Here is a 52568-nt window from a genome sequence, read left to right as displayed (position 1 = left end):
AGACCAGCAGATCATTTTGGAGGTATTGGGTGAGCGCTATCGGCAAATTTATTCCTAAATCAGGTGCGGAATGTCGGTTAGATGAGTGTTTGAAAAATAGTCCTTATTGGATTGCCAGTGATTGCCCGCGATCGGTTTGGCAACAAATGAACCCGGCATGCAGCCTCGTGGCCAACCGTTCAAAAATCCGCCACATCCGGCAGCGCTTTCTGATACAATGCGCGCCCTTGCGCACGGCGCATCCCCGTTTTCTCCGAAATAGAGTCCTTTTGTGAACAACAGCGAATTTAGCAGCCTCAATCTCTCCCCCGCCCTGCAAGAAAACCTCACCAGCCTGGGTTACCTGCAGATGACCCCGATCCAGGCCCAGAGCCTGCCCCTGGTACTCGAAGGCAAAGACCTGATCGCCAAGGCAAAAACCGGTAGCGGCAAGACCGCTGCTTTCGCCCTCGGCCTGCTCTCCCGCCTCAACGTCAACCGTGTCGACGTACAGGCGCTGGTGCTCTGCCCGACCCGCGAACTGGCGGATCAGGTGGCTCAGGAGATCCGTCGTCTGGCGCGCGCCCTGCCCAACGTCAAGCTGGTCACCCTGTGCGGCGGCACCCCGACCGCACCGCAATCCGCCACCCTGAGCTTTGGCGCCCATATCGCCGTCGGCACCCCGGGTCGCATCCTCAAGCATCTGGAGCAGGGTACGCTGGAGCTCTCGAGCTTGGAAACGCTGGTGCTGGACGAAGCGGATCGCATGCTGGACATGGGCTTTGGCGAAGACATCAATCGCGTCATCAGCTATGCCCCCGAGCGCCGCCAGACCCTGCTGTTCTCCGCCACCTATCCGGAAGGGATCGCCCAGATGAGCCGCGGCGTGCAGCGCAATCCGGTCGAGGTGAGCGTCGAGTCCCTGCACGAAGGCAGCGCCATCGAACAGAAGCTCTACGAAGTCCCCTTTGGTCAGCGCCTTGATGCCCTCACCTGGCTGCTGAGCCACTACCAACCGAGCTCCTGCGTGGTGTTCTGCAACACCAAGCGTGCCTGTAACGACGTGGCCGACCATCTGGCTGCCAAGGGCTTCTCGGCGCTGGCGCTGAACGGCGATCTGGAACAGCGCGAGCGGGATCAGGTGCTGGTGCGCTTTGCCAACGGCAGCGCCACCATTCTGGTGGCCACCGACGTGGCGGCCCGTGGTCTCGACATCAAGGAGCTGGGCGCCGTCATCAACTACGAGCTGACCTATGATCCGGAAGTGCACGTGCACCGCATCGGCCGTACCGGTCGTGCCGGCCAGCAGGGTCTGGCTCTGAGCCTCTATCAGCCGAACGAAGCCCAGCGCGTCAACTTCATCGAAGAGTACCAGCAGGCTCCGATGCCGCTGGGTGATCTCGACAGCATCGGTCGCGATATCAAACCGATCGCGCCGCAGATGGTGACCCTCTCCATCGATGCAGGCCGCAAGACCAAGGTGCGGGCCGGTGACATTCTGGGCGCGCTGACTGGCGAAGGCGGCATTGCCGGCGCCGATGTGGGCAAGATCCAGATCTCAGAGCAGTACTCCTACGTCGCCGTGAAGCGCAGCGTGGCGAGCGCCGCCCTCAAGCGGTTGCAGGAAGGCAAGATCAAGGGGCGCAGCTACCGCGCCCGCAAACTGGGCTAAGGGCGATGGCGGGCAGCATCTCTGCCCGACTTGTCATGAACCACAGCACGGGCGCCTTTGCAGGCGCCTGTTTTTTATCGAAAATGTGCCATTCCAATGGCATGGACAACACAGATGAACAGAGAACCCCAAGCCGACGTCAGCTGCCAGAACTGCGAAGCCTGCTGCTGCCGCCTCGAAGTGATGCTGTTTACCGATACCGGTGTACCGGATCGCTACGTGGACGAGATAGAGGGACAGGTGCCCGTGATGCACCGACTGGAAGATGGCTGGTGTGCGGCGCTCGACCGCAACACCATGATGTGCCGTATCTACGAGGTGCGACCGCTGATCTGCCGTGAGTTCGAAATGGGTGAGCCCGACTGCGTTGACGAGCGGGACAAGTGGTTTATCAAGCTGGAGTGAACCCGGGCCAGGCAGGATGCGGGGTGGTCAAGCGCCCGCGTGTTCGCAGGGAGTAGCTGTGAGCTGCTCCCCCAGCCACTGGATGGCGGCCGCCTCCTGCTCGAAGTAACGCACCGCCCGAAACGGCAGGTCCTTGAAGATGTTATCCGCCAGATAGCGCTTGAAGCCCCCCGCCAGCACCACCGCCAGAAACTGACAGCCACTCTCGGCACACCAGCCAAACTGGCGACGAAAACGGGCCAGCACCTCGGGCCCGGCCGCTTCGAACTCGGTCGCGACCTCGACAATCCCCCAGGGGCGATCCACCAGTCCGGCCAGCTCGTGGCGAAAGCCCGCTTCATAGGCCATGGCCCCCGCCAGATTGAAGGGGCCACTCGGGCGACAGATCAGCATCTGGCCCCTGCGCTCCATGTCGAAATGCCCATGTGGCTGCATGACTGCTCCCATTCCGTTACCACCACCGCCTGCAGATTGTTATCACAAGGTAATAATTTATAAAGAAAAGTCCAGCAGCAAACAGGCTTCCCACAAAGTGTGCTCATCCCATCCGGCAAACCGTCAGCGCCCTGTCAGCACACCATATCACCGCCATCCCGCACTGCATCGACCTCGAGATGTGTGATTGCAGTTAACGAAACGTTATTGCTATTATCCGCGCCGCCACAAACATTCCACCTGCCGAAAGGTTTGCCCCCCAACAAGGATGCGCAATGAAAAACAGGGACTCGAGTCATTACCAACGGATCTGGCGCTGGCACTTCTACGCCGGTCTCTTTGTCGCTCCTTTCCTGATCCTGCTGTCACTGACCGGGATCGTCTATCTGTTCAAACCCCAGCTCGACAACCTGATGTACCCCGATCTGATGAAGGTCGCCCCCGCCAGCCAGACGCTGAGTGCCGACCAGCTGCTGGCCAAGGCGATGATGACCATGCCCGATGCCAGCCTGCGTAAATACCTGCCGCCTGCCGCTCCCGACCAGAGCGCCCAGTTCATCGTCAATCGGGGCGAACAGGAGCTGACCCTGTTTATGGATCCCGCCAACGGCGCCCTGCTCGGCACCATGGATAACAAGTGGAATCTGCAAGCGGTGGCCCGCGCCCTGCACGCCGACCTGCTGCTCGGCACCACAGGGGATCGGCTGATCGAGCTGGCCGCAGGCTGGGGGCTGGTGCTGCTGCTGAGCGGTCTCTACCTCTGGTGGCCACGCAAGGGGCCCGGGGTAGGCGGCATCCTCTGGCCCAGAGTGAGCCAGCGCGGACGCCTCTGGTGGCGGGATCTGCACGCTGTGGTCGGCTTCTGGGGCGCCGGTTTCCTGCTGCTACTGCTGCTGAGCGGCATGACCTGGACCGGCTTCTGGGGCGATCAGTTTGCCGCAGTCTGGAACCGCTTCCCCGCCGCCATGTGGAACGAGGTGCCCAAATCGGCACCGCTGGCTCGCAGCCTGAATCAGGCCCACGAGCAGACCGTCCCCTGGGCGGTGGAGAACACCCCGATGCCCAGCTCGCAGCCGGTCGATGAAGCGCACGATCATGGCGCCATGAACCACGGCGAACATGAGGGAATGGTGATGGCGAGCCAGCGCATTGCGCTGCAACAGGTGGTCGAGACAGCCAGTGAACGGGGCGTCCAACCGGGTTACAGCATCACCCCGCCGGTCGGCGACACCGGCGTCTACACCATCGCCCTGTTTGCCGACGATCCACGCAACGATGCCACCCTGCATATCGACCAATACAGCGGCAAGGTGCTGGCCGATGTGCGCTGGCAGGATTACGGCCCGGTCGCCAAGACGGTAGAGAGCGGCGTCATGCTGCACATGGGCAAGCTCTACGGCTGGCCCCATCAGCTCGCCATGCTGATCATCTGTCTGATGGTGCTGGCCAGCGCCGTGAGTGGCTTGTGGATCTGGTGGTGCCGCCGTCCGCAGGGCCGTCTTGCCGCGCCGCCATTGCCCGCCAAATTGCCGCCGATGCGTGGAGCCATCGCCCTGCTTATCCTGCTGGGGATCGCCTTCCCGCTGGTGGGTGCCTCCATGGTCGCCATCTGGCTGCTGGATACCCTGATTTTCTCCCGCCGCCCTCTCAGGGTGGCGCGCGCCAGCTAAACCCGCCAAAACCAAAAAGGGCTCCCATCTCGGGAGCCCTTTTTATTGTTCGCCTTGGCGAGCTGCGACCAGCTGTCAGGAGAGCGCCAACCCGATGGAGAGCAGCAGGCTGAACAGAAAGGCGCTGATGGCGGTCTTCTTGAGGGCGCCGGTCAGCACCTCGCCATCGTAGCTCTCGCGCAGGGTTCGGGCCGCATCGCTGAGGGGCTTCATGGCAGGCAGGAAGATCCACGGCCAGAAACTGGCGGGCAGGGTCAGGATAAAGGCGATGGTCGCCAGCAGCGCCGCCCCCAGCAGTACCCAGTGATAGGCGATAGCGCGATTGCGGCCAAGGCGAACCGCCAGGGTAATCTTGCCGCTGGCGGCGTCGGTCTCGATGTCGCGCACATTGTTGATATTGAGCACGGCGGTTGCCAGCAAGCCACATGCAGTGGCAGGCAGCAGCAGATCCCACTCCAGACTCTTGGTGAAGAGGTAGTAGGAGCCGAGCACCCCCAGCAGACCGAAGAACAGGAACACCGAGATATCGCCAAACCCGCGATAGCCGTAAGGGGTCTTGCCGACTGTGTAGGTCACCGCCGCAACGATGGCCGCGCCACCCAGCACCACAAATGCCAGGATCTGCAGCCACTGACCGCCAAAGGCGCAGCCCAGCAACAGCAGGCCACTGGCCACCGCCGCCAGCGCGGTGAGCGCCATCGCCACGCACATCTGCTTTTTGGTGATAAGGCCGGAGACAACTGCCCGCTGCGGGCCGATCCGCTCGCCGTTGTCGGCGCCGGAGACCGCATCGCCGTAATCGTTGGCCAGATTGGAGAGGATCTGCAGCAGGATGGCGGTCAGCAGCGAGAGCGCCATGATGGTGCCATCGAAGGCACCACGACTGGCAGCCAGCCCCGAGCCCAGCAGGATGGAAGAGCAGGCGAGCGGCAGTGTTCGCAAACGCGCCGCCAGCAACCAAACAGAGAAGGTATTTGTCATATTGTGATGGCCAAACAATCGGATATTGATCGTGTTAAGGGTTATCGAACCGGATTTGGGTATACTTGGCCCCGGAGAGTGAAGCTCCCTCGGGCGATTTACATGGACGAATGGGCAGATAATATATAGGAAATCATCGCCCTTTGGCATAAACCTACGGCATCCTGCTACCGGATCGCTCGTTACTACCCGGCTCAGAAAAGAATCCATGTTGGCTCAGACCCATATCAAGCAACAACTGGACGCCCTGCGTCACAGCAACGTCAGCGGCTTCGTGCGGTTGCGAGTGACGATCGAGATCCGCTCCTTTCTGGGCTGGCTCGCGGCGCAAACCCTCTATCCCCGCATCTACTGGCAGGCCCGTGGAGAGGATCGTCCCGAGTATGTCGCGCTGGGCGCCATCCATGAACTGACCGAGTCGCACGCCATCAAGCAGGTGTGTGCCAACGCCAGCCAGCATCACGACGACAGCCCCCGCTACTATGGCGGACTGGCGTTCGATCCGGCCCAGTCCGGCTGGCAAGGGTTTGGCCCCTGCCGTTTCGTGCTGCCCCGTATCGAGCTGGTGCGCCGTGGCGAGTGCGTCAGTCTCTGCCTCAACCTCTGGCTGGATGACCACAATCTCGAGGCCGAACTGCAGGCCGCCGAAACCGCCCTCGATGCCCTGCACCCGGAAGCCCCGCTGCCCGCCCTGCAAAAGCAACCCTGGCAGCGACAGGATTGCCCCGGCCCCGCCCAGTGGCAGACGCTGGTAGAGCGCGTCACCGCCCCCGATTTTCAGGCCCACACCCCCAAGGTGGTGCTGTCGCGGGAGAGCGTGCTGACCAGTCCGAACCATGATGCGGATATCAATCCCTGGGCCATGCTCGACCAGTGGGCTCGCCACGCCCAGGACTGTTTCCACTTCGGTTTTCAATTCTCCCCCGAGCAGGCCTTTATCGCCTGCTCCCCCGAGCGGCTCTACCGCCGGGAAGGGAGCCACCTCTTTACCGAGGCGCTGGCGGGCACCATCCGCCGCTCCGGCGATGAAGAGGTGGATGCCCAACTGGCCGCCGAGCTGCTGGCCGACAGCAAGAACCGGCTGGAGAACCGGCTGGTACACGCCGACATCCTCAGCCGGCTGGCACCGCTGGCCCACGACGCTACCCTGACCGAGCCGCGCATTCTCAAACTGCGGCTGCTGCAACACCTCAAGTGCGATATCGAGGCCGAACTCAAGCCCGGGGTCTGCGACTGGCAGTTGCTCGACGCCCTCCACCCGACTCCTGCCGTGGGCGGTGCCCCGCGCGAAGCGGCGCTGGCCTTCATCCGCGAGTTCGAGCCCTATGACCGGGGCTGGTACGCCGGTGCCTGCGGCATGCTGAGCCGGGAAACCTCGGAGTTTTCGGTTGCCATTCGCAGCGCCCGCATTCAGCCGGGCAGCGTCACCCTGTTTGCCGGTGCCGGCATTGTCGCCGGTTCCGAGCCGGTCGCCGAGTGGGCCGAACTCGACAACAAGATCGCCAATGTGCTCTCCCTGCTGGGATAGCCATGACCCCTTTTCAACCCGCGAGAGCCCCTATGCCCACCCGTAAAGAGCCTGCCAGCGAAGAGTTTGCCTGCCCCCCGTTTTCGAGCCAGCACGCCACCTTCAATCACGTCTGGTCCTCCCTCTTGCTGGAGGAGCTCTTTCGCCTCGGGGTACGCGATATCGCGCTGGCCCCCGGCTCCCGCTCCGCGCCGCTGACCATGGCGGCCGCGGCCCATCAGGGCTTTCGCCGCCACCTGCACTTTGACGAGCGCGGCCTCGGCTTTATGGCGCTGGGGCTGGCCAAGGGGAGCAACCGGCCGGTGGCGGTGATCATGACCTCCGGCACAGCAGTGGCCAACCTCTGGCCCGCCGTGGCAGAGGCCCAGCTCACCGGCGTGCCGCTGATTATTCTCTCCGCCGATCGCCCTCACGAGCTTATCGACAACGGCGCCAATCAGGCGATCGACCAGCAGGGGATCTTCGGCCGCTACCCCATCTATCAGCAGAACCTGCCGAGCCCCACCCCGACCATTCCGGCGGCGTTTGTGCTGAGCTCGGTAGATCAGGCGCTGGCCAAACAGGCGCTCACTCCCGGGGTGGTGCACTTCAACTGCATGTACCCCGAGCCCCTCTACCCGGGCGAGCACTATCAGGATTTCTCCGACTATCTGGCCCCCCTCGGCAACTGGCTCAGCTCGCAGAAGCCTTGGAACCCGTGGCAGCAAAGCGAGGCAACCTGCCCGCCGCAACTCGAGTGGAACGAATGGCAGCACAAGCGTGGGGTGATTGTGGCCGGACGGATCACGGATCCCGTACAGGCACAGGCGGTCGCCGCGCTGGCGGAGCAACTTGGCTGGCCACTGCTGGCGGATCTGCAGAGCCAGATCCGCTTCGATAGCCGCAACCTCATCCACATGGATCTGGCGCTCAACGACCAGCTCTTCGTCGCCGAGCTCGGCCGCGCCGAGGTGCTGCTGCAATTTGGCGCGCGGCTTATCTCCAAGCGGCTCGGCCAGTTCATCAAGCACCACTCATGGCAGGATTACTGGCTGGTGGATCCACAACCGGCGCGGCTCGATCCCGACTATCGGCTGCGCAACCGGCTGCTCTGCATTGCCAGCGCCTTTGCCGCGGCTCATCCGGTCACCACCGCTCAGGCCCCCTGGCACACATTGGCCGAGCTGCAACACAACGCCAGCCAGCAGATCGCCGCGGCCTGCGAGCGCTTCTCCGAGCTCGGAGTCTGCCATCGCCTCAATTCCCTTATCGAAGGGCAACTGTTTGTCGGCAACAGCATGCCAGCCCGACTGATGGATATGCTCGGTGACACGGGCAAGGGGCCGAGCCGGGTGATGACCAACCGCGGCGCCTCCGGCATCGATGGCCTGATCGCCACCGCCTATGGCTTTGCCCAGTCGAGCGACCAGCCAACGACCCTGTTGCTTGGCGATCTCAGCGCCCTGCACGATCTCAACAGTCTCGCGCTGCTTGGCAAGGCGAGCCGCCCGCTGGTGGTGATCCTGCTCAACAACGATGGCGGCAGCATCTTCCGTATGTTGCCGGTGCCCAGCGAAGGGGCGCTGCTGGAGAGCTACTACCGGCTGCCCCACGGCCTAGGTTTTGAACATGCCGCTGCCATGTTTGGCCTCAGCTATCGCGCGCCGACCACCCTGGCCGAGTTCGAACGCGATTACCGCGCCGCCCTCAAACATGGCGTTACCTTGATCGAGATCCGGGTACCGAGCGAGCAGGTGGCCGATGATCTCAAGGCGCTGGGAGCCGCCATCCGTGAGCGGTAACAACACACCGCTGGTGCTGCTGCACGGCCTGCTGGGGGATAGCGGCGACTGGCAACCGGTGATCGACCGGCTGCCCGGCCACCGCTGCATCGCCCTCGATCTGCCGGGTCATGGCAGCCATAGCACGCTGACCGTCGATGGTTTTGAGCAGAGCCACCAGTGGCTGGTTGCCGAGCTGGCCAGCCGCAACATTGAACGCTATCTACTGGCGGGTTACTCGCTGGGGGGGCGACTGGCCCTCTATCAAGCCAGCCGCGAACCCGCCGGGCTGCAGGGGCTGCTGCTGGAGAACTGCCACCCGGGACTACCGGCCAGTGAACGGGCCGCCCGCATCCAGCACGATGAGCAATGGGCGCAGCGTTTCGAGCAGGAGCCCCTGGCTGACGTGCTGGCAGACTGGTACCAGCAAGGGGTGTTTGCCGATCTCGATGACGCGGCCCGGGCCCGCCAGATCGCCCGCCGCCTTGGCAATGATGGCAAGGCCATCGCCACCATGCTGCGCGCCACCTCGCTCGGCAAGCAGCCGGATCTCGCCCCCTGGCTCATGGCGTGCCAGCTGCCGGTCACCTGGGTGAGTGGCAAGCGGGATCACAAATTCCATCAGCTGGCTTGCCAGCTGGCGAGTCAACATCGCAAAATCAACCACTTGGTGCTGGAGGGCGGCCACAACCTGCACGCCCATCAGCCAGAAACCTTTGCCCGACTCCTCGCGGAGTGGGTCAACCAACAAGAAGAGACGAGTCATGATTGAAGCAATGACGGAAGCTGAACTGTACGCACCTGTTCAACATGCCGGGATTGCTCAACGCTGTGCTCAACTCTTTGCTCAACTCGGTGCTCAACTGCGCTCGACCAGATCAGAAGGAAAAAACCATGATTGAAGCAATGACGGAAGCGGAACTGTACGCTCCTGTTGAGTGGCAGGATTGCTCCGCCGGTTACGAGGACATCCTCTATCACAAGTCCGGCGATGGCATTGCCAAGATCACCATCAACCGTCCCCAGGTCCGCAATGCCTTCCGTCCCCGCACCGTCAAAGAGATGCTGCAGGCGCTGGCCGATGCCCGTTATGACGATCATATCGGCACCATCATCCTGACCGGTTTTGGCGAGAAAGCCTTCTGCGCCGGCGGCGACCAGAAGATCCGTGGCGACTACGGTGGATACCGTGATGACGAGGGGACTCACCACCTCAACGTGCTCGACTTCCAGCGCGACATCCGCACCTGCCCGAAGCCGGTGGTTGCCATGGTGGCCGGTTACGCCGTCGGTGGCGGCCACGTGCTGCACATGATGTGTGACCTGACCATCGCCGCCGACAACGCCCAGTTTGGCCAGACCGGCCCGAAAGTGGGCTCCTTCGACGGCGGTTGGGGTGCCTCCTACATGGCCCGCATCGTCGGCCAGAAGAAGGCCCGCGAAATCTGGTTCCTCTGCCGCATGTACGATGCCCAGCAAGCCCTCGACATGGGTCTGGTCAACACCGTCGTGCCGTTGGCGGATCTGGAGCACGAAACCGTGCGCTGGTGCCGCGAAATGCTGCAAAACAGCCCGATGGCGCTGCGCTGCCTGAAAGCCGCCCTCAACGCCGACTGTGATGGTCAGGCGGGCTTGCAGGAGCTGGCTGGCAATGCCACCATGCTGTTCTACATGACCGAAGAGGGTCAGGAAGGCCGCAACGCCTTCAACGAAAAACGTCGCCCCGACTTCTCCAAATACAAGCGGAACCCCTGATGACACTAGCCCTGTATCGCTATCAACTGCCTTTTACCCAGCCACTGACCTTTCACGGCAAGGTGGAGGTGGCGCGAGAGGGGCTGTTGGTGCGCATCAACGACGGCTGGGGGGAGATTGCCCCCCTGCCCGGTTTCTCGAAAGAGAACCTGCAACAGGCAGAAGCGGAAGCCCTTGCCGCGCTGGCGGCCATCGCCGCTGGCGAGACCCCGAACCCCGTGCTGCCGTCGGTGCAATTTGGCCTCGACTGCGCGCGCCGGACATGGCCCGAGCAGCGCAACCCGCTGCCGGAGCCCTATCCCCTCATTCAAGGCTCCCCCCAGGAGCTGCTGCGCAACTGGAAAGAGTGGCTGCACCGCACACCCAGCAAGGCCAAGCTGAAGGTAGCGCGCTACCCGATGCGTGACGAGCTGGCGCTGATCCGCCTGCTGTGCGATCGGGTGCCCTCCCTCAAGCTGGTGCTGGATGCCAACCAGGGCTGGACTCGTGAGGAGGCGTGGACCTTCTGCGGCCACCTCGACCCGAATCGCATCGAGTATCTGGAAGACCCCTGCGCCGACTTTGCCGACATCGCCTTTGTCGCCAACCGCACCGGCATGCCGGTGGCGCTGGACGAGCTGCTGGCGCAAGGCAAGCCGTGGGAGCCGATCCCACAACTGCGCGCGCTGGTGCTCAAACCCACCCTGCTCGGTTCACTGGCCAACTGCGAAGCGCTGATCGCTCGCGCCCGCGAACTGCGGCTCAAGGTGATCATCTCCTCCTGCTTCGAATCGGATCTGGGCCTGAACCAGCTGTTTCATCTGGCGGGTGAATGGGCACCGGAACAGGCCCCGGGCCTCGATACCCGCCGCTGGATGGCGGGCAATTTGCTGGGGGACGATGGCAAACCGGACCTGAGCCGACTGGAGAAACTGTATTACCGTGATTGACCCCTCCCGCTCACCCGAACAGACGCCTTGCCCGGTACGCCACCGGGCAATCACAGCCCCGAACCGCATTGCCATCCACACAGCCTCGCCTCTCAGTTATCGCCAGCTCGATGCCCGCCTCAACAGCCTGTGCCAACAGTTGGAACAAGCCGGAGTGCGTCGTGGCGATCATCTGGCAGCGGTGGTGCGCGGTGCGCTGGAAGATGTGCTGCTGGCCTGGGCCTGCGTGCGCAGCGGCGTGGTGTTCTGCCCGCTCAACCCCGCCTTCCCTCTTGAAAAGCAGCGCGAGCTGGCGGTGCAACTCGATGCCAGCGCCTTCTGGTCGGCAGGGGAGATCCCGGCAGGTGAGTGGCAACCCTTGCAGCTCGACTTCGCATGCGAGCTGCCAGCAAGCGAAGAAACGTGGCCGCTGGCATCGGCCCAGCTCAACAACATGATCCTCACCTCGGGCTCCAGCGGCACGCCGAAAGCGGTGGTGCATCGACTCTGCAACCACCTTGCCTCGGCGCGCGGCTCTGCCACCCTCATTCCCCTCGATGAGGAATCCGGCTGGCAGCTCTCCCTGCCGCTGTTCCATGTCGGCGGCTACGCCATCCTGTTTCGGGTCTTTCTGGCGGGCGCAACTCTGGTGCTGGATCAGCGTGAACGGCCCCTCAAGGAGCGGCTGGAGTGCCAACCCATCACTCACTTGTCCTTGGTGCCGACCCAGCTCTGGCGCCTGCTGGCAGAGGGCTTTGACCCCGCCCGCACCCGATTGCGCGAGTTGCTGCTCGGTGGCGCCGCCATCCCGCAACCGCTGGTGAGCCGTCTCTGCGCCATGGGACTCGAACCCAAGGTGAGCTATGGTCTCTCCGAGATGGGCAGTCAGGTCTGTACCGCGGTCCCCGGCGATGCGGGCGTGGTTGGCAAACCGCTACCGGGGCGGGAGGTGTGCATCCGGGAGCAGGAGATCTGCGTGCGTGGCGCCACCCTGTTTGCCGGTTACTACCGGGCAGGCGAGCTGGAACTGCCCCTCGATGACGAGGGCTGGTTTCATACCCGCGACAAGGGACGCTTCACTGCGGCAGGGGAACTGCTGGTGGAGGGGCGGCTCGACAACCTCTTTATCTCGGGGGGCGAAAACATCCAGCCCGAGACCATAGAGCAGCGACTGGTGGATCATCCCGCCGTCGCCCAGGCGCTGGTGGTGCCAGTGCCTAGCGACGAGTGGGGACAACGCCCCGCCGCCTTTATCGACTGGCATGGCAAGCCGGTACCCTACCCCGAACTGGCAGTCTGGATCCGCAGCGCCCTGCCCGGCTTTATGGTGCCCGACCACTGGCTCCCCTGGCCCGATCTTGGCGGCAATCTCAAACCCTCACGCCAACAGTTGGGCAAGATTGCCCGACAGCTGACCACCTTGTCACAACAAGCTGAATGAGATCGGACTCACAATTTCCCGATCTGCACTGAAAACAGAAAAAGAAACATGTGAGTCCTCACTGCGGCGCCAGCCCACGATAATCCGATCAGACTAAAAAATTTATCATCTTATTGATTTATCTGATTTTTAACTGGCAATTGATATCCCTTTGGAACTGGTTAAATTGCCTTGCGATTACTCGCAAGGCAATACACAAACAACAACAAAGGGATAAAAATGAACCGTTCGGGTACCGGGTGGCTGCTGCTGGCAGGCCCCCTGCTTTTTGCTACATCCTCGGCGCAAGCCAACTACTCCCCCAATGACTGGCGACAGTATCAGTTGACTGGCGAATCGAGCCGGCAACTGGCCGCACGCATCACCGAGATCACCTACGAACTCAAAGCGCGTAGCAGCAACGCGCCCTATCAGCAGCTCAGAGTCTACCGTCGCTTCGATTGGCAGAGCAGCGATCTCGCCGCGCTGGCCGAGCAGCAGTGTGGCGAGCCGCAGCTCAAGGTAGATGCGGGCTGGCAGATCCGCTTCGTGCGCTGTGAAGACCGGATTCCAGCGGGCAAGCTCATTCCCGCCAGCAGTCATGACTTTGGTTATGGCCTGAAGCAGGGTCGCTGGGAGCAGCTGGCGGGCACGCCGACCGCACAGCGGCAGGATCGTCTGCCGCTGCCACAAGCCATCATCCTGGGTCAGAGCGAAAGGGAGCTGGATCGCTGCGAACTCAACGCACAAGGCCGCTGCGCCGAGTCGGAGTGGCACTATCAGCCGCAGGATTGGCAGCAGTTGCAGGTACTTGAAGAGGCCCCGAGTGAGCGGGATGGCCGGTTGGAGCAGATCTTTTTCCGTCTGCAACCGGTGGCAGGCAGTCAGGCAGCCGCTCAGGTCAGCGAGATCCATGTCTGGCGCCGTTATCAGTGGCAGCTGGATCAACTCACGCCTCAGCAGGAGTGTGATGAGCCGCAGGAGCGCAAGGAGGGGAGCAACACCATCCGCTATCGCATCTGCCGTCAGGTGATCCCCGCAGGCAGCGAGGTTCAGGTAACGTTGCAAGATAGCGGCTACCAATACCCGGTCGCTGGCGGCGAGTGGCAACCCCTGCCAGAGAGCAAAGAGTGGCAGGAGAGCCGGGTGCTCAATCGCCCCATCGTGCTGGCCAGCAAGGAGGAGCAACTGGAGTGCCGCCGCGCCAACGGTCGTCTCTGCTCGGAGCCCGAGCAGCCCGATGTGGATCTGCTCGACAGCGATGCCGCCAAACTGGTGGCCGACGTGCGCGGCCAGAGCAGTCCTGCCTGGCAGGCGGATTATGGCCACGATGACGCCAAGCTGATGGCGGTGGTGCGCGGCATGCGTGCCCTGCTGGCAGCCAACCAGCCGACCCATCCGGCAATGGACAAACTGCTCTACTATGTGCGCGCCCACAACTACCACGGCGGCGTTGGCAAGGAGAGTGATCAGTCCGCCCGGGCTCTGGCCGGGGTGATGATTGATCTGCTCAACCACCCATTGCTACTGAGTGCCGAACCGCAGGATCAGGCTGGCACAGTGCTGGAAGCCTGGAGCGTGGCGGCACAAGGCCAACTTGGCCAAGCCGCCTTCCGCCAGAGTGCCGCCCCCATGCTGGCCCAGATCAACATGGCGCTCGGCTACGCGGTGCAACATGCGGCGCAAATCAATGGCCACAAACCCTGGGCCGATGGCCTGTTCGAGCTGCTCAATCTGGTTGATCAGAGCGCCTCTTACGATCAGCAGGCAGACTCCAGCGCAGCGGTACTGCAACAGGAGGTGGCATTACGCCAGCACCTGCTGCAACTGGGCCTGAGCGAGCTGGCCCTCTGGAAACAGCGCGACGGTTCACGGGATCTGTTTATCTTCAACAACATCCTCGATGCCCATAGCCGTCTCTACCAGATGATGCGCTACCTCCATCACACCAGCCCCGATGAGACGGTCGCCTATCGCCAACAGCTGGATCGCGATGTCATCGCCATCATCCGCCAGCAGGGGCTGGTCCCGGGCGGCCAGCATCCGGCCGCCATGCTGGAAGAGGTCTCCCTGACTCTCTCCAGCTACTACCTCACCTACACGGATCGCACCAGCGAGGCCTGTGTCAGCGGCGAGTTCGCCGGGCTTTGTACTCCGATCCGCATGGAGGAGATCCTGCCGTTCGAGCACACCTGCTCACCCACCCTGCGCCTGCGCGCCCAGGATCTGACTCAGGCTCAGGCCGAGGGGATCTGCCGCGAGCTGGGTGACGAGGAGCAGCGCTTCCACCAGCAGATGGAAACGGGCGAGCAACCGGTGGCCGATGATCACAACGAGGCGCTGGAGCTGGTGATCTTCAACTCCTCTGCCGACTGGGGCCGCTACGGCAGCGCGCTGTTTGGCGTTTCCACCGACAATGGCGGCATCTATATCGAGGGGGATCCGGCTCGCCCCGGCAATCAGGCCCGCTTCTTCGCCTATGAGGCGGAGTGGAAACGCCCCGCCTTCCAGGTGTGGAACCTGCGCCACGAGTACGTTCACTATCTGGATGGCCGCTTCAACCAGTACGGCAGCTTCGGCCACTATCCGCTCAACCGCACCACCTGGTGGGCCGAGGGGATTGCAGAGTACATCGCCCATGGTCAGTGCTTTGCCCGGGGTCTGGATAACGTGGCAAACCGCCCCGCCAACCAGCGTCCGACACTGGCGGCTATCCTCCACCTTGACTACGAGCAGGGTGGCGAGATGGTCTACTCCTGGTCCTATACCGTGCACCGCTTCCTCAACGATACCGATCGCGGCGCCAGCTGGCTGGTGCTGGCACAGGCGCTGCGCAATCCGGATCGGCAGCAGGCGATGAGCGACTTCGAAGGGGAGCTGGACCGGCTGATCGCCAACGACAGCGACGCCTATCAGGCGTGGCTCGCCCGGGATCTGCTGCCCTGGTGGCAAGCCAACAAGGAGTCAGACGCCTGCAAGGGCAACGACTCCGCCCACTGATAAACCTTCACCTAAAAGAGGGGCTGCCACCGCAGCCCCTCGCTTTATCCTCCCGCTCTCCCGTCCTCTGCTGCGACAACCTCTGCCCGAATGAGGTGCCCGCCCGTTATCAAGCCTGACGCCGGCGGCCGAGTTGTAATAGAATGCCGAAAGCCATTCCCAACTTCAGACCCTGACCGCACCGCGCATGAAGAAGTTTGCCAAGATCCTCCTCGCCTGCCTCGTTTTGCTGCTGGCCCTGATTGCCATGCTGCTGGGCTACAGCGAGTGGATCGTCTCTGATGCCCGTCACTACACCTACGATCAGGTAGACAAGGTGCCCTATAACCGGGTTGCGGTGGTGCTGGGTACCTCCAAATATCTCTCCGGTGGCGGCCCCAACCACTACTTCAAATACCGTATCAAGGCGGCGGCCGAGCTCTACAACAATGCCAAGGTGGACTTCATCATCGTCTCCGGTGACAACGCCACCGTGCAGTACAACGAGCCACGCCAGATGCGCCGCGCCCTGATCAAGGCGGGCATCCCCGCCTCCGCCATCTATATGGATTTCGCCGGATTCCGCACCCTCGACTCAGTGGTTCGCGCCAAAGAGGTGTTCGGCCAGGAGCGCTTTACCGTGGTCTCCCAAGGCTTTCACAACGAGCGGGCCATTTTTATCGCACGCCATTTCGGTATCGATGCGGTCGGCTTCAATGCCGAGGATCCCAGCGCCTATCAGGGGATCCGCACCCGGGTGCGGGAAGTCTTTGCCCGCCTGATGGGGCTGCTCGACCTCTATGTACTGGACAAGGGGCCCAAGTTCCTCGGGGCACCGGTCCCCATCGGTCTGCCTGTGCCTTGCCAGTCACTAAGTACCATCGGCAGCCTGCAACCCTGCCTCAAACAACCCAAACCGACGGTGGATGAGGTCAAGCCGGCAGCGGTATCTGCAGCGGTTGCCACCGAGTCGGCCACTCCGCCTGTCTCGGCTGCGATTGAACAAGTCACTGCAGCTGCATCCGCAGCGGCAACCACTGAACCGGTCACCCCCGCCAAACCCGCGGCAGAAACCGCCGCCAAGATGCCCAGCGCGGCCTTGCCCATATTGCCGGTGGGCTCTTCAGCCGCCAGCGCCAGCACTGCCGCACCATAAACAGACGACCCGCCAACTGGCGGGTCCTGTTATTGCAGCGTGGATTGTGGCAGCCAATTTGAACTGCTCATCCTGGCCCATCCCCTGTGGCTATGTCAGCCGCGCGCCGCCTGATAGCGGCGGGCCACTTCGGCCCAATCCACCACCTGATAGAAGGCCGCGATATAGTCAGGACGCTTGTTCTGGTACTTGAGGTAATAAGCGTGCTCCCACACATCCAGCCCCAGGATCGGGGTATGGCCATGCATCAGGGGACTATCCTGATTGGCACTACTCTCCACCTGCAATCTGCCCGCCTTGTCCACCACCAGCCAGGCCCAACCGCTGCCAAAGCGGCTCAGGGCAGCCTGAGTGAAAGCCTGCTTGAAGGCATCGAATCCCCCCAATTCCCGCTCGATGGACAGCGCCAGCTCACCACCCGGCTCACCGCCCCCCTGCGGGCTCATCACCAGCCAGAACAGGGAGTGGTTGGCATGACCGCCGCCATGGTTGCGTACCGCCCCCTGCAAGGCGGCTGGCAGGCTGTCGAAGCGGCGCAGCAGATCCTCAACCGGCAGTGCGGCCAGCTCGGGCGCGGCTTCCAGCGCGACGTTAAGGTTGTTGATATAGGTCTGGTGATGACGGCTATGGTGGATCTCCATGGTCAGGGCATCGATATGGGGTTCCAGTGCGTCGTAGGCATAGTTCAGGGCTGGCAGGGTATGACTCATGATGACCTCTGTTCGGATTAATGGAGCCGGGATGAGGGCTCGCTCTGGCACAGGCAGTGACCGAGCGAGCGCATGATCGCGGCGTGGCTGCCGTGGCGCTGTACGAACGTCAGCAACTCGGCACGGGTAGTGCGGGTATGGCGCAAAGCGGCCTCTCGCAGGCGGGAGGAGCAAGCGGGGGAGTAACAGGTCGCCAGCAGGCAGTCGTGCACATAGCAGAGCAGGTCGGCGGCGCGATCGGGCAGAGTCATGGCCACCAGCAGATCCGCCAGATTGTGGTGGGCCACCACCAGCGCCGCCACCGCCTCGTCAGCATCGTGCCACTGCACCAATTGCTGACGAGCCAGCCAGAGCGCCTGCTGATAATGGGCCAGCGCCTGATGGTACTCGCCGCAATCAAACAGCCGGTTGCCCTCTCTGGTCTGCTGCTTCCAGTGGGTCATACTGCTGCCACCTTCGGTCGACTCGACCCACCCCTTCACCCAGGTTGCTGTCATACGCTTCACACCAACAAATGATAATAATTATCATTACATGAATCATATCCGGGAGACAAGGGGTGTGGGGATCGCAGCAAACAACCAAAACAGCGCGGCCACTCCTTGGCAAGGAGTGGCCGCTTGAGGCAACCGGTCAGAAGATGCGACCGGTCAATGGCAAGTTAATGTCAGGTCAGATGTTGTTGGCTGGCGAGGGCGGGGCGATCCCCAGCAGCATATGATCCATCATCCCCACCATGCGCCCTATCTCCGGTTTGGTGATGGTATCGTTGGCCCCCAGTTGCAGCGCCTTCTGGCGGTTGTCATCGCTCATCAGGGAGGAGAACATCACGATGGGCATCTCCTTGTAGGAGGGGGTATCCCGCAGTCGCTTGAGCAGGTGCATGCCATCCATGCGCGGCATCTCCACATCGGTGATCACCGCATTGACGAAGCCGGAAACCGGCATCTTCTCCTCCTGCGCCAGACGATCGAAATCCGTCAGCATCTCCAGCCCTTCCCCCCCGTCCTTGGCCGTTATCACGTTGTAGCCGGCGGTACGCAGGGTGGTCTCGATCATCTTGCGGATAAAGGCCGAGTCGTCCACCACCAGAATGGTCTTGCCCTGACGCAGCGCCATCATGCGATCGTCGATGAGCACCTTGCGATCCTGGGTGACGTCGTACTTCTCCATGCTGAGTTCGGGGTTGATGTCGGCGATGATCTTCTCGAAATCGAGGATCATTATGAGGTTGCCATCGCGCCTGACTACCGCCACCACGCAGTCGTTCTCTCCCGCTTCCAGAAACTGGCTGGGGGACTCCACATCCTCCCAGGAGACCCGGTGAATCCTGCTGACGCTGTCGATCAGAAAGCCGTTGGCCATCTTGTTGAAGTCGGTGACGATCACCACCTTGTGGCTGGGGTCAGGGTTGGTCTTGATGCCGAGCCAACCGGCCAGATCCACCAGCGGGATCAGGCGCTCCCGCAGGGAAAAGACCCCCACCATATGGCGCTGGGCATTGGGGTAATCGGTGGTTTCCGGCACCCGGATCACCTCGCGCACCTTGGCGACGTTGATCCCGTAGTAGGCGATCTTCTCTCGCCCGTCCGGCAACTGCTTCTTGAGGTGAAACTCGATGATCTCAAGCTCGTTGGTGCCGCTTTCGGTCAGGATAGATTTACGCTCTTCCCCATCTTTGGACATCATGGTGACTCTCATTCTGGTTGCGCGGGCAGCAGACCGCTGCGGTTTTCTCTCAGTATAGGAATGGAATGCACTCTGCTGCGCTGATCCGGTCAAGAATGCAGCTATAACCGCTTGATCCGCGAGGCCGGAGGGCTCGTACCAGCCTATCAGGAAAATTGCGGTGCGATGGAGAAGGCCATCACAGCGTCACAAGGAGAGGGATCATGAATGAGAGCGTGCTCGTGATTGGGGCTGGCGGCGGGATCGGGGCGGCGCTGGTCGCACAATGGCTGGCAACCGGCACAACCCGGGTCATCGCCATCAGTCGTCAACCCGCACCTGCGGGCCTCTCGTCGCCAGATCTTCACTGGCTATGTTGTGATTACAGCGATGAGCAGATGGCAGCTGCGGTAGCCCGCATCGCGGAATTGGCGCCGAGACCGCATCGGGTGGTGATCTGCAACGGCATGCTGCATCAGGGGGAGATCCAGCCAGAGAAACGGCTCGAAGCACTCAATCTCGCTGTCATGACCCGCCTCTACCAGACCAACGCCTTGCTGCCGCTGCGCTGGATCAGCCAGTTGTTACCGCTGTTTGGCCGCGAGCCTTGCACTCTGGCGGTACTCAGTGCCCGAGTCGGCAGCATTGGCGACAACCGAGCAGGCGGCTGGTATGGCTATCGCGCATCCAAGGCCGCCCTCAACATGCTGCTCAAGTGTGCCGCCATCGAGCTGGCCAGGCGGGCCACAGGCGTCAAATTGCTGGCCTTCCATCCCGGCACCGTGGATACCCAACTCTCCCGCCCGTTTCACGCCAATGTACCGGCGGGAAATGTGCAGAGTCCCGAGCTGGTAGCCGACCATCTGATTAACCTGATGAACCGGCTGCAACCGGATGGCGAGCTGAGCTTTCTCGACTGGCAGGGCAAACCTATCGAGTGGTAGGGGAACCCAAGAGACGTGCCAGCAGTGCCCGCAAGCTCTTGATCACGGCGGGCTTGCCTGCCAGCTGCAATCTCGCAGCAAGTCTTCCCCAGTCGGCATATTGCCAGATGGTGGCGATCAGCAGATGGCGCTCGGCAGGGGTGAGCGAGGCCAACACATCCAGATGTCGCGCCAGCCATAGCTGCAGGCTGGCTTGGCTTAGCTCGAACGGCTTGTGATGCAGGGCAAAGCATTCAATATCGTCGAGCTCGAACTCGCCAAGCTCAGTTGCGGTGACGGTACTGCCTTGCAGAGATTGCCATACCAGCTCGGGATCCAACGCGCTCAACTCACCAGCCAGCAAGGTCGGCAGCTGGCGTACGAAACGCTGCTGCCACTGATCCAGCTCGGGCTCATGCTCGGGTTTCAGCGCTTTGAGCAGCAGGGCTGCGTGGCAGCCGCTGGCGGCATCCCGTTGCAAACCGATGCGCAGCACCGTCAGTCCTGCCTTGCGCCAGAAGGGGAGCAGGTCGGCGCTGGCCGAAAAAGCCGAGCCCAGGTAGTCGATACCAATCTGGCGATAGTGCTCCTCAAGCTTGCCAAGCAGCAGCGAACCCAGCCCATGGCGATGCAGCTCGGGGTGGATGGCGATACGCATCACCCGGGCGTAACTGCGCGCCCCCGCCGTTTTGAAACCGGCGTGGGCCAGCAGCGACTGGGGCAGCAAATGGCCGCGCGGGCGGCGGCGCCCTGCCCAGATCGCCTCGGCGAGTTCGGGTTCGATTTCCCCTTCCCGCGCCACCAAGGCCACACCCAGCAGGCTCTCGTCCTGCTCCAGCAGATGGATGTCGAGATCCGGGCTCTCCAGCAGCGACCTGAGATCGCTCGGCGTGGTTTGGTAGTGGGCCAGCACCAACAGGCCGAACAGCTGGTTGAGCAGCGCCTCGTCACTCGACAGCGCCTCTTGGCTGACCAGACGCCAGCTCGGGCTGGTCGGTGGCATGGGAGTTGCGACTTCGGCATTGAGGCCGAGCAGGCGGAAAATCAGCGGCTCCAGCGGATCGTGCTCACTCCAGCGGATCGGTTCACCCAGTTGGATCTCCTGCCAATCCGGCGTTTGGCTATCCAGCACTCGCTTGAAGCGCAGGTGAAAACCACGTCCTGTTCCCTCGTAACCGTGCTCAGTGGTGGCAAACACGATACGGCTGTGACGGGCCAGCATGGCCTCGAGCAGCGGGGTCGGAATGGCGGCCGCTTCATCCACCAGCAGCAGATCGGGATTAATCGCCTCGTGCACCAGCCGATCAGGAGAGCAGTAGCTCAGCCCGGTTAGCTGCTCCGGCGTGGTATCTAGCCCGCGAGCTGCGTGGGCAAACAGGGTCGCCACCGTCGCCTGTGAGGGGGCCGTCACCACTATGTTCAGCCCGGGCTGCTGGCGCAGCAGCTCGGCGGCGGCCAGCCCCAGCAGCGCACTCTTGCCACGGCCGCGGTCGGCACTCAACACCAGCGGCCGGCGGCGATGACCGTGCAACACCTTGTGGATGGCGGGCAGCGCCCGGGCCTGATCGCAGCTCAACGCACGCTCCGGCCCAATCGGTTGCCACGGCTGCGGGCAAACCGGCAGCTCCAGAGAGAGGGCCGGATCGCCAGTTAGCAGCCGCACCAGCCGGGCGATAAAGCCGTGACCGGCCTGGCTTACCTCCTCCTGCTGGGCCACCAGCCTAACCCGGTCGGGATCCGGCCATGCGGGCCAGATCTCTCTGGGCGGCGTCAGCAGCAACAGCAAGCCACCGGCGCGCAAGGTGCCTGCCAGCGCCCCGAAGGCGTCGGGGTGAAAACCGCTGAAGGCGTTGAACACCAGCGTGTCGCACTCCTGACCGAGCCGCTGCAGCGCCTTGGCGGCGGGTTGCGGGGCATAACACTCAGGCCCAGCCCCCAGCCAGAAGATGTGCTCACCGAGCAGGGATTGGGCGCGGGCAATGCACTCGGCCTCCTCCCCCTCCAGCCAGATCAGGCGCCGCTCACCGGCGCGGGCCAGCGCCTCGCGCAGCCGGTTGACCTCTTGTGGCGTCATGAAGCCGCGCTGTCAACCGGTTTGCGGGGTTCGAACATGCGCTCCCCCATCTGATCGATAAAGGTGTGGGACTTCTGCACCATGAAACGCTCGGCATCGGCCGGATTGGCAAACAGATCGGAGCGGATGAAACGGTGGGTTTGCAGCACCCCATCCAGCTCCTTGGTGATGCGGCCCGCCAACCGGTACTGGCCCCCTTCCGCCATGGGCTCGGGGTAGATGAGATAGCCGGCATATTCGGTGGGAGTGACTTCAGGCGCCTTGGTCGGCTCGCCCCCGAACAGGGCGCTGAACAGTTTCTTGAGCATGGTGATCTCCTCTGGTTGCCAGCATTGTCCCCAAGGGGTTGCACAGTGGCAAGCAGGGGATCTTATTACCAATAGTTATTTGCATCACGAACCATTCTCATTTAGATTTCACTGCATTCCACAAGAGGTAACCATCATGTACGTCTGTTTGTGCCGCGGCATCACAGATACCCAGATCCGCAAGGCGGTGCAGTCAGGTAACAGCGAATTCCGCCAGCTCAAGCAGTCGCTAGAGGTGGGCGCCCAGTGTGGCAAATGCGTGCGAATGACCATGGAGATCATCGCCGCCGAGCTCGACACAATGGAGCAGGAACAATCCGTGCTCTACTACGAGGTGGCCTGACCCGGCCCCACCCTCTTCTGATTTGACCCGCCAGCAGGGTCACCCTTCCTCTCGGGCGAGCTGACTCGCCAGACCTCTTGTTGTCACTTTTCTGGACTAAGCTCTAACGATCGAAGCCTCAGGCACGAACCAAGGAGCACTGTCGATGAAAGGAGATCCCAAGATCATTGTCCACCTCAACAAGGTGCTGGCCAATGAGCTGATTGCCATCAACCAATACTTCCTGCACGCCCGCATCTACGATGACTGGGGCCTCAAGGCGCTCGGGCACAAGGAGTATCACGAGTCTATCGATGAGATGAAACACGCCGACGAGCTGGTCAAGCGGGTGCTGTTTCTCGAAGGGCTGCCCAACTTGCAGGATCTCGGCAAGCTGCGCATCGGTGAGACCGTCGAAGAGATGCTGCGCTGCGACCTGTCGCTGGAGATGGATGCCATCCCCGATCTCAGGGTCGCCATCGCCTATGCCGAGTCGGTGCAGGACTACATCAGCCGCGACCTGTTCCAGGAGATCCTGGAGGATGAGGAGGAGCATGTGGACTGGCTGGAGACCCAGCTCGATCTCATCGATCGCATCGGGCTGGAGAACTACCAGCAGTCGCAACTGCACCACGGTTCATCCTGAATAGTTATGGCATGAAAAAACGGTTAAAAAACCCGCTCAGGCGGGTTTTTTAATGTCTGGCTGCATAGCTTTTCACACCACTTATCAGCATGAAAAATAAGCGTATTTTTGCTATTCAGGTCGCAAAAACAGACGCCGAGTAGTTGCACTATTGGGGCCCCTCACAGGGACACACAATAACAACATGTGAAAGGACTACATCATGCACTTCCTACCCAACAAGCTCGCGCTAGCCTGCGCCATTGCCCTGTCTCTTGCCGCCTGCAATGACAACAGCTCGAACGCACCTGCAGATCCCGCAGCCACCAAAGCATCCCTGATGCAGACCATGGATGAGGCTCTGCGCGAGAGCCAGGCGCTCGACCCCTACGGTTTTGCCATCGATGCCGCCAGCATCGCCAAGCGCAAGGCACTCGACAGTTCTCTGCTCAAACGGCTGGATGCCCTGGATCCCTCGGTGCTAAGTGAGCGGGATCGGCTGTTCTACGACATGATCCGCTGGGACTTGCAGATCAATCTTGAAGGGTACGATTTACCCCAATCCCAGATCCCGATCCATCACTTCCGCAACCGTGTGGTGGATCTGGCAGATGACGTTGGCGCAGCCCCTGCCAGCGGCAAAGCAGCTCGCACCGTCAGCGGTGACTTCGACTATTTCGAGCACAGCTCGGCCGACCGGGTGGAACCGGGTGATGGCGCATGGCGACGCGATCTCGACCGCACAGACACAGCTCCGGCACTTGCAATGGCAACCCGGGCAAAGACAACAATGACCCCGCAGGCCTGGTACCAGGAACACCTCACCTGGCTCAAGGCATATGATGCCTATCTGGCCGAGGTGAAACACCAGTTCGAGCAGGCCAGTGTTCAGGGCAACACCTTGCCTGATGAGCTGGTAGACCGGCTGCTGGCCCAGCTCAACAGCAAGCTGGATGGCGACATGCTCGCTGGCGCCTACCTCGGCTGGCAGCAGTTGCCGGGGGATGCCGATGCCACACTGCGAGCAGACTACAAAGCCGTGTTGGACAGCATCAACAGCCGTTATCTGGCGCTGCGCGACTATCTGGATTACCAGCATGGCGGCGCCTATGCAGTGCGCCTGGGTAGTGGCGAGTGTGACGACGGTTTCTGTGGCATGACCAACGGGCGCGACTGGTATCGCTGGCTGCTGAAGAAGCACACCACCACCAATATGACACCGGAACAGGTTCATGAGCTGGGATTGAGCGAGGTAGAGCGGATCTTCGGTGCCATGGTCAAGGTGTGCCACACCGTTGGCAAGTGCGACAACGAAGACGTGGCCCAAAGCAAGCAGAGCGGCCAGATCTACGCCTTCTTCCGCTATCTGAACGAGCCTGCCTTCTTCTATCAGAACCCGCTGGCACTCTGGTCGGCTGGCCTCAACCCGGACAACGCGGCCGGTGCGACCCTGAACGGGCCGCAGCAGCAGGCACTGGCCGAACACGAGCGGGCATTGCAGGAGTACAACGTCTTCAAGAGCAAGGCGGCGCTGGTGCTGCCGGACTTCTTCGATGCCGAGCGCACCATTCCCAAGCTCGATTACGAGGTGGTGCCCGTCTCCTATGAAGATGCGCCATACGGCGGAGTGGCCTGGTATCAGGACGGCAACCCGCAGACCGGCCGCAAGGGACAGTTCGTCCTCAACACCTACTACCCCTATGGTCTGCAGAGCTGGAACATCAGCACCCTGCTGGCCCATGAGGCGGCGCCGGGCCACCACTTCCAGATCACCATCGCTCAGGAGCTGGCCGCCAAGGATCCCGACTTCCCGCAGTATGTGGCGAACGCCTCCTACACCGCCTATGCGGAGGGTTGGGCGCTCTACACCGAATATCTGGCGGATCACGACATGGGGCTCTATCAGGGACGGGGCCTCTATGATCCGGCGGTGGGAGACGTGAAGGTCGAGGGCTCGTCCGCCTTCAACAACCAGTTGCAATACTTTGGCCGTCTCAACGAGGAGATGCTCAGGGCGATGCGGCTGGTCGTGGATACCGGTATCCACTGGTATGGCTGGAGCCACGATCAGGCTGTCAACTACATGAAGGAGAACTCGGCGCTGGGTGCCGGGGACATCAGCTCCGAGGTGCCGCGCTACATGGCCTACACCGGTCAGGCGACCTCCTACAAGGCCGGCCAGCTGGCGCTGATCCGGATGCGGGAGTCGGCCGAGCAGGCGCTGGGTGGAGACTTTGACCTCAAGGCGTTCCACCACCATGTGCTGGAATACGGCATGTTGCCCATCTCGGTACTGGAGCAGAAGAACAAGCAGTGGATTGAACAGTCGAAGTGATCACAGTTACGGCGCCCGGCAAGGCAACGGGCGCCGCTTTCGATTAGGATACGGCTCTCTGCCAATAACAATGCTACGGACGATTTCCATGGAACAGATTGCACGCGAGATGGCGCCCCACAAACGGGTGGCACTGGTGGCTCACGACAACATGAAGACCCCTCTGCTGAACTGGGTGATGCGCCGCAAGGAGGAGCTCAAGCTCCACCACCTCTATGCAACCGGCACCACCGGCACCATGCTCGGCAAGAAGGCGCAACTGCCCATCACCTGCCTCTTCTCCGGCCCCATGGGTGGCGACCAGCAGCTCGGCGCCCTGATTGCCGAAGGGAAGATCGACGTGCTGATCTTCTTCTGGGATCCCCTCAATGCGGTGCCGCACGATCCGGATGTGAAGGCGCTGCTGCGGCTGGCGGCGGTATGGAACATCCCGGTCGCCACCAATGAAGCGACCGCCGACTTCATCATGGACAGCCCCCACATGCAGCAGGCATTCAGCGTGCAGATCCCGGATTACGCCGGTTATCTCAAGGCGCGCACCGAGTGATCGGCTAACCCGTCATGCAAGAGGGCCGCAATATGCGGCCCTCTTTATTGGGGAAACAAACCGACACCGGCTTATAGCGCCCGGGCGAGGATGCGCGCCACCCGATCCGGATCGATATCCTGATGTTCACCGAGTGCGGTGCGCCCCACCCGCTTGAGGTTGGAGCAGACCGCCGGAATGCAGCTTTCGCTGAGACCATAGTCGGCCAGTCGGGTGCCCAGCCCCATCTTCTGGAAGAACTGTTCGGTGCGGATGATCGCCTCTTCAATGCGCAGGGCCTTGTCCTCGCGGGTGGAATGCCACACCCGCTCGGCAAACTGCGCCAGCTTGTCCTGCTTCTGACTCACCCGCTCACGGAGCAGTGAGGGGAGTACCACCGCCAGACTCTGGCCGTGATCCAGCCCGTAGAGCGCCGTCAGCTGATGGCCGATGGCGTGAGAGGCCCAATCCTGCGGCACCCCGCAACCGATAAGACCGTTGAGCGCCAGGCTGGCGGCCCACATCAGATTGGCCCGAACCTGATAGTTGGCAGGCTCCGCCAGCGCTCTGGGGCCGTTCTCCACCAGCACCTGCAGCAGGCCTTCCGCCAGCCGATCCTGCACATCGCCCCCGACCGGGAAGGTGAGGTACTGCTCGGTGATATGGATGAAGGCATCCACCACCCCGTTGCCGGTCTGGCGTGCAGGCAGGCTGTAGGTGGTCGCCGGATCGAGCACCGCAAATTGCGGCTGCACCAGCGGGCTTCTGAAGGAGATCTTCACATCCCCGCGGCTCACCACAGAGGTGGGATTGTTCTCGGATCCAGTGGCGGGCAGGGTCAGCACGCAGCCCATCGGCAGCGCCTGGTGCACGCTCGCCTGTTTGCCGCAGATATCCCAGGGGTCGCTCCCCTCATAGCAGGCCGCCGCCGCGACAAACTTGGTGCCATCCACTACCGAGCCACCACCGACCGCCAGCAGGAAGTCGATGCGCTCGCGCTTCACCAGCGCCACCGCCTCCATCAACAGCTCGTATCTGGGATTGGCGCCGATGCCGGAGAACTCCTGCCACGTCACCTCTTCCAGCGCTCGGGTCAGCTGCTCATAGACTCCGTTCTGCTTGATGCTGCCGCCGCCATAGAGCACCAGCAGGCGACTGCCGGGCGGGATGAGCGTTGGCAGGCTGGCGATCTGCCCCTCACCAAAACAGATGCGGGTCGGGTTGGCATATTGGAAGTTGTACACGGCGGGATCCTCGACTTGAACAGCACGGGGACATTGTGCGCCTGCCGCCCCATCAGGTCAAAAACGGGAGCTGGTTATCAGAATGGAGATTGCCGGTCGTTGCAGCGGCATTTTCAGGGATGGCTCTGCTATGGTCTGTCAGGAGGGCGGGTAGCACTCTGGAGATCAGGCTCCCCATCACTTTCCCATCCTGCTGCCCCCGTCAGTTTTCATCCAATCCCTCGTCATACAGGAAGGTCTGAAATATGAAACTGAAGCATGCATGGATTGCAGGTCTGTTTACCCTCTCGACTACTCTGGTACAAGCCGCCGAGGTCAACGCAGGAGTCGACGTCGCTCCCGGGCAAGCCAGTCTAGCGCAAGAACTCACGGCGAGTGCCACCGTGACCGCCATCGACCTGGAGACCCGCCAGGTCAGTCTGAAAAACGCAGAGGGTGAAACCTTCGATATCGTCGCTGGCGAGCAGGTTGCCAACCTGCCGAACGTCAAGGTCGGGGACAAGGTCACGCTCAAGTATCTGCAGATACTCGATGTAGAGCTGCTGAAGGGCACCGCTGGCATCAGAAAACGGATCGTGGAAGTGGATGGCGAACGGGCCAGGGCAGATGAGAAACCGGGTGGCGGTGTCGGCATGAAAGTGACCATCTATGCCGATGTCATCGGGCTGGACAAACAACAGCAGACCGTCACCGTCAGAGGGGTGGATGAGACCCTGACCATCAAGATCAACAACCCGGAGCAGTTTAGCCTGATTGCAGAAGGGGACCAGCTCAAGGCGGTTCAGACCAAAGCCATCGGGATCGGCATCGTCGCTAGCGAATAGTCCAGACCGGGCTGCCCAGGCTGCCATGCCAGCGTAATGACGCCCGACTCGCGGCCACTTGCGCGGGCGCCATATCAAGCGGGAGGCAATCTTGCCTCCCGCCTTCCTTACCCAGACCGTTCACTCCCCTAGTCTCCATTCAGGGCAAGATATTGCCTCTTCGCCCCGACTTGCCGGCCAATCCGGCACATCGCCGCCCCTACTTCTGGCCGGTCAGGCGATCCATCGCCTCTTTCAACATCTTCTCTCGCTGCTCGTTGAGCGGCTTGCTCTGCTCCGCCCGCTCCTCGGCGGTCAGCTGCTTGTTGTCGGCGATCGTCTTGAGCTTCTCCTCTATCTCGTTGAACTTCTTGCGATCGAAGCCCAGCGCCTTGTCCACCAGCTGCTGCACCACGCCCCCCTTGTCGGAACTCATATCCAGCGCCGGCGGCAGCTTGTTGTTCTTGGCCAGATGTTCGTAGGTCAGCACCTGCTGGGCCTGACCGGTCATGCGCTGGGTGGAGAGGCTGACCATCTCCTCCCAGCCACCGCCCTGACCGCCACTGCCGGCACTGTTGAGGGTGGCGAGGGCGCGGTTGTTGGATGCGCTCTGGGCAAGCTGCTGGCTGTAGGGTTTGATATCCATGGGGGCTCCAATTCGGTGCGCATCTGCGGCAATGGGCACAGGCTGATCCGGTCACATGGGGCGTCAGGCCCCACCATTACCAATAAAACCAGCAAGTTACAGGCCAACTTGTCAGATGGTGCAAGATCCCGCGCTATGGCGGCGCTCACCACGGCCCCCACGCAAGCAGGCGTCAGAATCATGACTCATCTGCTGCCGGTTCACGCTGTTTTGGCACATTTCACCGTCCGCGCGCCACGGCGCCAGAGAAAAGTCAGGAACAGCAGTTCGATCACAAAACAAACAACCAGCGAGGCATACAATTTTGGCGCACATCACAACCAGCCAGCCGTGTCATGGATGATCTGTTCGTAAAACCAATAACAGGCAGACCAATCTGCCGTGCTCGCTCCGCTGCCAGTTCGGAGTTGCGGCCTCCCCACACCTCATCCCCTCGTCTGACTCTCACTCACCGCAACCTTTCGGGCATAACTATGAAAAAACACACCTTGAGTCTTCTCTCCGCCACCCTGCTCACCCTGCTTGGCACCAGTGCCGATGCCTGTACCGGCCTTATCGTCGGCAAGGGGGCCAGTGCCGATGGCAGCGTAATGATCGCCAGAAACGAGGATTTTGGCGTCAACAACTGGAACAAGTATCTGGCCTTCCACCCGGCACAACAGAACGAGGGCAAGAGCTGGAAACTGGGCAACGGGCTGGAAGTGCCAATGCCCAAGGCGTTCTTCGCCTACTCCGCCATCCACGACTGGGATGCAACAACCAGCGACCCAGCAGGCAAATATTATGAGGAGCGCGGCATCAACGAGTTCAACGTCGCCATCTCGGCTACCACCAGCGCCGAGGTCAACGACAAGGCCCAAAAAGCGGATCCGCTGATCGAGAAGGGGGTCATCGAGGCCATCATCCCGACCCTGATCCTGCCGCAGGCCAAAACGGCCAAAGAGGGGGTCGAGCTGCTCGGCCGCTATGTGGAGCAATATGGCGCCGGTGAGGGCAACAGCCTCTATCTGGCGGATGTGAACGAGGCCTGGCTGATGGAGATTGGCTCCGGCCACCACTGGATCGCGGTGCGGGTGCCGAACGACAGCTACGCCATGGTGGCCAACGGCCTGCGCATCCACGGCGTCGCTCTCGACAGCGCCGATGTGCTGCACTCGCCCAAGCTGCTGGAGTTTGTACGCGAACACAAACTGCTGGATAACGCCGATCCGAAGGATTTCAACTTCGCCAAGGCGTTCGGGGTGATTGCCGATCCCTACAACGTGGATCGGGAGTGGCTCGGCCAGAAAATGCTGACCGCCAGCCAGAAACAGGCGACTCGGCTGGCGCAATATCCACTGTTTATGAAGCCGGATACTCCCATCGCTGTGCCGGACGTGGCCAGGGTGCTGAGCGCCACCTATGACGGCACGCCGCTGGCGGGCAAGGCAGAGCGGCCAATCCGCGTCGATCGCCAGCTGGAATCCCACGTCATCCAGCTGCGCAAAGAGATGCCCAAAGAGCTGCAGGGGCTGATCTGGCAGAGCTACGGCGTGCTGGCCGAATCTGTGATGGTGCCGCTCTACAACACCCTGGAAAACTACCCCCTGCCCTATCGCAGCGGCAGCGACAGCTACTCCGATGATTCCGCCTACTGGCAGTTCCGCAGCCTGACGGCGCTGGCCAACACCAATCCGGACAAATACCTGCCGCTGCTGCGAAACGTCTGGAGCAAGGAGAGCGCCAAGCTCTACAAGGAGGTCGCCGTGCTCGACAAGAGCCTCAAGCAGACCTACGCCAACGACAAGGCCACCGCCATCGGGCTGGCCGCCGACTACTCCTACGGCCAGCTGGAGCAGACCTATCAGATGGCCAAAGATCTGCGCTACAAGCTGATGACGGATCTGACCAAGAGCAGCGAGAAGAAATACTCGGAGGAGGAGTTCAAGAAGATCATGAGCCTGTAATCTGCTCGCCAACGCAAAGAGGCTCCCGAGGGAGCCTCTTTTGTTTCATCCAATGCAGCGATCAGCGGCGGCTGATATTGAGCGGGCCGAAGGTCTGGGCCACCGGCATGATCTCGATGCTGTTGATGTTGACGTGGGCGGGCTGCTGGCTCACCCAGAGCACGGTATTGGCGATGTCTTCCGGCTGGATCGCCTCCACCCCCTGATAGACGGTGGCCGCCTTGGCATCGTCACCGTGGAAGCGGACGTTGGAGAACTCGGTGCCGCCGCACAGGCCCGGCTCCACGTTGGTGACGCGAATGGCGGTACCCGCCAAATCGGCGCGCAGGTTGAGGCTGAACTGCTTCACGAACGCCTTGGTGGCGCCATAGACGTTGCCGCCCGGATAGGGGTAGGTGCCCGCGATGGAGCCGATGTTGATGACGTGGCCGCGATTGCGCGCCACCATGCCCGGCAGCAGCAGGCGGGTGAGCAGGGTCAGGCCGCTGATGTTGGTGGCGATCATCTGCTCCCAATCGTCCAGATCCGCCTTGTGGGCAGGCTCCAGCCCCAGCGCCAGACCGGCGTTGTTGACCAGCAGATCCACTTCGCTCCAGGCGGCTGGCAAACCGGTGATCGCGGCGCGGGTGGCCGCCTTGTCCTGCACGTCGAACACCAGCGGCAGAAACTGCTCGCCCAGCTCGTCAGCCAGCGCGGCCAGCCGCTCGGCACGGCGACCGGTGCCGATCACCTTGTAGCCCGCCTGCACCAGCTGGCGGCTGATGGCTTCACCAAAACCGGACGAGGCGCCCGTTACCATTGCAATCATCTGAACCTCCATATCTACACCGATATCGTTATTTATCTGTTTGAATCTATTCAGATTCATTCATCGCTCAATTCACGTCCGGTCGCCTTGCGCCAGACAAATACCACCAGATGGAGCAGAAACAGGCCCGAGCCCCCCAACGCAAACAGCAGGCCGGTGAGGGCGTTGACCGAGGTGTCGGCGCCGCACCACCACCAGACCAGCCAGCCGATCAGGCCGATGACGAAAGTCTGGATGGCACAGACCGGGCAACGCCCCAGCTTGACCTTGATGGCGGTAGCAAGACAATTGTCGCAGCTCATCCTGCTCCTCGATGTTGCTCGTTCCACACGGCTAGCATGCCTGCAAAGGCGGCTTGCGAGCCACTCTGCGCCGCTCACGCTCCTCGTCGCTCACCAGCGGCAGCACCAGCCGGTGGGCGTGCTGGTCGCGGCCATAGTAGTCCGCCAGCCGCTGCTGGGGACGAAATCCCAACCCCTGATAGAGCGCCAGCGCCTCTTCGTTGGCGTCCCCCACCTCGAGGCGAATCGCCCCCCAGCCAGCGGCCTTGCCCTCCCGGATCACCTGCTCCAGCAGACGGCGGGCCCAGCCCAGACGGCGCACCGTCCAGCGGATGGCCAGCGCCTGAATGACCAGCCGATCCCAGCCTCTGTGCTCCAGCAGGCAGAGATAGCCCATCAGCTGATGCTTCTCATCCAGCAGCAACAGGGTGCGCCCCTTGGCGTGGGCCAGCAGATAGTGCCAGCGGCTGCGGCCAAAGGCGACTTCGGGGGGAAAACAGTAGCGTTCCAGATTAACGATGGCGCCCAGATCATCTGTTCGGGCCGCACGTACGGTCAACACGGGGAGTCCTTGTTCGGTTATTTATCTTCAGCACCAAAAATGCGACTTGTATCACAAGTTACCAAAGCGTCATATTAGGCACTGTAACCTCTTGTTTCCCCTCGCGCCATTGTCGTGCTTGTCGGTGCATCGAAGCCCACTGGGGATCCTGCCTTTTTTCAGGCAGTCTGATCTGTGGAGCCGAAAATATGAGTACCTATGTCATCGTCGAAGAGCTGGGCGACTGGCCTTACCATGCCGATTATCTGCTGACCGCCCGCACCTATCTGCAACATGGCGTGCCGACCACCGGCGGCCGACCCCGCATCATCAACCTCTGCCGCAATCTGGAGCACCTGAGCGCAGGCTACTACTGCTCGCTGCTGGCCCAGGCCCGCGGCCACCACTGCCTGCCGGGTCTGCAGGCCATCAGCCGACTGCAACCCCAGCAGCCACCGGCCAAGCTGTGGCGCAAGGCACAGGGGTGGCTGGCCCAGCAGAGCGAGGACAGGATCCGGGTGCGCGCCATCTTCGGCCAGTGTGAACAGAGCGAGCTGGCGGGGCTGGCCCGCTACTACTACGGCCTGAGCCAGTTGCCGCTGCAGGAGCTGACCCTCAAGCGCGGCCGTCATGGCTGGTCGGTACGCCAGCAGCAGAGCCTGTCACCGCTGGAGCTGAGCCCAAGCGAAAAGGCACTGATGCTGCACCATGCTCAGGCGCTGGTGGGCACCGGTGATGAGGAGCAGGCGGCGCCGCTCTACCAGCTCGCCATTCTTGTCGATCCCGATGATGGCCGCGCCAGCAGTGATGGGCTGGCGCTGGAGCGCTTTATCCGGGCTGCTGCCGCCCAGGGGATCCGGGCCGAGATCCTGCCACCGTCGGCCATCGAGCGGTTGCCGGAGTTCGACACCCTCTGGCTGCGGGCCGAAACCGCGGTCGGCCACTACACCTTCGAATTTGCCCGCCGTGCCGAGCAGCTCAAGATGCCGGTTATCGACAGCTCCCGCGCCATCCTCGCCTGCAGCAACAAGCTCTATCTCTACGAGCTGATGGTACGCAGCGGCGTGCCCATGCCGCCCACCATGGTGGTGACCCGTCGCGGTCGCCACCATGTGGATGAGCTGGTACAGCGGCTCGGCCTGCCGTTGATGGTGAAGGTGCCCGATGGCGCGCAGGGGCGCGATCTCGCCATGGCCAGCGACGAACAGCAGCTGGCCCGGCTGCTGGACGAAGGGCTGAGCCGCTCCGCCCTGCTCTTGGTGCAGAGCCGGATCCCCGCCGAGTTCGACTGGCGCATCGGTTTTCTCGATGGCTCGCCGCTGTTTGCCTGTCGCCGCTACCGGCCAGAGCCCGGTAACCGCATTCGCCGCCGCAAGCACCCGCTCGACATGAGCCGCATCGAGGCGTTGCCACTGAACGAGGTGCCGGAACGGGTACTGCAGACCGCCCGCCGCGCCGTCCATCAGCTCGGCAATGGCCTCTACGGGCTCGACTTGCGCCAGCAGGGCCGCGACTGCGTGCTGCTGGAGATCGTCGACAACCCCTGGATCCGCGGCGATATCGAGGACAAGGAGGCGCAGGATCTCTACGAGCGACTGGCCCGCGCCTTCCGCCAGCGGCTGGAAAACCGGGGCCAGACCACCGCATAACCCGCCATGACCTTTTCGCCACAATGACAGAGAGGGCCCCGCGATGGGGCCCTCTCTCATATCAAAGCGTACTGCCGCTGACTTATTGCAGGCGGAGGAAACGGCCACTCAAAGGGGGAAGCGCCACCGTCACACTGTCACTACCCAGGGCCAGACTCTCGCCACTTTGCAGATCCACCAGCGCACTGCCGCTGCGCAGCTTGTTGGTCGGCAGGTTGTAGCTGAGCGCCGAGGTAGAGAGGTTGAGCAGATAGACGACTTGCTCGCTCGCCGTCTGCTTGATGTCACCATAGAGGCTGCCGTCGGCCACCAGCTTGACTCGCTCCCCCTGATAGAGGGCGGGATGAGCGGCGCGCATCGCCAGCAGCTGGGCGAGCCACCCTTTCAATTCGGCCTGCTCGCTGTCCGGCACAAAGCCGGTGACACCGGGCACCTTGCCGTCGCTGCGGGCCACATGGTCATCGCACAAACCCTGCGCCGCACAATCACCGCTCACCTGCTTGGCAAAGCCCGGCACCTCGTCGCCAAACTCCTCGCCGTAATAGAAGGTGATGGGGCCGGAGCGGGCCGCCATAAAGCTGAAGGCTGCCTTGTGGCGCAGCCAGTACTCGGCCGGATTGAAGTTGCCGCGCTCCAGCAGATCGCCGAAACGCACCAGATCGTGGTTACCCAGCATCAGGTTCGGCATGGCGTGGCCGGGGTAGTTCTCCACCTTGTTCCAGCTGGCATCGAGCACACTGGCCCCCTGGCCCCCCTTGCCGGACTCCTCCACCGCCAGCGCCTGCACGATGCCGTAGCGCAACGGGAAGTCGAACGCCGAGGCGAGCGCCGGATTGTCGCTGCTGCCGTAAGCCTCGGCACGGATCTCGTCGGCACTCTTCCATACCTCGCCCACCATGTAGCCGAGGGTGCCCCACTGCTGACCGGCGGCCTTGCGTGTCGCGCTGGCTTGCTCCACTTCGCTGCGCATGGCACGCCACTCATTCAGATTGAGCTGATAAGCCTGATCGAGGCGCCAGCCGTCGATACCGTACTGCTCGACCCAGTAACGGGCCACCTCCTTGAAGTAGGCGAGGCTCTCCGGCTTGCTGTAATCCACCAGCTGACCGGGATAACCGGCACCACCGCCGGTGAGAGCGGGCAGACGCCCCTCTGGCGATGGCTTGCTCACACCCACCTTGTTGACGTGGCCAAACACCCCGTCGAGGAATACATAGAGACCGCGCTGGTGCGCCGCATCCACCAGCTGTTTGAGCTTGGCGTTGCTGCCAAAGTTGGGATCCACGGTGAAAAAGTCGCAGGCGAAGTAGCCGGTGGCATCGAGCTTGTTGTCACCGCCTTGCCCTGCGCAGGAGTCGAATACCGGAGTGAGCCAGATGGCGTTGACGTTGAGACTCTTGATGTGGTCGAGGCTGTCGATGATCCCCTGCAGATCGCCGTTGTGCTGGGAGGGGCCATAACCGACGCCGTAGTTGGCACTGCCGTCACCATCGGCAAACGACTCCACCATCACCTGATAGATGCGCAGGTTGCAGGCGAGTTGATCATCGCCATAACAGGCGCGGTTGTTGACCAGATCGGTACGGTTGGGTACCGGTGGGATGATCTCGCCACCGGAAGAGCTGCTGCTACCGCTACCACCACAGGCCGCCAGTAACAGAGCGGCCCCGAGCAGGCCGCCATAGCGCAACGTTCCTTGTTTCATTGTTATGTTCCCGCTGTGAGAACAGGCGTCTGATACGCCTGTTTTTCACCATGATAGCGAGGCTCACACAGCGGTGTCTGTGACTGAAAACGTTATCTGACTCAACTGGTTAGAGCACGCCTGCCGAGGCAAAACGGTAGTTGAGCGAGAGCCAGTACGAGCGACCCGGCTCGGGGATACGGCCGCTCTGCTCGTAGCCAAGCCCCGCCTGACTGGCGTGCACCGACTTGGAGAGGTGCTCGTAATAGAAGGTGTCGAACAAGTTGTCTACCCCGGCCGAGAGCTGCCATCCCTTGGCAAACTGCCAGGCACCGCTCAGGTTCAGGGTGAAGAAGCCCGGGGTCTCCCCCTGATCCTGACCGGCGACCGTGCCGGACCAGAGATCCACCCGATCCTGCGCCGCCACAGCGCGCCCCAGCAGGGTGAAGTTCAGCGTTTCATCCTGCTGCCAGCCTAGGGCCAGCTTGCCATCGAGCGGCGGCATCTGGGCCAGCGGCTTGTTGTCGCTCTGGTTTTCGCCGTAGACCACCGCCAGACCACCATCGAGACGCCACTGCTCGGCAAACTGCCAGCGCCCCTCCAGCTCGCCGCCCCGGGTCTGAGCATCGATGTTGCGCACCTTGTTCGACTTGCTGTTGTAGAGCAGGTAGTCCTTGATGTCGGCGCTAAAGAGGGAGAGGGTCAGATCCAGCTCGCGGCTGCGCAAAGCCAGCCCCGCATCCCACTGGCGGCTGCGCTCCGGGTTGAGGGTGAACGGGGTGCTGTCCTTGCTGCGCTCCCAGTAGTCCGGCGCCCGCTCTGCCTGCCCCCATGCCAGATAGCTGGACCAGCGGGGCGACCACTGATACTCGTAGCGACCAAACCCGCTGTTCAGGTTCAGGGTATCGCTGTAGAGGGTCTGTTCACCGGCGCCATAGCGGGTGGTCTCGACCCTATCCTGACGATAACCGCCCTTGTAGCTGTGGGCCCCCTGCTGGCGCCCCAGCTCGGCGAAGCCGCCCTGCTGCTCGAAACGCAGAGTGCGCTGGCGATCTTGCATCGCATAATCGACGCCACCCCGGCTGCGGTGCTGATCCCGGTTGCTGTCGAACCCGGCGGTCAGCAACCAGTCGGCAGGCAAAGCGATGTCGTTGGCCCAGCGACCGCCGCTGTTACGGCGATCCGGGTTAGATAGCATCTTCATGCCGCTATTTTGCCGCAGGCTGAAGTTGTCCATGATGTGGTCGATGTCGTTGTCCCACAGAGTCAGCTCGCTGCGCTGCCAATAACGGGTGATCTGCTCCTGCTTGAGCTTCAGCCCGAAGGACTCCCGATCAAACATGGGGCCATCCATGGTGCGATCCGCATAGGCGGCGCGGGCATTGCTGCGCTCGGCGGTGAGTTCCAGCCAGGTGTGCTCCCCCGGCGTCCAGCCCAGCTGCGCGGTGCCATTCTCGCGGCGATAGAAAGAGCGCACCTTGTTACCGTGACCATCGCGGTAATCGTCGCTATCGGAGTGGGTGAACTGACCGCGCAGATAGCCATCGGTCGAACCCGCCGTCATATCCACCATCTGGTCATCGCGGCCAAAACTGCCATAGAGGGCCGAGGCATCGGCCTTGAGACCCGGCGCGGTGAACTCGGGCCTGTCCCGCTCGAACAGCACGGTTCCCGCCAGCGTGGCCCCCTGCTCGAGGGATTGCGGCCCCTTCAGCACCCGGATCCGGTCAAAGGATTGGGGGAACACATAGGCCGTAGGCGGGTCCATCCGGCCGCCACAACCACCGGCCAGCATCCCGCCATCCATCTGCACGTTGAGGCGGGACATCCCCATCCCCCGCAGCACGGGATCACCGCCCAGCCCCCCTTTGCGCACCATACTCATGCCGGTGACATTCTTCAGATAACCGGCGCCGTCGGCAGCGGGCATGGGGGAACCGGGCTTCTTGGGATCCAGCGTCACCTCCAGGGTGCTGGCGGGGCGGGTTGCCACTACCACCATGGGATCCAGCTGTTGAACCGGTTCCTGACCGGCGGCGCCGTGACAGGCGAGCCCGCCCACCAGCAGGGCAAGAGGAGTGCGCATATGACAAGCCATACATTTTCCTTATGTATTTGTTTATTTTGTTTTTTTCATTAAACCCCACCAAACCTTTCGGCAGGGGAAAGGTTTGCCATCAGGCCGCAAAAAAGGCCTGCGGCGTGAAAGCGGCAAGCCTCTGTCGTGGAAAGCGAAGGCAGGTTGGCAAAATGTTGCGCAGGTTTTACCCAAGTTCATTCAGAAAGGCAAATGGGCAAACATTCCAGTAACAGTAATCTGGCGTTGGCTCACAAAAAGCGTGGATTAGCTGAAGGCTTCCCGTTCATCGATGGGGGAGATCAGGTGATAAACCTCGTGGGCAGACAAGGTGCATCCGACAGGCCACTCCAGCTGGTGGTGACGGTTGATAAAGACCCTAGCACAGTGGCGTTCGCTCTCCAGCTTTGCAAACAGGGGCTGACCTCGCCAGGGGGTCAGATCCAGCACGCCCGTGGTGCCATCCGATAACACCACAAACAGGCGCCATCCCTGCACATACTCGACATCGATAAAGACCGGCATCCCTTCGGCTCCGATTGAGATAATTCGCGGCAATTATAAATGGAGTTCCCCCTTCCATTCGCGCTGCGGCTCACATTTTATCCAGCAGCTTATTCTGCACTCAGTAACCGGTCGAGTTCACACTTTTAGATAAGCGATATGTTAATTGCCTCTTTTGGCAAGATAGAGTGCAACCTTATCCACATCTGCCTGTCATAAAAGCACAACAAATAAAAAAGCGTCTGTGGACAGACGCTTACAGGCCCAATCAGGAACAAACATGACAGCTCTAAAACAGCGACTCGGCCCATTTTGGCCCTTCGCCATCTTCTGCGCGCTCGCGCTCTTCTCTCTCTCTTTCAGTCGAATTGCCCTCGGTGTCTGGCAACTGGAACGGGTGGATGCCGTGGCCGGTTGGCAGGAGATGCTGCTGCAAGGGATCCGGGTCGATTTTGCCACCCTCTGCTGGGTCTGGGGCGTCCCCGCCATGCTCACCCTGCTGCTGGCAGGCCCCCACGCCATCGGTCGCGGCTGGCTGCAACTGATGCGAGTGTGGCTGACCGTCGGACTCTGGCTGATGCTGTTCCTCGAGATCTCCACCCCCTCTTTCGTCACCGAATATGGCGTGCGCCCCAACCGCCTCTATGTGGAGTACCTGATCTATCCGAAAGAGGTGCTCTCCATGTTGTGGGCGGGCCGCAAAGCCGAGCTGCTGCTGGCGGTGCTCTTCAGTGGTGCCGTGCTGGCCGGTGGCTGGTGGCTGAGCGGCCGTCTGGTGCGTGGCCTCAGCTTCCCGCGCTGGTATCTGCGTCCGGCCTTCGCCCTGCTGATCCTGGCCATCGGTTTTCTCGGTGCCCGCTCCAGTCTCGGCCACCGCGCCCTGAACCCGGCCATGGTCGCCTTTGCCGGGGATCCGTTGGTCAACTCGCTCACCGTCAACTCCGCCTACTCCCTCTTCTTTGCCATCAAGCAGATGGGGGCCGAAGAGGATGCCAGCCAGTTTTACGGCAAGATGTCCGAGCAGAAGGTGCTCGACATCATGCGCAAGGAGAGTGGCCGTCCGGCCAGTGATTTCAACTCCGATCTGCTGCCCAGCCAGACCTTCAACGAGGCAAGCTTCCAGGGCAAACCGAAGAATCTGGTGATCCTGCTGCAGGAGAGCCTGGGCGCCCAGTTTGTCGGCTCCCTCGGTGGCCTGCCGCTCACCCCCAACATCGATGCCCTGTCGCAGCAGGGCTGGGCCTTCGAGCAGCTCTACGCCACCGGCACCCGCTCGGTACGCGGTATCGAGGCGGTACTGACCGGCTTCACGCCGACCCCGGCGCAGGCGGTGGTCAAACTCGGCAAGAGCCAGACCAACTTCTTCACCATCGCGGATCTGCTCAAGCAGCGAGGTTACGACACCAGCTTTATCTATGGCGGCGAGAGCCACTTCGACAATATGCGCAGCTTCTTCCTCGGCAACGGCTTCACCACCATCGTCGAGCAGAAGGATTTCGACAATCCGGTGTTCAAGGGCTCATGGGGCGCCTCAGATGAGGATCTGATGGCCAAGGCCGACGAGACCTTCAAGGCGCTGCACAAGGAGGGCAAACCCTTCTTCAGTCTGGTATTCAGCTCCAGCAACCACGATCCGTTCGAATTCCCGGACAACCGCATCGAACTGTTCGAGCAACCCAAGCAGACCCGCAACAACGCGGCCAAGTATGCGGATTACGCCATCGGCGAGTTCTTCAAGAAGGCGAAACAGTCCGAATACTGGAAGGATACCCTGTTCCTGGTGATCGCCGACCACGACAGCCGGGTCGGTGGTGCCAGTCTGGTGCCCATCCCCCGCTTCCATATCCCCGGCGTCATCGTCGGTGACGGCATTGCACCGAAGAGGGATTCGCGCATCGTCAGCCAGATCGATATGGCGCCGACCCTGCTCTCCCTGATGGGGATCAGTGCCGACTACCCCATGCTGGGCAAGGATCTGACCCGCATGCCTGCCGACTGGCCGGGGCGCGCCATCATGCAGTACGACAAGAACTTCGCCCTGATGCGCGGCCAAGATGTGGTGATCCTGCAACCGGAGCGCGCGGCGGAAGGCTATGTCTACGATGATGCCAGCGAAAAGCTGACCCCGGCAGCGCAACCTGACGCCTTGAAGGAGGATGCACTGGGTTTGGCGCTGTGGGGCAGCATGGCCTATCAGAAGAGTCTCTATCGGACTGCAAAGGATGAACGCACCGCCGCCAATTGAGCCGCTCGTGCTGATTCAACCGAAAGCAGAATGGAAAAAACCGCCAGCAGGCGGTTTTTTCCATCTCCCCATACTGTCTGCCCAAAGGCCATTATGGCTGGGGAAAGCAGGGCAGCGAGCGGCTGAACTTATGCTCGAACACCAGCGAAGTTTCGAGGTGCACCACCTCCTCGCGGGAGGTGAAGTGGTCAAAGACGAAGTTACGCAGGTGCTCGGTGTCGGAGACACAGAGGTGCACCAGAAAATCATCCTTGCCCCCCATGTGGAACAGGCTGATCACTTCGGGCAGCGCCAGAATGGCATCGCGGAAGGCATCGATGATCTGGCGGCTGTGACGGGCCAACTGCAGGGAGACCATGGCCTGAATGTGGCCACCCAGGGCCTGATAATCCACTTCGCAGTGTGCGCCCTTGAGCACGCCATCCTGCTGCAACTTGCGCACCCGCTCCAGACAGGTGGAGGGGGCAACGCCCACCAGCGCGGCCAGATCCTTGTTGGTCATGCCCGCATCCCGAAACAGATGGGCCAGGATATCCAAATCCAGTTGATCCAGGTTTCTCATCTTAACTCCTTGAACCGCTCAATTTTTTAGACTCTGCCCGTAAACCGGGGCAAACACAACGGCCATTGACATCCCCCCTGCCCCGCCTATCCTTGGCGCCATTCACCGGCCGCAGCCCTGCGGCCACTACGCGAGGATCCGCCATGCACCCGTTTCACCCCTTCTGGAGCCTTGAGGTTCCCCGTGTCGATGGCCAGCTGCTGCTGACTCCCTGCCCCGGCACCCAGCAGGTGCCGCTGACCCTGGCGCTCGATCAACTGCGGTTGGCCGGTGCCTACGGGGTGGTGACCCTGATGACGAGCGCCGAGTTGATCCGACTCGAACTGGCGCCGCTCGGCCAGCAGGTCGAGCACGAAGGGATGCGCTGGTTCCATCTGCCCATCGAGGATGATCTGGCCCCCGACGCCGCCTTCGAGGCCGACTGGCAACAGGCACTGCCGCAGCTGCGCGAGCTGCTGGGGGATGGCAAGCATCTGGTCATCCACTGCAAAGGGGGCAGCGGTCGTACCGGTCTGGTCGCCGCCGCGCTGCTGATGACCCTCGGCCAGCCGCAGCAAGAAGCGATGGCCGCCATCAAGGCTCACAGACCCAAGGCATTCGCGTTAGCCTGCCACCGCCAATGGCTCGACCAGCTGGCCGAGCGGCTGGAGCAGGGCGACTGACTACTTGCCCTCCTGGTCGTAGGTGAAGACCTTGCCGATATCCTCCACCCGATAACTGGTGAGCTGATAGACGTAGTAGTTGAGCCAGTTGGCAAACAGCAGATGACCATGGCTGCGCCAGCTGGCGCGCGGGGTCTGGCCCGGATCGTTATTCGGGTAGTAGTTGACCGGAATGGCCGGGTCGAGCCCCGCCGCCAGATCCCGCTGATACTCCCCGTCCAGCGTCAGGGCATCGTACTCCGGGTGACCGGTGACAAACACCTGACGACAATCCTTGGTTGCCGCCAGATAGACCCCCGCCTCTTCTGACTCGGCAAAAATCTGCAAGTCGGTATGGGTGCGGATCAGATCGCCATCAAACGCCGCGTAACGGGAGTGGGGGGCGACGAACTCGTCATCGAAACCGCGCAGCAGCGGCTCGTGCTCATCGAGCCTGTGGTGGCGATAAACCCCGGAGAGCTTCTCACCGTGGGTCTGCTTCTCCATCCCATAGAGCGCCTTGAGCGCCGCCTGTACCGCCCAGCAGAGGAACAGGGTGGAGGTGACATGCTGATGGGACCACTCGATGATCTCGACGATACGCGGCCAGTAGACCACCTCCTCGAACTCCACCAGCCCGAGCGGCGCCCCGGTGATGATCATGCCGTCGTAGTTGTTGCCACGCACCTGCTCGAAGTCGTGATAGAAGTTCTCCAGATGGGCCTGCGGCGTGTTCTTCGACTCCCTGTCATCAATGCGCAGCAGATCCACATCCACCTGCAGCGGCGAGTTGGAGAGCATCCGCATCAGCTGGATCTCGGTCTCAATCTTCTTGGGCATCAGGTTGAGGATCAACACCCGCAGCGGGCGGATGTTCTGGGTGACGGCCCGGGATTCCGTCATCACGAAGATGTTCTCCTGCCCCAGCACTTCGGCGGCGGGTAACTGATCCGGGATCTTGATCGGCATGCTTACTCCCTGTACTGCATCGGTAAATATGTCTGGACATCCAGAAGCCTATAATAAAGCTCCCGCCCTGTCATCAGATACCTTTTGTATTCACCCCCGCCTTTGACTAGCATACGGCTCAGTGTCTCTCCTGCTTCCAAGATAATGACCGGTATCAAGATTTCCGTAGATCGACTGCAAGTCGGCAACTATGTCTCCCTGCCACTGGGGTGGCGCGAACACCCGTTCCTGTTTTCCAGCTTCAAGATCAAAAGTGAAGAGGAGATCGAGCTGATCCGCCGGCTCGGCCTGAAACTGGTCACCATCATTCCCGACAAGAGCGATGTCCCGCCCAAACCCCTCAGTCAGGTACAGCCTCAACCACAAGAGAGCTCGGACGCCGCCCAGCGGCAGGCCCAGATGCAGCAGGAGAAAGATCGCCGCATCGAGCAGTTGCAACAGTACCGCCGCGATCTGCAGCAGTGCGAGAAACAGTTCCAGCAGTCGCTGGCGCAGGTGCGCAGCGTGATGAGCAAGATCCAGTCCCGCCCCCTCAATGCCATCGGCGAGGCACAGGAGCTGATCAACGCCATGACCGAGCAGTTGCTCGCGGTGGACGAGATGGTGCTCCATCTGGTCTCCGACGGCGAGGATGGCAACAACCTCTACTTCCACTCCCTCAACGTCAGTGTGCTCAGCATGCTGCTGGCCAAGGAGTGCTGCATGTCGGCCGACCAGATCCGTCAGGTCGGCATGGGAGCGCTGTTCCACGATATCGGCAAGCTGAAGATCCCGAGCCAGATCCTGCGCAAGACCGAGCCGCTGACCAAGCCGGAGCAGAACCTGATGGCCCAGCATCCGCGCTACGGCCTCGACCTGCTCAATCTGGCCAAGGATTTCCCCGCCGAGGCGAAGGGGATCGTGCTCCATCACCACGAATATCTCGATGGCAGCGGGCCGGAAGGGCTCAAGGGTGGCCAGCTCGATCCGCTCACCCAGATGGTGTCGCTGATCAACGAGTACGATAACCTCTGCCACATGCAGGCCAAGGTGCCCTACTCGGCCCTGAGCGGCCTCTACAAGCAGCGCAAGGCGCAGTTCAATCCGGAGTACCTCAGCATGCTGATCCGGTTGATGGGGATCTATCCCCCCGGCAGCGTGGTACAACTCTCCAACGGTCAGGTCGGGCTGGTGATGTCGGTCAACGCCTCGCGCCTGCTCTATCCCTCGGTGCTGGTCTATGATCCGCGCATTCCCCGTCAGGAAGCGGCCATCATCGACCTGCAGCAGGCCGAACTGTCGATCGCCAAGGTGATCCACCCCAAACGGCTGCCGCCCGCCGTGTTCGAGTATCTCAATCCGCGTACCCGGATCAGCTACTACTTCGAGCACAACAAAGCCTGATTGTGCTGGCCCCAGGCCAACCATTGTCACCCGTTTCACCCAAGGAGCCCGCCATGCGTATCGAGATCATCAGTACCGGAGACGAAATAGTGACGGGTCTGGTGGTGGATACCAATGCGGCCTGGCTCAGCGCACTGCTGCTGGAACAGGGGTGGCAGGTGCGCCGTCGCCTGACGGTAGGGGACAACCTCGCCGACCTGAAAAGCGTGCTGCAGGAGAGTGCCAGCCGCGCCGAGGTGGTGCTGGTGTGCGGCGGGCTCGGGCCCACTGCCGACGACCTGACCGCTCAGGCCGCCGCCGAGGCCTTCGCCCAGCCGCTCATCCTCTTCCCAGACTGGCTCGCCACCATCACGGCCCGCTACGCCAGCCGTGGCCGCCCCATGGCACAAAGCAACGCCAAACAGGCCTGGTTGCCGCAGGGGTGCGAGATCCTCGACAACCCGGTCGGTACCGCCTGCGGCTTTGTGGTGCGAAGTGGCCAGAGCCAGCTCTTCTTCACCCCTGGCGTACCGTTCGAGTTCAAGCAGATGGTGCGCGAGCAAATTCTGCCGCGCCTCAAACAGCTTGCCGGTGCTCAGGTCGATACCGAGCTGCGTCGCTTTTACACCTTCGGCGTCTCGGAATCGGCCCTCAGCGATATGCTGGATGCCGCCCCCTGGCCCACCGGCATCGAGCTCGGTTACCGATCCGCCATGCCCCTTATCGAACTCAAGCTGATCGGCCACGGCGCCAGCGCCGCTGACATGGAGAGCGCCGAGCGCCGACTGCTGGATACGATCCGCCCCTGGCTGGTTGGCAGCGGAGATACTGAACCGGCGCAGCAGATCCTCGCGCTGCTGCAAGGTCGGCCACTGACGCTGCTGGAGGGGGAGAGTGGCGGCGCCCTGCTGGCGCTTTGTCACGGCCATCACCGGCTGGACGCCCGCTTCAGCACGCAACTGGCCGATGATCTGGCCCGACTGCCGACTGCCGATACGGGTCTGCAACTGACCATAGGGCGAGAGGGGGAAGAGGGTGTGCCACTGCTGCTCTGCGCCGATGGCCAGCAGATTGGCCAGACGCTCAAGGCCAGCCATCCCGACCCGGAGAGCCGCCGCAAGATCCTCGCCTTTGCCGCGCTCGACATGCTGCGCCGCCATCTACTGGGTGAGCCGGTACTCGGTGATTACCTCACCCTGGCCAGAACGGCGCAGCGCAGCTGATAGCTTACCCCCGCCAGCGCTCCCTATGTCGCAGGCAGGGATCCCCTGCCGCGATCCGGCGAGCCACCCTGCGCCATTGCAGAACAGCGCCCGAATTTATCCGGCCATCATCACCGATTTGATCTCAATCCATTGACCATTCAGAAGAAATATCTGAATACTGCCCGCTCTCACGGCCGGTGATTCGCTTTCTTTGGCATTGAGAGATTTAATGACAGTAGAGGGGTAAACCGAGCGCCCCTCTCCCCACCAGGCAAGGAGATACGGTGTTAAGCAAAGAGTGGCTGCTGCTATCAAGCGACATGGATCTGGTCTGCCTGCGGATTGCCGCCGGTCTCACCAAACCGGTCACGGAACAGGATGTGCAGGCTCTGCTGCTCGCTTCCAACTGCCGCCGTTATCAGCCACTGCCAGAGGGGTTCAAACAGGCCATCAGTCTGCTCAATACCCTGCTTACCAACCCTGCCGCCCCGGTGCCTACCAAGCCGATCCCCATCGGCAAACGTCAGGATGCCAGAGTCACCATAGTGGTGGAAAAAGACCGGATGAGCGCCAGTGCCCAGATCACCGCCGACTGGGGTGGCAAGTATGTGACGATGGAACAACTGCAAGAGGCGATCGCCCTCAGCGAGATCAAACAGGGGGTGAGTGAGCCACGGCTCACCGCCGCCATCGTGTCGGCCAAAGAGGCCCCCCCCGGCAGCCAGCTCAAGCTGGTCGTTGCCCGTGGCCAGCCTGCCGTCAATGGTCAGGACACCCGCTATGAGCGGCTGGTGGAGACCCCGGCCGAGCGGATCCTCAAACCGCAGGAGCTGGATCATGACCGGGTCGACCTGCGGGATCTCGGCTCCCTTGTCACCGTCAAAGCCGGCGCCCAACTGATGCGCCGCCACCCTGCCACCCAGGGGGTCCCCGGCTTTACCGTAACCGGCCAGGAACTGCCCGCCAAGCATGGCAAGGACAGCCCGATGAGCGCAGGAGAGGGCACTTATATCTCCCCCGACGATCCCGATCTGCTGATTGCCAGCCGCGCGGGTCTACCCTGTCAGGAGAAAGCGGGCATGAAGGTGGATGAGGTGCTCAGCGTCAAACGGGTGGATGCGCGCCATGGTCATATCACCTTTGAAGGGGGGTTGATCGTCAATGATGACGTCAACCCGGGCATGAGGATCTCGGTCAGCGGCGACATCGTCATCGGCGGCTTTATCGAGGGGGGCTGGATCGAGGCTGGGGGCAGCATCACGGTTCGCCACGGCATTATTGGCCGCCGTGACGATCAGGGGGAATTCCTCTGCCAGCTCAATGCCCAGGGGGAGATCCACGCCAGCTACGCCCAGTATGCCCAGCTGGAAGCGGGGGGCGATATCCAGATCCAGAGCCAACTCAGCCACTGCTACAGCCGCAGCGGGCAGGACATCAAGGTGGGTGACGGCGGAATGCGTAAAGGCAACCTGCTGGGTGGCCTCAGCATTGCCAATCGCCTCATCATCTCGCCGGTGTTGGGGGCTTCTGCCGGTAATCAGACCCGGCTGCAGATCCTAGGCGGCTACTTCACCCACAAGGAGCAGGAGCATCAGCTCAAGCAGCAGCAACAGGCGTGCCTGGATCAGCTGGAAAAGCTCAAGGAGCTGGTGATGCGACTGGTGCAACTGCCCAGCGACAAGCGCAATCCGGATACCCTGCGCAAACTGAAACCCATCCGCGAACGCCATCAACTCGAGCTGCGACAGCTGGAAGATCAACTGGCCGCCAACCATGAAGAGCTGCAGAAACTGATGGCTGAAATGGACATCATCGCAACCCAACACCTCTTCCCCGGGGTCGAGGTGGAGATGGCTCATCATCACAAACGGGTCGATATCGAACATGGCCCGATCCACTTCTGCATCCGCGAAGATCAACTGCTGATGAACCCCTATGAGGGGCACAAATAGATCAATCGGCACAGCGCCATCGCTGAACCGACCGTGATCCCGCCGCCGATTTTCGCTACACTCGCCACTTCCTTGGCCCCACCGGGCGGGCCACCCAGACTCAGGTAGTGAGAGATGTACAAGCTGATCGCATTGGATATGGATGGCACCCTGCTCAACCCGCAGGGCCAGATTACTCCCCGCACCCACGCCGCCATCAGCGCCGCGCGCGCCAAAGGGGTTACCGTGGTACTGGCCTCCGGCCGCCCGCTGGAAGGGATGAGCCGCTATCTGGCCGAGCTCGGCCTCACTACCGAAGATGATTACGTCATCTGCTACAACGGCGCCCTGGTGCAGCAGGTCGCCGATCAGCGCATCATCCGCAGCCAGCTGCTGACCGGCAGTGACGCCAGTGCCGTCGCCAGACTGGCTGACGAGCTGGAGGTGAACGTTCACGGTTTCTCGGTCACCCAGGGCCTCATCAGTCCCCGTGTCAGCACCTACACCGAGCACGAATCCCGCCTGATCGGCATGCCGATCAATCTGATCGACTTCGCCACCCTGCCTGCCGACGAGCAGATCATGAAGGTGATGATGATCGACGAGCCGCCCCAGCTCTCCCGCGCCATCGAGCAGTTGCCGGCGGAGCTCTATGAGCGCTATACCGTGGTACAGAGTGCTCCCTTCTTCCTCGAGTTCATGCACAAGCACAGCAACAAGGGAACCGGCGTTGCCGCGCTGGCCGAGCACCTTGGCCTGACCGCCGGGCAGGTGATCTGCGTCGGAGATGCCGGCAACGACCACCACATGATTGAGTACGCAGGCCTTGGGGTTGCGATGGGCAATGCCACTGACGAGATCAAAGCTCTCGCCCAGCACACCACAGCACGCAACGATGAAGATGGCGTGGCCCGGGTGATCGAGCAGTTCGTGCTGAACGTCTGATCGCTTGGGCGCCGCCGCTGCGCCCGCTGAGGAAAAGAAAACGGGGAGGCTGTCAGCCTCCCCGTTTTTTCTGGTTAGTTATCTGCGTGATTAGCTGCAATTCGCTCGTATCACTGGTTCGCCAAGCACTGGGTATGGGAGCCCGGCTGCAGATAAGGTATCAGCAGCGGAGCCATCCCCTTGAGCACCTGCACCGGCAGCGCCGAGGTGAAGCGGAACTTGTCGGACTGGCTGCCCGGCACATAGGCGGTCAGGGTACCGAAGTGATCCTCACCCAGATAGAAGACGAAGGTCGCGGTACGGTTGCGCGCCAGCGAGCTGGTCACGTTGCCATAACGGCCCACGGTTTCAATCCGGTTATCCCCGGTCCCGGTCTTGCCACCCATTTGCAGCACAGTGCCATCAGGCAGGGTAAATGCCCCGGCGATACGTCTTGCCGTCCCCCCTTCCACCACCTTGGAGAGCGCATTACGCAGGGCGGTCGCGACCTCAACAGGCAGAACCCTGGTGCCTTCGGCATGGGTCGGTTCGAACTCGGTCTCGAAGGGCGTCCCCTTGGCGAACGAGAGGTGCTCGATACGCAGGGTCGGCGAACGGACTCCGCCATTCTGGATAATCCCCATCAGCTCGGCCAACGCAGCCGGGCGATCGCCGGAGCTGCCCAAGGCGGTCGCCAGCGAGGGCACCAGATGGTCGAACGGATAACCGAGCTTGGCCCAACGTTGATGGATATCGAGGAACGCCTCAACCTCCAGCATGGTGCGGATCCGGCTGTCGCGGGCGCTGCGATGACGGGTCTTGAACAGCCAGCTGTAGACCTCCTGCCGTTCGTCACGACTGGCCGCCACCGCGTCGGCAAAGGTCGCCTTGTCGAACTCCTTGAGATAGGCCAGCAGCCACAGCTCCAACGGGTGAACCCGGGCGATATAGCCCTGATCCGGCAGTGAATACTTGCCAGGGCCATAGCTGACATAGAGCTGATTGATCCGCTTCGCGCTCAGCTTCTCCCGTGGCAACCGCTCCGCCAGGAAGGCGGCAAAGGTCGCTTCACTGGCTTCCGGCATCAGGTAGCGGTGAACCGCAGCCAGACGCACCGCGCTCGGCTTGAGTCCGTCGAGGAAGGTATCGAGCTGCTCCTCGGGGGTCTTGCCGCGATATTTGCGCCAGAAGCGCAGCAGATAGGTCTGCCCCTCTTTGTCGGCAAATTTGGCCAGATACTCCTGACGACGGGGATCCTTGTCATCCTTGAGCAACTGGGCACGATTCCCCTCCTTGTAGAGGCTGTAGCGCACGATATCGCGCATCAGCCGCACAAACGGCAGGTTGATGGACTCGCGCAGCGCATCGCGGATGGGGGGAATTCGCCCGTTATCCTCACGGCGGAAGTTGTTGAACGTGTGCATGCCACCACCGGTAAAGAACCCCTCGTTGGGGCTGGCGGAGTACTTGCGATCCAGAGCCGCTTCCAGCATCACCGGCAAGCTCTTGTCCTGAGCCGTCATCAGATAGGAGATGGCCCAGCGGCTGAGGTTGTCCTGAGAGGCCGACGCGAGTTTGCGCAGGCTATCGGGCGACATGCCCGCATAGTTGTCGTGCAGCTCGGCCACGATCTCCAGATAGGTGGTCAGCACCCGCAACTTGGCGGTTGAACCCAACTCCAGCTTGGAGCCTTCGTTGATATCGAACGGTTGATCGGTGTTGTCAGTCTGCACCCGCACCTTGAATCCTTCCGGCGACTTCTCGAACAGGGTGAAGCTGTAGCGCACATCGCCCGTCTTCTCCGGCGAGAGCAGGCGCTCACCAAACAGCCCTACCTGGGCGGCAAACGTCGGGTCGGCCAGCTGTTGCAGATAACGGGAGATTTCGTTCTGCAGCGGCATATTGAGGCTGGTATCGGCCGTCAGATCCATCCGGTCGAGGTCATAGAGCTGCACCCCGAGCTGGCGGCTCAGGCGAGTACGGGCAACCTGCAACCCCTTGTTATTGTTCACCCGAGTGATGGCCGGGGACTGCAGGAAGTCACGGAACGAGATCTTGGCCTTGAGCGCCGCCTCCATCAGCGGCGGCGTGATCATCCCCTCCTGCACAAACAGGCGCAGATAGCTATCGGTCAGATCCGCGAGCGATTCACGGCCCTGCGCCAGATAGTAGGAGGGACGGCGGTGCGCAATCATCAGCGAGACCACCTGACGCAGGGCAAGCCCCTGCTCGGCCAGCGGTGCATTCTGGTTGCGGGCGGGATCCAGCAGACGGTTCACGTCATCGACGTTGGCACCAAACCAGACCCAGAGACCATCCCCCAGACCATGCACCTCACCATATCCCGGCGCAGCCGAGAGCGGCACCGAGTTGAGATAGGCCCAGGCAACCAGCTTGCGCGCTTCGAGGGTTTCCGGCCCGAGACGATAGGCCCGCACACTGGCAGAGGCCATCTGGCGGATCTTCTCGGTCGGCGACAGGGTCAGGCCATCCGGCGAATGGCGATACTTCTCCACCTGGGTCGCCAGGGTACTGCCACCGGCAGATTGATCCTGCATATCGAGCGCCTTGCCCACCTGGGAGAGCGCCGCCTTGGCAAAACGGGGCCAGTCGACTGCCGGGTTGGCCAGCGGCTCCTCATTGCTCAGCAGATCGCGGTTCTCGATAAAGAGCAGCGACTGGATGACGAGCGGCGGAATGGAGTCAAAATCCGGATAGTGATGGGTCGGATACTTGAACTGATAGAAGGGCTCGGCGCGGCAGTCGTGCAGCGTCAGTCCGGCCTGTACCTTCTCGGTATAAGGCACAAAGAAACCACGACTGGCGTAGTCATAGAGTGCGTCGGAGAAATGTACCTGCTTGCTGACTTCATAGCCCCGTTGCAACAGACGCTCCTGCATCATCGGCAGTTGCACATAGCCGAGCCGCTTGTCGAACGGGCCATCCTCAGGGAAGGCGATCTGCTTGCTCTGGCCTGGCTCGACCTGATAGGTGAGCTTGGCGGCATAGCGGGAGATCTCCTGAGATTGCAGCTTCGAGGTTTTCATCTCATAGCCAACCAGAGCGATCACCGCCCCCAGGCACAATAAAAAGAGAAAACAGAACAGCCAACGCCACCAGGGACGACGCTTGCGCTTTGGGTTCCCGTCCGTGGTCTGGACAGATGAATCTTGAGATGCCACTTGTGTCAAATCCGTCTGTTCTGATGCGCCCATATCAGCCCCACCATGGTTGCGCAATTTATTGTGTTTCACTCAAGCTTAGTCTTTTCAAGTCAATGGCTTGAAACTATTGACCGCTTTGTAGTGATGGTAACAGGGCAATTCTAAAAAGGGGAGCCGATTGTTGCAGGAGTGGCAGAGATCCGAGCTGATAACAAAACACCGGCCAGTGGCCGGTGTCTCTTGAGCGAAAGCGGAACGCTTACTTGTGAGAGCTCATGCCCTTCAGTTTGGTGCTCAGCTCTTTACGCTCTTTGGAAAGCTCGGCGTTCTTGATGATGTGATCATCCACGCGCTCTTCATAGTCTGTACGCATGTTGGCAATGATCGCCTGCACATCATCAATGCTCATGCCCGGCTTGATGTAGTCGCTCAGGTTGTCGAGCAGCAGTACGCGCTTCTGGTTGTCACGGATCTTCTTCTCGTTATCCGCAATTTCACGCTTGAGTTTGTTCTGGCGACGGGACATACGCACATATTCCAGTACATCGCTAAAGGTGGACTTGTTTACTTGTTCCATATCGATACCACTGACTTAAGGTTGATAAAAACTGGCCAAGTTACACCTGGAACCCGGCAAGCTCGACGCGGGACAGGCAAACTCAAGATGCCCTTACTCTACCGAGTTATAAGCGAGATACAACCCTAATCACGCGCCATCAGCCGAGTTTGGCCAAAAGTAAACCAGTTAAAATGGTTGGTAATCCACCAGATAAGAGCCTGATATTGATACAAAATGGAGGAGATGACAGGCTTGTTAGTTCTCTTTCGGCAGGTAAAAACCAGAAATTGGCTGTTTAACACCCTAAAAGCACCAAAGCCCGGTCGTCAGACTGGGCTTTGGTGTTAGTTCTGGTGTGTAAATCTGCGGGTCTTATGGGCAAAACCGCCCATAGCAAAAAGGCCTTCCCAATCGGGAAGGCCTTTCAAATTAGTGGCGGAGCGGACGGGACTCGAACCCGCGACCCCCGGCGTGACAGGCCGGTATTCTAACCGACTGAACTACCGCTCCGCTGTCTGGTTAGCATATTGCTAAATTGTCTGCCGCTTCAATGAGGTGTCATCCTCTCGGCCAACGTCGTGATGTGCACGTCGTTGTTTAATTGGGTGCCTGGCAGTGTCCTACTCTCGCATGGCGAATGCCACACTACCATCGGCGCTACCGCGTTTCACTTCTGAGTTCGGC

Annotated in this window: 45 protein-coding genes and 1 tRNA gene; 26 read left to right on the top strand and 20 right to left on the bottom strand. The window is 61.6% G+C overall.

Annotated features, from left to right (window positions below):
- The first annotated feature begins 271 nt into the window (after positions 1–271).
- Both dbpA and OKC40_RS12160 read left to right on the top strand, forming a co-directional pair.
- Positions 272–1651 carry an ATP-dependent RNA helicase DbpA gene (dbpA, locus tag OKC40_RS12165; RefSeq protein WP_042057548.1) on the top strand — a complete coding sequence of 460 codons (1380 nt, stop codon included), beginning with the start codon at positions 272–274 and terminating at the stop codon, positions 1649–1651.
- Positions 1652–1765: 114 nt separating this feature from the next.
- Entirely contained in the window at positions 1766–2056 is a 291-nt protein-coding gene (locus OKC40_RS12160) for a YkgJ family cysteine cluster protein (RefSeq protein ID WP_139708554.1), read from the top strand.
- 27 nt (positions 2057–2083) lie between these two features.
- Here OKC40_RS12160 and OKC40_RS12155 read toward each other — a convergent pair whose 3' ends face one another.
- Positions 2084–2491, bottom strand: coding sequence for a hypothetical protein (locus OKC40_RS12155; RefSeq protein ID WP_182938312.1), 408 nt, complete (start codon positions 2489–2491; stop codon positions 2084–2086).
- A gap of 275 nt (positions 2492–2766) precedes the next feature.
- On the opposite strand from OKC40_RS12155, the gene OKC40_RS12150 reads away from it, so the two are divergent.
- The gene (locus OKC40_RS12150) at positions 2767–4161 is read left to right on the top strand and encodes a PepSY-associated TM helix domain-containing protein (RefSeq protein ID WP_182938313.1); all 1395 of its coding nucleotides are present in this window, start codon (positions 2767–2769) and stop codon (positions 4159–4161) included.
- Positions 4162–4236: 75 nt separating this feature from the next.
- Here OKC40_RS12150 and OKC40_RS12145 read toward each other — a convergent pair whose 3' ends face one another.
- Positions 4237–5142: a 1,4-dihydroxy-2-naphthoate polyprenyltransferase gene (locus tag OKC40_RS12145; RefSeq protein ID WP_182938314.1), complete on the bottom strand. Its 906-nt coding sequence runs from the start codon at positions 5140–5142 to the stop codon at positions 4237–4239.
- 208 nt (positions 5143–5350) lie between these two features.
- Here OKC40_RS12145 and OKC40_RS12140 point away from each other — a divergent pair, with 208 nt between their 5' ends.
- The 9 genes from OKC40_RS12140 to OKC40_RS12100 all read left to right on the top strand — a co-directional run bounded on the left by OKC40_RS12140 (position 5351) and on the right by OKC40_RS12100 (position 16648).
- A complete protein-coding gene (locus OKC40_RS12140) occupies positions 5351–6670 on the top strand; it encodes an isochorismate synthase (protein ID WP_182938315.1) in 1320 nt (439 codons plus the stop codon).
- Between the two features lie 32 nt (positions 6671–6702).
- Positions 6703–8451, top strand: coding sequence for a 2-succinyl-5-enolpyruvyl-6-hydroxy-3-cyclohexene-1-carboxylic-acid synthase (gene menD, locus OKC40_RS12135; protein WP_182938316.1), 1749 nt, complete (start codon positions 6703–6705; stop codon positions 8449–8451).
- Positions 8411–9202 carry a 2-succinyl-6-hydroxy-2,4-cyclohexadiene-1-carboxylate synthase gene (gene menH, locus OKC40_RS12130; protein ID WP_182938317.1) on the top strand — a complete coding sequence of 264 codons (792 nt, stop codon included), beginning with the start codon at positions 8411–8413 and terminating at the stop codon, positions 9200–9202. Before menD ends, menH begins: the two co-directional genes overlap by 41 nt.
- Positions 9195–9332 (top strand): hypothetical protein, encoded by a 138-nt coding sequence (locus tag OKC40_RS12125; RefSeq protein ID WP_156135269.1) that lies wholly within the window; start codon positions 9195–9197, stop codon positions 9330–9332. Before menH ends, OKC40_RS12125 begins: the two co-directional genes overlap by 8 nt.
- Positions 9325–10185 (top strand): 1,4-dihydroxy-2-naphthoyl-CoA synthase, encoded by an 861-nt coding sequence (gene menB / locus OKC40_RS12120; RefSeq protein WP_182938318.1) that lies wholly within the window; start codon positions 9325–9327, stop codon positions 10183–10185. Before OKC40_RS12125 ends, menB begins: the two co-directional genes overlap by 8 nt.
- Complete coding sequence (gene menC, locus OKC40_RS12115) at positions 10185–11114, top strand: o-succinylbenzoate synthase (RefSeq protein WP_139708548.1); 930 nt, start codon at positions 10185–10187, stop codon at positions 11112–11114. Before menB ends, menC begins: the two co-directional genes overlap by 1 nt.
- A complete protein-coding gene (locus OKC40_RS12110; RefSeq protein WP_139708547.1) occupies positions 11107–12534 on the top strand; it encodes an AMP-binding protein in 1428 nt (475 codons plus the stop codon). The genes menC and OKC40_RS12110 overlap by 8 nt, the downstream gene beginning before the upstream one ends.
- 219 nt (positions 12535–12753) lie before the next feature.
- Positions 12754–15513, top strand: coding sequence for a collagenase (locus tag OKC40_RS12105; RefSeq protein WP_182938319.1), 2760 nt, complete (start codon positions 12754–12756; stop codon positions 15511–15513).
- 187 nt (positions 15514–15700) lie between these two features.
- Positions 15701–16648, top strand: a complete 948-nt coding sequence (locus OKC40_RS12100; protein ID WP_182938320.1) for a SanA/YdcF family protein — start codon at positions 15701–15703, stop codon at positions 16646–16648.
- Positions 16649–16743: 95 nt separating this feature from the next.
- Here OKC40_RS12100 and OKC40_RS12095 read toward each other — a convergent pair whose 3' ends face one another.
- The 3 genes from OKC40_RS12095 to OKC40_RS12085 all read right to left on the bottom strand — a co-directional run bounded on the left by OKC40_RS12095 (position 16744) and on the right by OKC40_RS12085 (position 19047).
- Positions 16744–17358: a superoxide dismutase gene (locus OKC40_RS12095; protein ID WP_182938321.1), complete on the bottom strand. Its 615-nt coding sequence runs from the start codon at positions 17356–17358 to the stop codon at positions 16744–16746.
- A 17-nt stretch (positions 17359–17375) separates the two neighbouring features.
- Positions 17376–17855 carry a hypothetical protein gene (locus OKC40_RS12090; protein WP_082040682.1) on the bottom strand — a complete coding sequence of 160 codons (480 nt, stop codon included), beginning with the start codon at positions 17853–17855 and terminating at the stop codon, positions 17376–17378.
- A gap of 175 nt (positions 17856–18030) precedes the next feature.
- Positions 18031–19047, bottom strand: a complete 1017-nt coding sequence (locus tag OKC40_RS12085) for a chemotaxis protein CheV (protein WP_042057572.1) — start codon at positions 19045–19047, stop codon at positions 18031–18033.
- A gap of 203 nt (positions 19048–19250) precedes the next feature.
- Between OKC40_RS12085 and OKC40_RS12080 the strand changes: the two genes are divergently transcribed.
- Positions 19251–19970 (top strand): SDR family NAD(P)-dependent oxidoreductase, encoded by a 720-nt coding sequence (locus OKC40_RS12080; RefSeq protein WP_042057574.1) that lies wholly within the window; start codon positions 19251–19253, stop codon positions 19968–19970.
- On the opposite strand, the gene OKC40_RS12075 is transcribed toward OKC40_RS12080, so the two are convergent.
- Positions 19957–22023 carry a tRNA(Met) cytidine acetyltransferase TmcA gene (locus OKC40_RS12075; protein ID WP_270795343.1) on the bottom strand — a complete coding sequence of 689 codons (2067 nt, stop codon included), beginning with the start codon at positions 22021–22023 and terminating at the stop codon, positions 19957–19959. The genes OKC40_RS12080 and OKC40_RS12075 overlap by 14 nt on opposite strands.
- The gene (locus tag OKC40_RS12070; RefSeq protein ID WP_042057578.1) at positions 22020–22331 is read right to left on the bottom strand and encodes an HlyU family transcriptional regulator; all 312 of its coding nucleotides are present in this window, start codon (positions 22329–22331) and stop codon (positions 22020–22022) included. Before OKC40_RS12070 ends, OKC40_RS12075 begins: the two co-directional genes overlap by 4 nt.
- Positions 22332–22467: 136 nt before the next feature.
- On the opposite strand from OKC40_RS12070, the gene OKC40_RS12065 reads away from it, so the two are divergent.
- The 4 genes from OKC40_RS12065 to OKC40_RS12050 all read left to right on the top strand — a co-directional run bounded on the left by OKC40_RS12065 (position 22468) and on the right by OKC40_RS12050 (position 26160).
- Positions 22468–22674, top strand: a complete 207-nt coding sequence (locus OKC40_RS12065) for a bacterioferritin-associated ferredoxin (protein WP_042057580.1) — start codon at positions 22468–22470, stop codon at positions 22672–22674.
- Positions 22675–22819: 145 nt separating this feature from the next.
- Entirely contained in the window at positions 22820–23299 is a 480-nt protein-coding gene (gene bfr / locus OKC40_RS12060; protein WP_042057581.1) for a bacterioferritin, read from the top strand.
- Between the two features lie 202 nt (positions 23300–23501).
- Positions 23502–25613: a DUF885 domain-containing protein gene (locus OKC40_RS12055; protein WP_042057583.1), complete on the top strand. Its 2112-nt coding sequence runs from the start codon at positions 23502–23504 to the stop codon at positions 25611–25613.
- Positions 25614–25701: 88 nt separating this feature from the next.
- A complete protein-coding gene (locus tag OKC40_RS12050; RefSeq protein WP_005335971.1) occupies positions 25702–26160 on the top strand; it encodes a methylglyoxal synthase in 459 nt (152 codons plus the stop codon).
- 71 nt (positions 26161–26231) lie between these two features.
- Here OKC40_RS12050 and OKC40_RS12045 read toward each other — a convergent pair whose 3' ends face one another.
- Positions 26232–27383 (bottom strand): iron-containing alcohol dehydrogenase, encoded by a 1152-nt coding sequence (locus OKC40_RS12045; RefSeq protein WP_182938323.1) that lies wholly within the window; start codon positions 27381–27383, stop codon positions 26232–26234.
- Between the two features lie 245 nt (positions 27384–27628).
- Between OKC40_RS12045 and OKC40_RS12040 the strand changes: the two genes are divergently transcribed.
- The gene (locus tag OKC40_RS12040; protein WP_182938324.1) at positions 27629–28207 is read left to right on the top strand and encodes a hypothetical protein; all 579 of its coding nucleotides are present in this window, start codon (positions 27629–27631) and stop codon (positions 28205–28207) included.
- A gap of 199 nt (positions 28208–28406) precedes the next feature.
- On the opposite strand, the gene OKC40_RS12035 is transcribed toward OKC40_RS12040, so the two are convergent.
- On the bottom strand, positions 28407–28832 hold the full coding sequence (locus OKC40_RS12035; protein WP_182938325.1) for a hypothetical protein: 426 nt from the start codon (positions 28830–28832) through the stop codon (positions 28407–28409).
- Positions 28833–29305: 473 nt separating this feature from the next.
- On the opposite strand from OKC40_RS12035, the gene OKC40_RS12030 reads away from it, so the two are divergent.
- Positions 29306–30778 (top strand): C69 family dipeptidase, encoded by a 1473-nt coding sequence (locus OKC40_RS12030; RefSeq protein WP_182938326.1) that lies wholly within the window; start codon positions 29306–29308, stop codon positions 30776–30778.
- A gap of 61 nt (positions 30779–30839) precedes the next feature.
- On the opposite strand, the gene OKC40_RS12025 is transcribed toward OKC40_RS12030, so the two are convergent.
- Genes OKC40_RS12025 through OKC40_RS12015 form a run of 3 tightly spaced genes read right to left on the bottom strand, consistent with a single transcriptional unit; the run spans position 30840 to position 32429 of the window.
- Complete coding sequence (locus OKC40_RS12025) at positions 30840–31586, bottom strand: SDR family oxidoreductase (RefSeq protein WP_182938327.1); 747 nt, start codon at positions 31584–31586, stop codon at positions 30840–30842.
- A gap of 56 nt (positions 31587–31642) precedes the next feature.
- Complete coding sequence (locus OKC40_RS12020) at positions 31643–31888, bottom strand: DUF3624 domain-containing protein (RefSeq protein WP_182938328.1); 246 nt, start codon at positions 31886–31888, stop codon at positions 31643–31645.
- A gap of 31 nt (positions 31889–31919) precedes the next feature.
- A complete protein-coding gene (locus OKC40_RS12015; RefSeq protein ID WP_182938329.1) occupies positions 31920–32429 on the bottom strand; it encodes a GNAT family N-acetyltransferase in 510 nt (169 codons plus the stop codon).
- A gap of 188 nt (positions 32430–32617) precedes the next feature.
- Here OKC40_RS12015 and OKC40_RS12010 point away from each other — a divergent pair, with 188 nt between their 5' ends.
- Positions 32618–34057: a RimK family protein gene (locus OKC40_RS12010; RefSeq protein ID WP_042057599.1), complete on the top strand. Its 1440-nt coding sequence runs from the start codon at positions 32618–32620 to the stop codon at positions 34055–34057.
- Between the two features lie 82 nt (positions 34058–34139).
- Here the strand turns inward: OKC40_RS12010 and OKC40_RS12005 are convergent, their stop codons facing one another.
- From OKC40_RS12005 to OKC40_RS11995, 3 genes are all read right to left on the bottom strand, one after another.
- Entirely contained in the window at positions 34140–35762 is a 1623-nt protein-coding gene (locus tag OKC40_RS12005) for an alpha-amylase family glycosyl hydrolase (RefSeq protein ID WP_182938330.1), read from the bottom strand.
- 109 nt (positions 35763–35871) lie between these two features.
- On the bottom strand, positions 35872–37839 hold the full coding sequence (locus tag OKC40_RS12000) for a TonB-dependent copper receptor (protein WP_182938331.1): 1968 nt from the start codon (positions 37837–37839) through the stop codon (positions 35872–35874).
- Positions 37840–38085: 246 nt separating this feature from the next.
- On the bottom strand, positions 38086–38343 hold the full coding sequence (locus OKC40_RS11995) for a DUF2442 domain-containing protein (protein ID WP_042057607.1): 258 nt from the start codon (positions 38341–38343) through the stop codon (positions 38086–38088).
- Between the two features lie 259 nt (positions 38344–38602).
- Here OKC40_RS11995 and OKC40_RS11990 point away from each other — a divergent pair, with 259 nt between their 5' ends.
- Positions 38603–40567 (top strand): LTA synthase family protein, encoded by a 1965-nt coding sequence (locus OKC40_RS11990; RefSeq protein ID WP_182938332.1) that lies wholly within the window; start codon positions 38603–38605, stop codon positions 40565–40567.
- 91 nt (positions 40568–40658) lie between these two features.
- Here the strand turns inward: OKC40_RS11990 and OKC40_RS11985 are convergent, their stop codons facing one another.
- Complete coding sequence (locus OKC40_RS11985; protein WP_005336001.1) at positions 40659–41129, bottom strand: Lrp/AsnC family transcriptional regulator; 471 nt, start codon at positions 41127–41129, stop codon at positions 40659–40661.
- A gap of 143 nt (positions 41130–41272) precedes the next feature.
- On the opposite strand from OKC40_RS11985, the gene OKC40_RS11980 reads away from it, so the two are divergent.
- Positions 41273–41791 (top strand): cyclin-dependent kinase inhibitor 3 family protein, encoded by a 519-nt coding sequence (locus OKC40_RS11980; RefSeq protein ID WP_182938333.1) that lies wholly within the window; start codon positions 41273–41275, stop codon positions 41789–41791.
- Here the strand turns inward: OKC40_RS11980 and metA are convergent, their stop codons facing one another.
- Positions 41792–42739, bottom strand: a complete 948-nt coding sequence (metA, locus tag OKC40_RS11975; RefSeq protein ID WP_182938334.1) for a homoserine O-acetyltransferase MetA — start codon at positions 42737–42739, stop codon at positions 41792–41794.
- Between the two features lie 144 nt (positions 42740–42883).
- On the opposite strand from metA, the gene OKC40_RS11970 reads away from it, so the two are divergent.
- From OKC40_RS11970 to yidA, 4 genes are all read left to right on the top strand, one after another.
- Complete coding sequence (locus OKC40_RS11970; RefSeq protein WP_182938335.1) at positions 42884–44122, top strand: HD-GYP domain-containing protein; 1239 nt, start codon at positions 42884–42886, stop codon at positions 44120–44122.
- Between the two features lie 53 nt (positions 44123–44175).
- Positions 44176–45324 (top strand): CinA family nicotinamide mononucleotide deamidase-related protein, encoded by a 1149-nt coding sequence (locus OKC40_RS11965; RefSeq protein WP_182938336.1) that lies wholly within the window; start codon positions 44176–44178, stop codon positions 45322–45324.
- A 266-nt stretch (positions 45325–45590) separates the two neighbouring features.
- On the top strand, positions 45591–47258 hold the full coding sequence (locus tag OKC40_RS11960) for a DUF342 domain-containing protein (protein ID WP_332107288.1): 1668 nt from the start codon (positions 45591–45593) through the stop codon (positions 47256–47258).
- Between the two features lie 114 nt (positions 47259–47372).
- Entirely contained in the window at positions 47373–48182 is an 810-nt protein-coding gene (yidA, locus tag OKC40_RS11955; protein WP_042657278.1) for a sugar-phosphatase, read from the top strand.
- Between the two features lie 110 nt (positions 48183–48292).
- Here yidA and OKC40_RS11950 read toward each other — a convergent pair whose 3' ends face one another.
- The 3 genes from OKC40_RS11950 to OKC40_RS11940 form a co-directional block, all read right to left on the bottom strand.
- Positions 48293–51376, bottom strand: coding sequence for a transglycosylase domain-containing protein (locus tag OKC40_RS11950; protein WP_182938337.1), 3084 nt, complete (start codon positions 51374–51376; stop codon positions 48293–48295).
- A gap of 208 nt (positions 51377–51584) precedes the next feature.
- Positions 51585–51902 (bottom strand): PTS system regulator TmaR, encoded by a 318-nt coding sequence (gene tmaR / locus OKC40_RS11945; RefSeq protein WP_033136060.1) that lies wholly within the window; start codon positions 51900–51902, stop codon positions 51585–51587.
- A gap of 415 nt (positions 51903–52317) precedes the next feature.
- Positions 52318–52394, bottom strand: a tRNA-Asp gene (locus OKC40_RS11940).
- Between the last annotated feature and the right edge of the window lie 174 nt (positions 52395–52568).

Origin of the sequence: Aeromonas sp. QDB11, from assembly GCF_027705265.1 — a bacterium.
Taxonomy (GTDB): Bacteria; Pseudomonadota; Gammaproteobacteria; order Enterobacterales; family Aeromonadaceae; genus Aeromonas; species Aeromonas allosaccharophila.
The sequence above is the reverse complement of the archived record's forward strand: the minus strand, read 5'-3'. Positions and strand labels throughout refer to the sequence as shown.

What these genes read in the sequence shown, in the direction of transcription:
- OKC40_RS12105 (WP_182938319.1), top strand. Translation starts at nt 12,754, where the DNA reads ATGAACCGTTCGGGTACCGGGTGGCTGCTGCTGGCAGGCCCCCTGCTT.
- yidA (WP_042657278.1), top strand. Translation starts at nt 47,373, where the DNA reads ATGTACAAGCTGATCGCATTGGATATGGATGGCACCCTGCTCAACCCG.
- menC (WP_139708548.1), top strand. Translation starts at nt 10,185, where the DNA reads ATGACACTAGCCCTGTATCGCTATCAACTGCCTTTTACCCAGCCACTG.
- bfr (WP_042057581.1), top strand. Translation starts at nt 22,820, where the DNA reads ATGAAAGGAGATCCCAAGATCATTGTCCACCTCAACAAGGTGCTGGCC.
- OKC40_RS12070 (WP_042057578.1), bottom strand. Translation starts at nt 22,331, where the DNA reads ATGCTCAAGAAACTGTTCAGCGCCCTGTTCGGGGGCGAGCCGACCAAG.
- OKC40_RS12160 (WP_139708554.1), top strand. Translation starts at nt 1,766, where the DNA reads ATGAACAGAGAACCCCAAGCCGACGTCAGCTGCCAGAACTGCGAAGCC.
- OKC40_RS11965 (WP_182938336.1), top strand. Translation starts at nt 44,176, where the DNA reads ATGCGTATCGAGATCATCAGTACCGGAGACGAAATAGTGACGGGTCTG.
- OKC40_RS11995 (WP_042057607.1), bottom strand. Translation starts at nt 38,343, where the DNA reads ATGCCGGTCTTTATCGATGTCGAGTATGTGCAGGGATGGCGCCTGTTT.
- OKC40_RS12030 (WP_182938326.1), top strand. Translation starts at nt 29,306, where the DNA reads ATGAAAAAACACACCTTGAGTCTTCTCTCCGCCACCCTGCTCACCCTG.
- OKC40_RS11980 (WP_182938333.1), top strand. Translation starts at nt 41,273, where the DNA reads ATGCACCCGTTTCACCCCTTCTGGAGCCTTGAGGTTCCCCGTGTCGAT.
- menH (WP_182938317.1), top strand. Translation starts at nt 8,411, where the DNA reads ATGATCTCAAGGCGCTGGGAGCCGCCATCCGTGAGCGGTAACAACACA.
- menD (WP_182938316.1), top strand. Translation starts at nt 6,703, where the DNA reads ATGCCCACCCGTAAAGAGCCTGCCAGCGAAGAGTTTGCCTGCCCCCCG.
- OKC40_RS12075 (WP_270795343.1), bottom strand. Translation starts at nt 22,023, where the DNA reads ATGACGCCACAAGAGGTCAACCGGCTGCGCGAGGCGCTGGCCCGCGCC.
- OKC40_RS12090 (WP_082040682.1), bottom strand. Translation starts at nt 17,855, where the DNA reads ATGACAGCAACCTGGGTGAAGGGGTGGGTCGAGTCGACCGAAGGTGGC.
- OKC40_RS12155 (WP_182938312.1), bottom strand. Translation starts at nt 2,491, where the DNA reads ATGCAGCCACATGGGCATTTCGACATGGAGCGCAGGGGCCAGATGCTG.
- OKC40_RS12080 (WP_042057574.1), top strand. Translation starts at nt 19,251, where the DNA reads ATGAATGAGAGCGTGCTCGTGATTGGGGCTGGCGGCGGGATCGGGGCG.
- OKC40_RS12145 (WP_182938314.1), bottom strand. Translation starts at nt 5,142, where the DNA reads ATGACAAATACCTTCTCTGTTTGGTTGCTGGCGGCGCGTTTGCGAACA.
- OKC40_RS12150 (WP_182938313.1), top strand. Translation starts at nt 2,767, where the DNA reads ATGAAAAACAGGGACTCGAGTCATTACCAACGGATCTGGCGCTGGCAC.
- OKC40_RS12050 (WP_005335971.1), top strand. Translation starts at nt 25,702, where the DNA reads ATGGAACAGATTGCACGCGAGATGGCGCCCCACAAACGGGTGGCACTG.
- menB (WP_182938318.1), top strand. Translation starts at nt 9,325, where the DNA reads ATGATTGAAGCAATGACGGAAGCGGAACTGTACGCTCCTGTTGAGTGG.
- OKC40_RS12010 (WP_042057599.1), top strand. Translation starts at nt 32,618, where the DNA reads ATGAGTACCTATGTCATCGTCGAAGAGCTGGGCGACTGGCCTTACCAT.
- OKC40_RS12035 (WP_182938325.1), bottom strand. Translation starts at nt 28,832, where the DNA reads ATGGATATCAAACCCTACAGCCAGCAGCTTGCCCAGAGCGCATCCAAC.
- OKC40_RS12040 (WP_182938324.1), top strand. Translation starts at nt 27,629, where the DNA reads ATGAAACTGAAGCATGCATGGATTGCAGGTCTGTTTACCCTCTCGACT.
- OKC40_RS12085 (WP_042057572.1), bottom strand. Translation starts at nt 19,047, where the DNA reads ATGATGTCCAAAGATGGGGAAGAGCGTAAATCTATCCTGACCGAAAGC.
- OKC40_RS12095 (WP_182938321.1), bottom strand. Translation starts at nt 17,358, where the DNA reads ATGAGTCATACCCTGCCAGCCCTGAACTATGCCTACGACGCACTGGAA.
- OKC40_RS12000 (WP_182938331.1), bottom strand. Translation starts at nt 37,839, where the DNA reads ATGGCTTGTCATATGCGCACTCCTCTTGCCCTGCTGGTGGGCGGGCTC.
- OKC40_RS12055 (WP_042057583.1), top strand. Translation starts at nt 23,502, where the DNA reads ATGCACTTCCTACCCAACAAGCTCGCGCTAGCCTGCGCCATTGCCCTG.
- OKC40_RS12140 (WP_182938315.1), top strand. Translation starts at nt 5,351, where the DNA reads ATGTTGGCTCAGACCCATATCAAGCAACAACTGGACGCCCTGCGTCAC.
- tmaR (WP_033136060.1), bottom strand. Translation starts at nt 51,902, where the DNA reads ATGGAACAAGTAAACAAGTCCACCTTTAGCGATGTACTGGAATATGTG.
- OKC40_RS11950 (WP_182938337.1), bottom strand. Translation starts at nt 51,376, where the DNA reads ATGGGCGCATCAGAACAGACGGATTTGACACAAGTGGCATCTCAAGAT.
- OKC40_RS11970 (WP_182938335.1), top strand. Translation starts at nt 42,884, where the DNA reads ATGACCGGTATCAAGATTTCCGTAGATCGACTGCAAGTCGGCAACTAT.
- OKC40_RS12005 (WP_182938330.1), bottom strand. Translation starts at nt 35,762, where the DNA reads ATGAAACAAGGAACGTTGCGCTATGGCGGCCTGCTCGGGGCCGCTCTG.
- metA (WP_182938334.1), bottom strand. Translation starts at nt 42,739, where the DNA reads ATGCCGATCAAGATCCCGGATCAGTTACCCGCCGCCGAAGTGCTGGGG.
- OKC40_RS12065 (WP_042057580.1), top strand. Translation starts at nt 22,468, where the DNA reads ATGTACGTCTGTTTGTGCCGCGGCATCACAGATACCCAGATCCGCAAG.
- OKC40_RS12100 (WP_182938320.1), top strand. Translation starts at nt 15,701, where the DNA reads ATGAAGAAGTTTGCCAAGATCCTCCTCGCCTGCCTCGTTTTGCTGCTG.
- OKC40_RS12025 (WP_182938327.1), bottom strand. Translation starts at nt 31,586, where the DNA reads ATGATTGCAATGGTAACGGGCGCCTCGTCCGGTTTTGGTGAAGCCATC.
- OKC40_RS12020 (WP_182938328.1), bottom strand. Translation starts at nt 31,888, where the DNA reads ATGAGCTGCGACAATTGTCTTGCTACCGCCATCAAGGTCAAGCTGGGG.
- OKC40_RS11985 (WP_005336001.1), bottom strand. Translation starts at nt 41,129, where the DNA reads ATGAGAAACCTGGATCAACTGGATTTGGATATCCTGGCCCATCTGTTT.
- OKC40_RS11990 (WP_182938332.1), top strand. Translation starts at nt 38,603, where the DNA reads ATGACAGCTCTAAAACAGCGACTCGGCCCATTTTGGCCCTTCGCCATC.
- OKC40_RS12125 (WP_156135269.1), top strand. Translation starts at nt 9,195, where the DNA reads ATGATTGAAGCAATGACGGAAGCTGAACTGTACGCACCTGTTCAACAT.